This is a genomic window from Vitreimonas sp. (assembly GCF_035627415.1).
In the GTDB taxonomy this organism is placed as follows: Bacteria; Pseudomonadota; Alphaproteobacteria; order Caulobacterales; family Aquidulcibacteraceae; genus Vitreimonas.
Genome location: NZ_DASPLU010000009.1, coordinates 106211 through 159771 on the forward strand (window position 1 = coordinate 106211; position 53561 = coordinate 159771).

A 53561-nucleotide genomic window follows, 5' to 3' on the forward strand; every position below is an offset into this window, starting at 1 on the left:
GGCAGACGGCGTCAACGACTTCAATGTGATGGTGACATACACGCCGGAATGGGCGCCGAGCTTCCTTGGCGATCTCGAATTCATGGCTCGCTGGTACGAGTTCGAGGCCGAGCGCACCGGCGTCGACTTCGGCAATGAAATCGATCTCGCGGTCAGTGCGGATCTGACGGACAATGTGAGCTTCGCGATCGAGCACGGCGACTACGAAGCGGGCGATGCCCCTTCGCCGGCCTCGCGCACGCGCACCCGCGTCGTGCTGCAATACAAGATGTGATCAGGCGCGCGGGCCGTAGAGCGCCTTGTTGAGTTCGGCCTCGCGCTGTCCATCGATTATACGAGCCGCGACTTCGTCGGGCACGCCGATGCCGTTGAGCAGCGCTTCACCGAGCTGAAGCGCTGACTCGACGGTCTCGGCGGTGGCGAGCGCGGCGCCTGCCTCGTGAAGGCTGCGCGCATGGGCGGCGTCGCGGGCGCGCGCATAGACCGGGATGCCAGGCCAGCAGCGCCGGGCCTCGGCGACGATCCGATTCACCGCTTTGGGGTCGTTGATGGTGACGACGATCGCCGCCGCCCGCGCCGCGCCCAGCGAACGGAGCACCGAGCTGTTGCTGGCGTCGCCATAATAGACGCGCCGGCCCTTGTTCTGAAGTTCATGGACGAGCGCCGTGTCGGTCTCGACGCCGACGCTGCCGATGTCCTGGGCCGACAGAAGATCGGCCAGCGTTTGGCCGACGCGGCCGAAGCCGGCGATGACGACGTGGCCGCGTTCCTCGGCCGCTTCCTGGGGCGGCGCGTGCGCGACGCTGCCGAGCACGCGCTGCGAAAGGCGCCGCCCGAGTGTGGCGACCAGCGGTGTGAAGAAGATCGAAAGCGCCGTCACCAGCAGCATGAAGTCGGCGATGGCTTCGGGGATCGCGCCCGCGGTTCGCGCGACGGCGACCACCACGAACGCAAATTCGCCGGCTTGGCCGAGCAGGAACGCCAGTTCGATGGCGCGCGGCCAGGGAAGGCCGAATGCGCGGGCCAAGGGCGCGATGATCAGCCCTTTGACGATGAAAAGCCCCGCGACGACGAGCATGATGCGGATGGGTTCGCCGAGCAGAAGGCCGACGTCGATCTGCATGCCGACGGTGACGAAGAAGAGGCCGAGCAGCAGGTCCTTGAACGGCTCGAGGTCGGTTTCGATCTGGCGGCGGAATTCGGTTTCCGCGAGCAGCATGCCGGCGAGGAAAGCGCCGAGCGCTGTGGAGAGTCCGGCTGCTCGCGTCGCGGCCGCCATGGCGATGGCGGCGAAGAAGGCGGCGGCGATAAAGACTTCGCGGCTGTTGGCGCCGGCGACCCAGCGGAATAGCGGCCGCAGCAGCAGGCGCCCGGCGGTGACGATCGCGGCGATCGCGGCGACAGCGCTGAGCAAAGCGAGCCCGATTTCGTCCGGTTCGAATAATCCGCTTTGGCTGCCCAACGCTGCGACGATGAAGAGGATCGGCACGACCATCAGGTCTTGAGTCAGCAGCACCGAGAAGCTCGCGCGTCCGACGCTGGTGGTGATCTGGCTCCGTTCACGCAACAATTGGAGTACAAGCGCCGTAGAGGAGAGCGCGAACGCAAGGCCAAGGACCGCCGAGACCGTCGGCGAATTGCCGAACGCTAGCGCGACTGCCCCGATCGCCCCGGCGGTGACGACAACTTGCGAGACCCCAAGCCCGAGCACATAGCGCTTGAGCGCCCAGAGCCGTTCGAACGACACTTCGAGGCCGATGATGAAGAGCAGGAAGACGACGCCGAGTTCGGCCAGCAGCAGGGTCGGCTCGGCCTCTTCCAGATCGAAGGCGCTCAGCAAGGGGTATTCCGTCGCCAGCCGGCCGAGCATCTGCGGGCCCATGGCGACGCCGATCAGCAGAAACCCCATCACGGCGCTGATCCGCGCCTTGCGCAGCGCCGGGATGAGCAAGCAGGTCGCGCCCAGGAATAGCAGTGTCTGAGCAACGACGATTTCGCTTCCGGCGCTGGCGTGCTGCATCGACTTCGGCCCTCAGGCGCATGGCGCCGTTGCGACAGCGCTCCGCCCCTCTTTCGCAAGTGCGAAAAGCCGGTTTAAGTGGACCGACTCAGAGAGGATTGCATGAGCGTTGAGCTGCTGACGCAATTGGAAAACGCCGCTGCCGCAGCTGCGGCCTATGCGGATAGAGCCAAGGCTGCGGTGCGGCCTCTGGTTTCCGCAGGCGGCAAGATCGATCGCCTGGCGATCGACCGCGAGCAGCACCTCGTTCACGGGCTGGCCTGGGTCGCCACCTACGCCGAGACGCTGCGGGAAGTGCGGGACTGGGCCGCGGCGCTAACGCGGCGGGACGCATTCGGCGGGACCGAACAATTGCTCGCGCATCTGCTCGCCGCCGAGTATGGCGCCCAGCTCGCCGGCGGCGTGCCGATGACGCAGGTGGAGATGGTCCGGCCGGCCGATTTCGGCGTCGAGCCGCCGCCTGTGACGTTGCACATTACGCAGGCGGAGAAGACGCGCCTCGCCGCGCTGCTGCATGAAGCCCAGGGCCGGGCGACGTTCGAGGACGTAAACCTCGACGAGGATCTCGATCTCATCCGCACGCAGTTTCGCAAGTTCGCCGACGACAGGATCGTGCCCTACGCGCACGAGTGGCACTGCAAGGACGAGTTCATCCCGCTCCGTGTGGTCGAGGAGATGGGCGCGCTCGGCGTGTTCGGGCTTACGATTCCCGAAGAGTTCGGCGGCTCCGGGCTCGGCAAGACAGCGATGTGCGTCGTCTCGGAGGAGCTGTCGCGCGCCTGGATCGGCACGGGCTCACTCGGCACCCGCAGCGAGATTGCGGCCGAACTGATCCTGATCGGCGGCACGCCAGAACAGAAGGCCGAATGGCTTCCGAAGATCGCGAGCGCGGAGATTCTTCCAACCGCGGTGTTCACCGAGCCGAACACGGGCAGCGACCTTGGCTCGCTGCGCACGCGCGCGGTGCGCGAGGGCGACCACTATGTCGTCACAGGAAACAAGACCTGGATCACGCATGCGGCCCGCGCCGACATGATGACGCTGCTCGTGCGCACAGATCCGAGCACGACCGGTTTCAACGGCCTCTCCATGCTGCTGGCGCCGAAGCAGCGCGGCGACGACGCCGATCCGTTCCCGACGCCAGGCATGAGCGGCGGCGAGATCGAAGTGATCGGCTATCGCGGCATGAAGGAGTACGAGATCGGCTTCGACGGGTTCAAAGTGCCGGCGGCCAACCTGCTTGGCGGCGTCGAAGGGCAAGGCTTCAAGCAGCTGATGGCGACGTTCGAAAGCGCGCGCATCCAGACGGCTGCGCGCGCTGTCGGCGTGGCGCAGAGCGCGCTCGAGCTGGGTCTCAAGTACGCGATCGAGCGCAAGCAGTTCGGGCAGGAGATTTTCCATTTCCCGCGGGTGTCGAACAAGCTGGTGATGATCGCGGCTGAGCTGATGGCGGTGCGTCAGCTCACGTACTTCTCGGCGCGCCGCAAGGATAGCGGCAAACGCTGCGATCTCGAAGCGGGTATGGCGAAGCTGCTTGCGGCGCGCGTCGCATGGGCGGCGGCGGACAATGCGCTGCAGATCCACGGCGGCAACGGCTTTGCCGTCGAGTACCCGATCAGCCGCGTTCTCGCCGACGCGCGCATCCTTAACATCTTCGAGGGCGCGGGCGAGATTCAGGCCATGGTGATCGGCAGGCGTCTGCTGGAAGAAGGCGTGAATTGAGAATGGGCGGTCGCCCGCCCATCCTCAAACTCGCTTAAAAGCGGTGCAGCGCGACCATGCTGAGCACGCCGGAATTGGCGTCGCCGCCCGACATGAAGCTGTATTCGGCGCGAAGGTCCCAGCTGCCGCTGCGAACGCCGCCGCCAATGCCGAACGAGGCGCCGCTGACGTCGAGGTCTTCGTACTCGACCCCGTTCATCTCACGCTCGATCGTGACGGTGCTGTAGCCAGCGCGCGCCAGCAGGTAGCCGCCGCCTTCGCTGACTGGCATCGTGAGCACTGCATGCGCACCCATCGGGCCGGTCACGCCGATGTCGCCCTCGATGCCGGGGCCTTCAAATTCGGATTTGGCTCCGCCGATGCCGGCTTCGACTTCGACCGCAAAGTATTCGTTGAACGCGTAGCCGACGCGGCCAACGAAAGCGCCGGGCGAGGGCTGGTCTTCGAACACGATGCCCATGCCGTCGGCGGCGTCGTCCTTGTCGATGAAATAGAGATTGATGCCGCCGCCGGCGTAGAAGCCGGAATCGCCGTCTTGAGTTACAGGTTGCGCATTGTCCTGCGCTAGCGCCGGAGTTGCAAAAAAGCCAAGCGCGCTCGCGGCCGCAAGGGCCAGTCTTCTCTTCATGGATTTCCCCCACCGGACGGCAAGTGCGCCGCCCTCCAAACCGGACGCTAGTGGGGCGCAATTGGCGTGACAAGACTTGCCGTTGCGTCCAGTTGTGCTGGCGGAATAGATGATGGGGCGAACGGACGGAAGAGGGTGCGAACTGATGCGTGTTGTGCTCGGCCTCTGCGCGTTTCTCGCTTTCGCGGCCTGCTCGCCAGCGCAACGCGGATATCCGCCCGGTGTGGAGCAGGGCTTCATGCAAGCCTGCGAACGGCAGAGCGGCGTGCCGGGATTGTGCGCGTGCACCTGGGATCGGATCGAGGCTGAGATCGATCCGAACGACTTCGCTGCGCTCGAGCGTTTGCCTGGCCCCGAGCGCGACGCGCATCCGCTGATGCGGCGGATCGTCGACATGAGAAGCGCGTGTCACGCCTCGCTCACGCCCGCGCCGGCCGGTCAGGAACCGACGCCCGCGCCGTGACGTTCTGCGATGCGTGAAGGTCCAGTGGCCAGCCCGCATGCCGATGGCGGCGCTTTGTTGCGCCGGCGCGCTCGTGGCCGCCGCGTGCGCCTCGACAGCGCCGCGCGCGGAACTTTCCGGCACACGCTGGGCGGTGACGACGCTCGGCGGCCAGACCATCGGGGCACGGGCGCCCACCATCGAGTTCTCGCGAGACCGCATCGTCGGCAGTGGCGGCTGTAACCGCTATTTTGGAGAGTACGCCGCCGGCGACGGCGCGATCAGCGTTCATGATGTGGGCAGCACGCGGATGGCGTGCGAACCGGCCATGATGCAGCGCGAAGCGGCGTTCTTTCAGGCGCTGGCGGCGGCGCAGAGCTACAACCGGCTCGGCGACACGCTGATCATCAGTGACAGCAGCGGTCAGAGCATGACTTTGCGCGCGGGCTGATCGCTTTAATCACGTTTTTTGCATCGCACTTAACCCTGTTGCGGCATAATCCGGGGCGAGGTCGGCAAGTCTTGCCGGGCGGGAGACGGTCATGCGGTTGGTCTGGGCCGCCATAGGCGCGATAGCTGTTGCGGCGACATTGTCCGCGTGCGGCCGGTCAGCGCCGCATCCGTATCCGGAAAGTGCGCGCGCCCGCTTCGAAGCGTCGTGTCCGAGCGCAAGCGCGGTGTGCGTGTGCACGTGGGAAGAAATCACACGCACCGTGACGTACGAAGATTACGAAGTCGCGTTGCAGCGTTTCCGCGCTGAAGGTCTGATGGATCCCCGCGTGACGCGCGCACGAACGAAGTGCATCGAGCGTCACCCCGAATAGGCGATCAGGCTAGGACGGCCGCCGGCTCTGCAGTGCGGCGAACAAGGTGCCGTCATCGAGCAAGTCAAGTTCGCCGCCGACCGGCACGCCGTGCGAGAGGCGGCTCACTGTGACGCCGAGCGGTTGCAGACGTTCGGCGAGATAATGCGCCGTGGTTTGCCCGTCCACGGTGGCGGAGAGCGCAAGGATCACTTCGCGCACGCCGGGCGCGCCGGCGCGTTCGATCAGTTTGGCGATGCGGAGATCGTCGGGGCGAACGCCGTCGAGCGCGGAGAGCACGCCGCCGAGGACGTGGTAACGGCCCTTGAAGGCGCCGGCGCGCTCCAGCGCCCAGACATCGCCGACTTCCGCGACGACGCAAATGAGGCCGTCGTCGCGCTCGGGATTGCTGCACAGCATGCAGGGGTCTTGCGTATCGAGGGCGCCGCAAATGGAGCAGGCGCGCACTTTCTCCGCCGCTTCGCCGAGCGCAGCGGCGAGCGGCACCATCAGCGCGTCCTTCTTCTTCAGCAGCTGCAGCGCCGCGCGCCGCGCGGAGCGCGGCCCAAGCCCCGGTACTTTGGCGAGAAGCGAAATGAGCGCCTCGATCTCAGGCGCGGCGGTGGCGGATTTGGAGCGCATCGTGGTGAGATCTAGCGTGCGTCAGGGCCGGGCGCGAGCGGCGTCGCAGACCGCGTGCCGCAGAGCGTCGAAGTCCGGGTGCGCGAAGCGCGCCATTAAAACGGCATCTTGAAGCCCGGCAGAATACCCAGGCCGCCGCTCAAGCCCTTCATCTCTTCCTGCTGCGCATCTTCGAGCTTGCGGCGCGCGTCGTCGTGGGCGGCCTTCACCAGGTCCTCCAAGATTTCCTGCTCGCCGGCCACCATCAGCGACGGATCAAGGCTGAGGCCGAGCAGCGCGTTCTTGCCGGAGAGGCGCAAGCGCACCAGGCCGCCGCCGGCGCTGCCTTCGACTTCCATCGCCTCCAGCTTCTTCTGCGCCTCGGTGATCTTGGCCTGCATGGCCTGCGCCTGGCGCATGATCTGCGAGATGTCTTTCATCGCCAAAAGTCCTTCGTAAAATCAAACTTCCTTCTTGCGCGCCGGGGAGGGCGCGGGCTTCTGCGTCGAGGCGGGCATCGGCACGACATCGCCGCCGGCGCTCTCATCCACAGGCTGGCGCACAGCCGCGACTTCGGCGTTCGGAAAATGCTTCAGCGCCTCGGCCACGAAAGGCTGACGCTTCAGCTCTTCGAGCGCGCGCGCTTCCTCACGCTTGCGGCGTTCGGCGAGGCTTTCCACCGGCGCGGCCGGCGCATCGCTGGCGCGGATGCGCCATTCAATCTCGGTATGCTCTTCGAGAAACGCCTTGAGCTGGCGCACCAGCTCGCGCGGCTGGTCGGCGGCGGCGACGAAGACGATGTCGCCATTGGGCGAAAAGTGCGTGACCTTCATGCGCTCGAGTGCGAGTTCGAGCTCGATCATGCGCTCGGATGCGACGAGCGCGGTGACGTCTTCGAAAGAGCGCAGCTTGTGCGCAGGCGCCTCTTGGACCGCAGGCGTCCTCGCCGGCGCTTCGTTCACCGTCGCGTCTCGTGTGGCGGGACCTCCGCCGGCGGGGACGCCGGCGCTCCAGGACGGCGCTCCATCGCGCAGCAGGCGCGCGGCGTCCTCCGGCGGCGGCAGCGATTGGGCGGCGCAGAGGCGAACCATCGCCATCTCGACCGCGGCGATCGGATCGGGCGCTTTGCCAGCTTCTTCGAGCGCCTTCAGCAGCATTTGCCAGAGGCGCGAGAGTTGCGCCGGGGTGAGGCTCGAGCCGAGCCCCCGCACGCGCGCGACCCAGTCGGCGCCGCCGATGATGCGCGCGTCGTCGCCGAGCGCTTGGGCGCGGGCGGCTTCATGGCCGATGTCCAAGAGATCGCGCAGGATCAAGGTCGGATCGGCGCCGCTGTCGTACTGGGCGCGCGCTTCGCTGATCGCTGTCTTGGCGTCACCGCGCGCAATGGCTTCGAACAGGTCGAGCACGCGGCCGCGATCGGCGAGGCCGAGCATCTCGCGCACGTCCGCCGCGGTGACGACTTCACCCGGCTTCTGCACCAGCGCCTGATCGAGCAGGGAAAGCCCGTCGCGCGCCGAGCCCTCGGCGGCGCGGGCGATCAGCGCAACCCCGTCCGGCTCCACCTTCACGCCTTCTTTGGCGCAGATGTTGGCGAGGTGCGCGGCGAGCCGCTCGCTGTCGATCCGCTTCAGGTCGAAACGTTGGCAGCGCGACAGCACGGTGACCGGCACTTTGCGGATCTCGGTCGTAGCGAAGATGAACTTCACGTGCGGCGGCGGCTCTTCGAGCGTCTTCAGCAAGCCGTTGAAGGCCGCGGTCGAGAGCATGTGCACTTCGTCGATGATGTAGACCTTATGGCGCGCCATCACCGGCGCATAGCGGACGCTGTCGAGCAACTCGCGGATGTCGCCGATGCCGGTGCGGGAGGCGGCGTCCATCTCGAACACGTCGGGATGGCGGCTCTCCATGATCGCCTGGCAATGCTCTCCCAAGGGGTCGAGTTCGATCTGTGGCGCGTTCAAGTCGCCGCATTTGTAGTTCAGCGCGCGCGCCAGCAAACGGGCGGTGGTGGTTTTGCCGACGCCGCGGACCCCGGTCAGCATATAGGCGTGCGGGATGCGCCCGAGCGCGAACGAGTTGGCAATGGTGCGCACCATCGCTTCCTGGCCGATCAGGTCGGCGAAGGTGCGCGGGCGGTATTTCCGCGCCAGCACAACGTAGCCGGGACCGGTCGTATCGTCGCCGAACAGGGTGGGGGATTCGCTCACGGGAGAAACCTAAGGCCTTCACTCGGAAATACGAGCCCGGCGACGGGCCCAATCCAGCGGTATTGAACGCATTTTTACCATCCCGCGCCAGGATCGGCCGCTCAGCCGCGCAGTTCGGCGAGGGGGGATGAGATCGGTGGTAGACCAGGGCAGACCGTCCCGGCGGGCATGGGTCCTTACCCTCCGGCGTTTTCTGGAAATCGCCTGGAGCCGCCATGCCCTGACCCGCTACGCTTCGGTCACAGTCGTACCGATCGCCATCGCCGCCGTCGTGCCTGGCTGGTGGTGGTCTCTCTGTGCAGCGGGCGCCGCGCTGGGCATTGTCATCGATCAGGTGGCGCGGCGAGCCTTCTTCCGCCTCGCCGACAGCCTCGATCAGCTGGATGAGGCCAGCCTGCAGCGTATCGTCGACAAGCACATGCTCGTGCTCGCGGCGCTAACCGCCTGCTACGTGCTGCCATACGCGCTGCTCGCATTCGCGCCGGGACCGGGGCCGTTGATCGGCGTGCTCTTCTGCGCAGGCGGCGCAATCGTCTGCGCCTCGCTGCACGTCATGACCCGCACAATGATCTTCTTCACGATCCCGGCGCCGCTGCTGGGCCTCGTGTTGAACGGCTATGCCTTAGGCGAAGGCGGCGTCGGCGTGCTGCTGGCCCTGCTTGCCGGGACACTTGGCTTCAATGCGATCACAATGGCCCGCGCGGGCGCCGCGAGTTTCGGAGATCTGATCGACGCGCGGTTGAAAGCCGAAGAGGCGGCGGAGCACCTGGAGCGCCGCGTCGTGGAGCGCACTCAGCAGCTGGCCCACGCGACGCAGCGCGCCCAAGCCGCCAACAAGGCGAAGTCCGCCTTCCTCGCCAGCATGAGCCACGAGCTGCGGACGCCGCTCAACGCCGTGATCGGCTATGCGGAAATCATCGAGGAAGACCTCGCCGGCGGCGATGTTGCGCAAAGCGCCGCGGACCTCGGCCGCATTCGAAAGGCGGCTACGCATTTGTTGACCCTCATCAACGAGGTGCTCGACTTTTCACGGATCGAGGCCGGCAAGCTCGAACTCAGCATGGCCGCGGTAGAGGTCGCCCCGATCCTCCGCGAAGCGCTCGACACTGTGCTGCCGCTCGCCTCCAAGAACGGCACGACCTGCCGGCTTGTCGTCGATGAAGGCGTGGTCGCAGTGCAGGCCGACGAGACCCGCCTGCGCCAATGCGTGCTGAATCTTTTGTCGAATGCGGCGAAGTTCACGCGCGACGGCGACATATTGCTGCTTGCGCGCGGCTGCCGACTGGGCGGGGAGGACGGCGTCGCCATTTCGGTGCGCGATACCGGCCAGGGCATCGGTGCGGATGATCTAGCGAAGCTTTTCCAGCCGTTCGTCCAGGCGGACGCCGGCAAGACACGCCACGACGGGGCGGGTCTCGGCCTCGTCATCACGCGCCGGTTGGCGCGCGCCATGGGCGGCGACGTCGTCGCCCGAAGCGAACTCGGCAAGGGTTCGATGTTCACGCTCTTCCTGAGGTCAGCGCCGGCTGCGCAGCAAGCGGCAGCGGCCTAAAGGTCGGCGGATGCCGCCGACACCGGGCGCGAAGGGCTGCTTTCACCCGGCTGTTTGAAGACCGCACGCAGATAGGCGCAGTAGAGCTCGACTTGCGCCTGCAGAACGCCGGGCTCATCGCGCACGCGATCGATGACCATGCCGCCCTGTATGACGGCCACCAGCATGTCGGCGAGCGCCTCCAGGTCGACGGGCGCGGCGGGCGGATACTTCGCCACGACCCGCTCCAGGCGCTCGCGCAAAACTCTGCGCCGGAAGACGAGGCCAGCGCGCACGGCCTCGCGCACCTCTTCGTCGAACAGCGCTTCTTGATAGGAAAACGCCGCGGCGAGGCAGCCCGGCCGCTCGGTCGGCGACTCAGCGGCGGCGCGGCCGTAGCGCAGCACGCCTTCGAGCAGCGCCTCGAGCGGACAATCGTGCGTCTTATCCGCGGCCTCGAAGATTTGTGTCAGACCCGCTTCGATCATCTCGTTGTCGCGACGCAGCAGCTGTTTGCCGAGATTCAGCTTGTCCTCGAAATGATAGAAGAAGCCGCTTTTGGTGATGCCGGCCTGCGCGATCAGCTCGTCGATCGAAGTCGCAGCATAGCCTTTTTCAAGAATGGCGACTTGAGCGATGTCCATCAGCTGGACGCGGGTGCGTTCGCCGCGGCTCGGGGATTTTAGATCTGTGTCGCTCATGCGGGTTCGAACACTGTCTTGACGAGGTCACGCAGCATCAGCACTTGACGCGGCAGGCTTCCTTTTTCGCGCCAGCCCTTCTCCAGGATGATGCCGCCTTCGACGATGGTGATGTTCATGTCGGCGAGCGCATCGAGATCGATCGGCACACGCGGCGGATAGCGTTCGGCGATCGCTTCGAGACGTTGCTTGAAACGATCGCGCCACATCATGACACCGTCCATGCTCATGGCGCGAATTTCGCGATTGTAGATTTGATCCTGATAGCAATACGACGCGACCATGCAGCCGGGGTGGCGCCCGGGCAGGTCGGCCATCACTTCGGAGAACATCTTCAGGAAGGCGAGATAGGCGTGCAGCGGATCGTCAATCAGCGCGTCCGCCTTGGCGAACAGCTCGTCCATGATCCGCGTGTCGTGCTCGACGTAGCGGCGCAGCAGCGCCTTCGCGAGATCGTGCTTGTCCTTGAAGTGATAGAAGAAGCCGCTTTTGGTGACGCCCGCGGCCTCCATGATCTCGTCGAGCGGGGTCGCGGCGAAGCCCTTCTGCAGCACGATGCGCTCGGCCGCGGCGCAGATGCGCTCGCGGGTCGCTTCGCCTTTGCTCAACACCTTCACGGCCATCGCTGAAACCATACCACAGGTACTGTACCGCGAGTGCGGTTCTCACGGGTTCGTCATCTCGCAGATGCGGCGACCAATGACTGTGACGCCCGTAACATCATTGATCCAAATGCTTTTTTACAAAACGCAGGCGCCGCACCACGAGTTTTCTATCTCCGCGAGCGGCCCGAGTTTACACGTCGAACCCGTCGGACACGCCCGTCCGGCGAATGGAGATAAAGGAAAGCGTCATGTCTCGCGGCCTCGCATTCTTGGTGTCCCTCGTCGTCTTCTGGCACAGCGCGGCAGCTGCACTTTCGCTGACCGTGTACTCCGGCCCTTGGGGCTGACGACAACCACAGTTTTTCTTGGCCGCTGCGCATGGCGCGCGGCCTCAGCGGAGAATTCCCATGGCTTTGAAGGACCGTTACGGCAATCCCGCCTCGACCCAATCGCAAGCGGCGATGCAGAAGTACGACGAGGCGCTCGACCTTATCCGCCTCTATCGCGGCGATCCGGTCGCGGCGCTCGATGCGGCGCTGGCCGAAGACCCGGATTTCGGCGGCGCTTGGGCGGCGCGCGCGGGCCTCTTGGTCACCGCAACCGACAAGGCCTACGCCGAGGAAACGGAGCGTAGCCTGCGCGCCGGCGCTGCCGCCAACCTCAACGAGCGTGAACGCATGCATCTGCAGGCGGCGCAGGATTGGGCCGAAGGCCGCTACATCGACGGCACGATGCGCTACGGCCGCATCGCGCAGGATAACCCGCGTGACGTGCTCGCTTTGCAGTACGCCCATGTCGGCTGCTTCTTCGTCGGCATGCAGAGCGAATTGCGGGACTGGCCGCTGCAAGCGTTGCGCGCCTTCAAGCGCGGCGAAGAGGGCTGCAGCTACATCCAAGGCATGGCAGCGTTCGGCCTCGAAGAATGCGGCGATTTCGCCCGCGCCGACATTTACGGCCGCCAAGCGGTCGAAGCCGACCCGCGCGACGGTTGGGCGGTGCACGCGGTGGCGCACGTCAACGAGATGCGCGGCGATCTCGACACCGGCATTCCCTGGCTCGCGAACAACGCGCAGCACTGGGCCCCGGAGAGCGGCTTCGCCTATCACAATTGGTGGCACCTCGGTCTGCTCTATCTCGACAAGGGCGACACCGGCGAGGTGCTGAAGCTCTATGACGAGAAGGTGCGTCCCGATCCGACCGCGCAAGTTATGCTCGAATGGATCGATGCGTCGGCGATGTTGTGGCGCCTGCACCTGGAAGGCGTCGATGTCGGCGACCGCTTCGAGAAGCTGGCGGCGTGCTGGCAGCGTGCTGGCGAAGATGCGTTCTACGCCTTCAACGATCTGCATGCGGTCATGGCCTTCCTGGGCGCCGGCCGCGCCACGGACGCCGAGCGCACGCTGAAGGCGATGCGCAAGGCGGCGGCCGATGGCGGCGACAACGGCTACATGACGCGCAAAGTCGGTCTGCCTTTGGCGGAAGCGTTCGTGGCGTTCGAAGCCGGCCGCTACGGCGAAGCGCTCGAGAAGATCGCCGCCACCCGCGGCCTCGCCCAGCGCTTCGGCGGCAGCCATGCGCAGCGCGACATCCTCTCGCTGACGGCGATGCACGCAGCGCTGCGCGGCGGCTTCGCCGCTGCGGCGGAAGCCATCGCGGCCGAGCGCCTCGCGCACAAGCCGCAAAGTCCTTGGGCCGGGCGCCTCGCGCGCCAGGCTCGCGAGCTGAGCGCCAAACAGCGCGCAGCTTGATGAGAACCGGCGGCCGGGCCTCCCACCCCCAAGCCGCCCGGCCGCCGGTTCGTTTACACTTGGAGTTGCTCCGATGAGATCCGATTGTTCATTCGTGCGCGCCGCCAACGGTCTGCGCTTCGCCTATGTGGAGCAGGGCGAGCGCGATGGTCCGGCCGTTTTGCTGCTGCACGGCTACACCGACAGCCATCGTTCGTTCGATCTGCTGCGCCCGCATTTGCCCGAGAGCTGGCGCGTGATCGCTCTAACGCAGCGCGGCCACGGCAAGTCCGACAAGCCGAATGCCGGCTATTCTGTCGGCGACATGGCGGCGGACGTGGACGCATTTCTGGACGCGCTCGGCATCGAGCGCGCCGTGATTGTCGGCCACTCGATGGGCGCGGCGGTCGCGCTGCAGACCGCGGCGGACTTTCCAGCGCGCGTCGGCGGTCTTGCACTGATCGGCGGCTTCGCAAGCTATCAGGACAATGCGAACGTCGAGGAACTGGCGCAAGAGGTGGCGAAGTTCAACGGTAAGATCGATCCCGAGTTCGTGCTGGCGTTTCAGGAAAGCACGATCGCCGACATGATCCCGCAGAGTTTCCTCGATGTGGTGGTGGCCGAGAGCATGCGCTGCCCGACGCACGTGTGGCGCGCGGCGCTCGATGGTCAACTTGCCGCGGAGCCGGTCGCCACTGCGCGGCGCTGCCGCGCGCCCGCGGCTTTGATCCGCGGCGACTGGGACGCTTTCGTCCCCCATGGCGATCAGCTGGCGCTGCGCGATGCGATGGCGTCCGCTCGAATCTTCACAGTGCGGTCTACCGGCCACTCGCCGCAATGGGAACGGCCGGAGGAGGTCGCCGGCGTGTTGCGCGCCTTCGTCGGAGAGATCGCCGACGCGGGCGCGCTGCTGCGCTCCGCCGTGTTCAGCTGAAGCTAGCGCATCGCCTGGTCGAGCGCCGCTTCCAGCACGGGATCGCGTCCCGCGCAGAGATCCTCGCGCGTGGGCGCGATCTGCTCGTGCGGCGGCACGGCCCGGTCGCCGTAGTCTTGGCCGTCCGGTCCCCACAGACCATGTACCGGAATGGTGACGCGCCAGCCATCGCCGAGATCGAAGCTCTCTGAGCTCAGCAGCGCGCCGGCGGTCTGCGTGCCGATCAGCCGCGCGCGCGTGCGTTCTCGCATGTACCAGGCGAAGCCTTCGGCGGCGCTGCCGGTTTCTTCGCTGATCAGCACGAAAACTGGCCCAGTGAACTTATTTTCGATCGCTTCGGTCCAAAACGCCGCGCCGCCATTGTGCTCGGACATCGCCGCGAACACGGCGTTGGTGGTGTAGGCGCCGTCGATGCGCGGTGCGGCGGCGAGGTCGGCGGCCGTCACCGGCCGGCCGAGCGCCTCCAGATAGGAACGCGCGAGCAGGATCACGCCAGGTTCTGCGCGGCCGCCGTTGAAGTAGGCCGCCAAGCGTTGCGCCGAGACGTTTCCGCCCGAATTGTTGCGCACGTCGATGATGATCGCGTCGACCTGGGACAGCTCCGACATGGCCTGATCGGCGAGGCCCGCGGCGCCGTCGTCGAAGCGGTCGATGCGCATGTAGCCGACACGGGTGTCGCGGCCGGTGCGAATTTGGCGCCAGCGGAAGCCGGGGTGCTCCGGCGGCCAGAACGCACCTTCGCGGCGGATGTCGAGCGTGCGCCGGCGGCCTTCGCAGGTGCGGATTCGCAGGGACGCCCTCGTTCCAAGATCGCCGTAAAGCGCGCTCCGCTCGGAGAGGAGCCTATCGCCGGCGCGCAAGCCTTGCCGATACGCGTCGGAAAGCGGCGCCACTTCGGCGACGACGAGATCTTCGCCCATCTGCGTGAACCGTGCGCCGATGCTGGCGTCGCCCGTGGACGATTGTGCGGGCGAGGAGATGTGGAGGTGCGAGGAGGGAATCTCGCGCAGCATCGCGCTCGCGGCTTCGTAGAACTCCGCGTCCGTCTGCGCGCTGGTCGCCCGCGCGCGATAGCGTTCGCGCTGCGCCGCCCAGTCCGCACCTCGGAAGTGCGGATCGTAGTAGTTCTCGTTCACCGTCGACCAGAGCGCCTCGTACAGGCGCCCATAACGATTCTCTTGCGCCGCGGCCGATGAAGCCACGAGCGCTGCGGCCGCCGCGATGGCGGCGCTGCGCAAACCGAGCATGCGCGATCCCTCCCTGCAAGGAGCCCTCACGCTTCAGGGATGCGCTGTTCGTCCTAATCGGATGCAGATCAGTAGAAGAAGCGCTCTTCCACGATTTTGCCGTCGCGAACGCTGTAGAGGGCGACTTCCTCCATCTGCTCGCGCTGACCGGAGGCCTTCTGCGTGACGTCCATGCGGAAGATGAGCGCGAACTGGTCGCCATTCACGAACGGCCCCTGCGCCTCGAAGCTGTGCACTTCGTGATTGGCGGTCCACCAATCGCCTTTGCTGTGCACGGCTTCGCGGCCGCGCATTTCCTGCATCGGCCCGTCCCGCGCCTCGATCGAGACGACGTCGTCGGACCAGAAGCTCTCGGCTTTCGGGAAGTCGCCGGCCTTCAGCGCGGCGGTGAACTCTTTAGCGATCGACGCGGTGGTCATGTGCTTGTCCTCGGGTTCAACGGAGAACAAAAACGGAACAAAAGCCGCGAAGTCAATCGCGAAAACGACGGCCGTCCCATTTTTGAGAAAAGTGCAGACAGGACGACGACCCGAACGCAACCCGTTACGGCTGCTTCCTTCCGGACCTGACCGGGTTGGCGGGGCGGCCGTCCGCCGCCTGCCTGCGCGCCCCATATCGCAATCGCGCCCGAGCGGCGCAAGGCTGCATCGCTGACATGCGGCGGCATGACCGCAGGAACGCTCGTCCGCACGAGGCGTTCATCGCGATCACGACCTGGCTCAGGAGCCGCGCAGAAGGCGCGGAAACGCAAATGCTGCGAACCCTCGCTCTCGCCACCTTCTTCGCCGCCGCACCGGTGGTCGCCACTGCCGAACAATTTCCGCGCGCGGCCAGTGAGCAGGTCGTGCGCGGCCACGACGGCGCCGAGTTGGGGCGCATAGCGGAGGTCGAGTACGACGAAGACGGCAACGTCATCGCCGCCGCGATCCCGGGATTGGAGCCAGCCGATGCGCCCCATGCGCCATCTAATTTGATCGCCGAAGAACGCCTGCGCTCGCACTCGCGCACCGACGCTGCGACGCCGGCGTCACGCCGCCTGCAAGAAGCACGCGCCAGTGGACGTCTGATCCGCGCCCGCTGAGGCGTCACTAAGAAAGAAGGGCTCGGCGTCGGCCGAGCCCCTTCGTGAAGACGCCGCTCAGTAGAGCGGATCGGGCGTATCCGGCTCTTCGGAATCATCCGCCGAACTCACCGTGTCGGTGGCCGGGTCCATACCTGCCGTGGCGCTGTCCTCGTATGTGTTTGCGCCGGGAGCGTAGCCGGGGCTGCTCATGTCGGACGTGGTCGTGGAGCTGTAGGGCGCGGTCGTCGACGTGTAGCTCGATCCCGAGTTGGGATTGTAGCTCGTCTGCTGGTAGCCGGACTCCGGCGCAGCCGTCGGCGCATACGACGAAGGCTGCTGCATCGTCGTCGGCGTCTGGCTGGCCGACGCGAATTGCGGCGCGTTGAAGATCGCCGCGTACTCGGCGCTCGATGTGGCGACGCCGGCGAATGTCAGCTCGACGCCGAGTTCATCTGCGCGCTGCACCTCGATCATCGTGTCGTCGAAGCCGTGATCGACCAATGTCTCTCGCACGGCGCTGGCGCGGCCGTCCGGCGCGGTGATGAGCACGCGCTGTGTTTCGCACGCCGAGGCGCGGTCGGCGGCGAATTCGAGCTGGTTACGCGCTGCATGGTTCAGGCGGCTCGTTCCTTGCGCGAGAGAAATCTCGCGCGGCGCACAGACTTCCGCCGCCGTCATCGGCACGCCGTCCATGCCGGCTTCTTGCGCGTGTTCGACCATGCTGGGCGACATGGTGATGTCGGCGCCGGCCATGGCGTACTGATCCTGCGCCGGCTGCGCATACGGGTCGGTCGCCTGCGCCTGCATGGTCGCGTCTTGGGCGGCGGTGTCGGTGGTCGCCGGCACGCCGTCCGCGTAGGGCTGCGCCGGCTGCGCGTACGGATCGTTCGCTTGGGCTTGCTGCGTCGGCGCCGCGTTCATCTGCGGATCGCTTTGCGTCTGCTGCGCGTAGGGCGTTGTCGTGTCTGTGGTGAGCGGCGTGTTGTTGCTCTGCGTCGTGGTGGCGGGCGCCGCGTTGGTTTGCGAGTCCACTGGCGGCGTGGCGTTCGGAAGCGGTGTTTGTTCCTCATCCATCGCCGGGTCCGACGGGCTCGAATAGACTGGGTTCGACGGAGGCGGCTCGGTGTATTGCGCGCCAGCCATGGGCGCGGCGAGCGCAAGCGCCGCAATGGCGACAGTCGCCAGCAGGAAACGTCTCATCATTCTCTCCTCGCAAGATAGAGCGCTGCAACTCACGCTCGCGCGCGGGTGCTCGTGGCGCGCGTGGGAACGCTGCCCAACGCAGCATGCGGGCGCCTGTTCCGGCGCTAAACAATTCGCAACGGACTGCGAGGAACTTCTAGGCGCGCCGCAACAGGTTCCAGCCGGCGAATACGAAGCCGGCGCCGAACAGCACGCCTGCAGCTGCTAGGCCATAGCTCGGCCCGGGCGCCGGCAATGCGGCGAGAACGCCGATGGCGAGAACGCTGCCGAACCAGCAAAGCGGCGGCGCGTACGGACGTTCCCCTGCGCGCACCCAGGCAATGCTCAAACCGACCATGGCGATCGCGAGCGTGGCGGCGCCTTGTTCGTAAGTAGAGAAGCCGAACGGATCGGAGTCCGGTCCGCCGATGAACGAGAGCGATGCGACGGCGACGGCGAAGCCGGCGAGCCCGAGGAAGCCGAGCTTCGCTGCGCGGGCGAGATAGACGCCGATGAGTCCGAACAGCAGCAGCACGTCGATCGCCGCGTAGAGCCACTCGAGCGTGACGGCGTCGCTCACGAGCGGGAACGCCGTGAAGATGCGCAGAGCGCCGCCGCTGATCGCAGTGGCGCCGGCGAGACGGAAAAGCTGTAGCGGCGTCATCGCGCGAGCTAAGCGTGGGTGCGGAAGGAGGCAACCGAATTCGCGTTCCCGAAAAAGGGCCCGGCGCTGACGCCGAGCCCTTTCGCCCCGAGGCGAAGACGCGAGTCGCCTACGACTCCGGCGCCTGCTCCGCCTCGTCCGGTTCGGCGCCACGGGTGGTCGCCGGCGCGTCGACCGAAGGTGCCGCCGCGCTGCCGGTCGCCACGCCGGCGAAATTCATGCGCACATCGACTTGTCCTGCGGCCGCTTCGCCGGCCGCATCGGCGCTCAACGAGATCAGCGTCGCCGGCACGCCCTGCCGCAACAGCGTCGCCCGCGCGGCCTCGGCACGCCGGGCCGCCAAGCGTCCTTCCCCGCCTGCGGATATCATGACCTGCTGCAACGTGCAGACGGAGGCCGCGTCCACCGCGCGCTCGATTGCGTTGCTATTGTCGCGATCGAGCGCCGCGCCGCGTGCAGGGAAATGGACGGTGGTGACGCGCGGACGGCAGAGATCGGTGGCGCTCGCCGACATGACGGGTTGAGCCGGTGACGAGGCCATGGCTTCCGCGTTCGCGGCCGCTTGCGCTTCGGTCTGCGCAGGTTCGGCGGCGGCAGGCCCCTGGGTGGCCACGTCCGGTGGGGTCTGGGTCTGATTGCCGATATCGCCCTCGACGTTCACGTCGGACGTCTGCGCCGGCGCTTGGACCGGCGGCGGGGAGGCTGGAACCGGATCGGGCTCGGCGGCAGCGGCGCCGGCAAACAGGAGCGCCGCAGCTGCGCCGGCGAGGAAAACCGTATTCATCAAACCGCTCCGATCGGGCCAAAAATCGAAGAGCGCGGGATGCTCTCGGCCCGCGCTCCAACGATGCTGGCTCAACGCTGCCGCATACCGGCCGTTCCACTCCCGAGCTGGTTCCCGCGGTTGCGTTTGCTTGACGGCGCGCCCGGCTCTTCATACCTCCAGGGGCATGGCCATCCGCCCCATTCTCGTCGCGCCAGACCCGCGCCTGAAGCAGAAATCCAAGCCCGTTGAGGGGCCTGTGACCGATGAACATCGGGCGCTGATGGATGACATGCTCGAGACGATGTACGACGCGCCGGGCATCGGCTTGGCCGCCATCCAGATTGGCGAGCCGCTCCGGATCATCGTCATGGATCTCGCCCGCGAGGGTGAGCCGAAGCAGCCGCGGTACTTCGTGAACCCGGAAATTCTCTGGGCCTCGGAAGAAGTTGTTCCGTATGAGGAAGGCTGTCTCTCGGTGCCGGACTATTACGACGACGTCGAGCGCCCGGCGCGCGTGAAAATCCGCTATCGGAACTATCAGGGCGAGCAGATCGAAGAGGACTGCGAGGGGCTCTATGCGGTCTGCATCCAGCACGAAATGGATCACCTCGAGGGCGTTCTCTTCATCGACCACTTATCGCGGCTGAAGCGCGAGAAGGCGTTGACGAAGTTGAAGAAGGCCAAGCGCGAAGCCGCGCTCTAACCGGCCTTCATCCCTCTTTCGCAATTGCGCAAAGCGGTTAATGTGCGCGCTCGAATGGGGCGCGCGTCGGCGCGCGCATGGAGGACTTCGATGACGGATGCGTTTCGCGGATATGTGTGCACGTCGGCGGCGATCGACGCAGCGATCGAAGAGCGCGCGATGCTCACCCATCCCTTCTATCAGGCATGGGAAGAGGGCGCGCTGACGAAGGATGCGCTGCGCGACTACGCGAATCAGTATTTCCATCACGTCGAGGCGTTCCCGCGCGCGGTCAGCGCCGTGCACGCGAATTGCCCCGACGCGAAGGGCCGCCGCCTGCTGGCGGAGAACCTCGCGGAAGAAGAGGGCCTCGGCGAAGGCAAGGACGATCACGCTTCGCTTTGGCTGGGCTTTGCCGCGTCACTTGGCGCCGATGAGAGCGATGTGCGCGGCGTCGCGGTGAACGCCGAGACGCAAACGCTGATCGACACCTTCCGCAAGCTTTCGCGGCAATCCTACGCCTCCGGGATCGCGGCGCTCTACGCCTACGAAAGCCAGCTCCCGGCCATCGCCCGCACCAAGATCAAGGGGCTCGTCGAGCGCTATGACATGGACGAGCCGCGGGCGCTGAAGTTCTTCGAAGTGCACGAAGTGGCCGACGTCGAGCACTCCGACGTCTGCCGCGAGCTGCTCGATGCGTTGCCAGTTGAGCAGCGCGCTGAAGCGCACGCCGCCGCCTGCGAACTCGCCGACGCGCTGCGTCTCTTCCTGACTGGCATGCAGCGCCAGACGGGCATGACCTGCTGAAACAGCCTCTAAGCCGAAGGTTTTGCGCCGCCATCCGGAAGGGTAGGCGGCGCAATTTTTTCACCGGGTTCGACGGGGGCCGCCGGCTTGCCGCGAGCGAAGAACTCGAGCTCGGCGTTGAGCGCGCCGCCGAGGAGAAAAATCAGCGACGTGATGTAGAACCAAATCAGCAGCGCGACCGCGGTCGCGAGCGAGCCGTAGGCGGCGCCGAAACTCGGAAACAGGCGCAGCGCGAGCGTCAACAGCGACGAGGCGCCGAGCCACAACACCGGCACCAGCACCGCGCCCGGCCAGAGCCAGCGCCACGGCGGCGGCACGCGCCGCGGTCCCCAGTGATAAAGCATCAGCGCGAACGCCATCGCGGCGCCGCCGAGCACGGGCCAGCGCAGCACGAGGATCAGCGTCTCGACGCCGCGCTCGATCCGCAGGTTGGCGAGCGCGACCGGCAGAACGCCCATCAACAGCACCGCCAAAACGGCAAGGCCAATGCCGATGAGCGTGAAACGCAGGGCCGCGACGTAGCGGCGGATCGCCTTGCGCTTCTCGGAACGCCGATTGACCGCCGATAGCGCCATCAGCACCCATCGCACCCCCTGCAGCGCGCTCCAGAGCGAGACCACAAGGTTCACGATCACGCCAATGACGAGCCCGCCGCTGCGCTCGGAAATCAGCCGCATGACTTGGCGGTGAACGGCGATAACCGCTTCGTCCGGAACGACGCCATAGAGCGCGTTGATCTGATCGCCTACCCAGGCCGGGTCGCCGAAGAACCCGACCAGCGCCACCAGCGCCGCCATCGCCGGAATCGCCGCCAGCAAGCCGAAGAAGGCGACCCCGGCGGAGATCAGGGCGAGGTTCGCCCGCTCCGCCGTGGCCTGCATGCCCCTCAGCACGCACCACCACTGGGAAAGAGTGAGTTCGAGCGGGCCGCGCACATGCGCCGAAGTATCGTGGCAGGCTTCCGCGTCGTTCATGGTCGGCAAACCTGGGGCGCGGCGGCCTAGTTCCAAGCGCGGCGGTTGGCGCGCCGCGCCAAATCGTGCATGTCCGCGCCATGTCTCTGCGTCTCGCCTTCATGGGCTCGCCGGTGTTCGCGATCGCGCCGCTTCAGGCGCTGATCGAGGCGGGTCACGAGATCGCCTGCGTCTACTCACAGCCGCCGCGTCCGGCCGGGCGCGGCAGACAGGAGCGGCCGACCCCGGTGCACGTCTTCGCCGCCGAGCGCGGCATCGAGGTGCGGACGCCGAAGAGCTTGAGACGTGCGGAGGAGCAGGAGCGCTTTGCCGCGCTCGAACTCGATGCGGCGATCGTTGTGGCGTACGGCCTCATTTTGCCGAAGCCGATCCTCGACGCGCCCCGGCTCGGCGCGTTCAACCTGCATGCGTCGCTACTGCCGCGTTGGCGCGGCGCCGCGCCGATCCAGCGCGCAATCATGGCGGGCGATCGGGTGACGGGCGTGCAAGTGATGCGGATGGAAGAAGGCCTCGACACCGGCCCCGTGCTCGCGAGCGTCGAGACGGAGATCGACGCCGAAGACAATGCCTCGACCGTGCACGACCGCCTGTCCGCGCTCGGCGCCAGGCTGCTCGCGGAAACGCTGGAGAAAGTGGAGCGTGGAGAAGCAACGGAGACGCCGCAGTGCGAAGAGGGCGTCACTTACGCTCACAAGATCACGCCGGCGGAGACCCGCATCGATTGGCGCCGGCCTGCGCGTGAGGTCGACGCCATGATCCGTGGGCTCGCGCCGGCGCCGGGCGCCTGGTTCGAGTTCAACGGCGCGCGGATGAAGGCGCTGCAGGCGCGGCTGGGGCAGGGGCAGGGTTCGCCGGGCGAAGCGCTCGACGACCAGCTGCTGATCGCCTGCGGCGAGGGCGCCGTGCGCTTGCTCAGGGTGCAGCGCGAAGGCAAAGCGCCCATGGAGGCGGACGCCTTCCTGCGCGGCCAGCCCGTCCTCGTCGGCACGCGCCTCGCTTAGACCATCATTGAAGCCATTCTGCCGGGCCGCTAAGACCGGCATGGGACCTGGAGGGACTTTCATGCGCTTGGGGATCGTCGCAGCCGCGTTTGCGCTCCTACTCGCCGGCTGCAGTCCGCCATCAGCGACCAGCGACGCCGAAGGCCCCGGCGGTCCGCAACTCGACGCCCCGGCGCCGGAGACCACGCCGACGCGCGCCTTCGCCGCCGCCAATGATGCGGCCACCGCGGCGACGGGCGCCCTTAACGTCGCGATGGCGCTTCGTTTGCCCGACGCAAGCCAGGAGAACGCCGACGCCCAGGAAGTGCTGACGCTGACGGGCGACAATGGCGTCGTCATCGAAGCGCAGATCAGCGGCGCGATGTCGCCTGCGACGCAAGTCGAGGGCCAGACGCTGCGCGCCCTGCTCGAGATCCCGGTCGAAGAACCGCAAGTCCTGGTCTATCGCGTCACCAACGAGACTAAGAACGAAGGCCGCGGCGTCTGCGGCGCTGACGATGCGGCGCACGTCATCGTGTGGGAGCCGGCAGGTCCAGGCGCCGCGTCGATGAAAGTGCTGGGCGTCATTGGCGGCGCGCCAGGCGCGGCAGGCGCACGGGCGTGCCCGATGCTCGAGTACAGAAGGCAGTAGGGGAGTAGGGCAGTAAGGGAGTAGGTGAGGACGAAGTCTGCTTCACCACCTATTGCCCTACTCCCTTATTCCCGTACTCCCTTCGTCTTTATGCGTTACAAGCTCACCATCGAATACGACGGCGGCCCGTTTCAGGGCTGGCAGCGTTTGGCCGAGGGGCCGAGCGTGCAGGGCGCGCTGGAAGACGCGGTCGAGAGTCTCACAGGCGTGCGCAGCGAGGTGACGGGCTCCGGCCGCACCGACGCCGGCGTGCATGCCTATGGTCAGGTCGCCCATGTCGATATCGAAAAGCCGTTCGAACTGCAGCGCTTGTGCGATGCGCTCAACGCGCATTTGCGGCCGCACCCGATCGCGGTGCTGAAGGCGGAAGAAGCTCCGTCTGATTTCCATGCGCGCTTCGACGCCAAGCGGCGCGTCTACGTCTACAACGTGCTGTGCCGCCGCGCGCCGCTCACGGTGCAGCGCGGCTACATCTGGCGCGTGCCGCGCGCGCTCGACATCGCAGCGATGAGCGCGGCGGCGCAGCGACTGACCGGCAAGCACGACTTCACGACGTTCCGCGACAGCCAGTGCCAGGCCAAATCGCCGGTGAAGACGCTCGATGTCGCCAGCGTGCGCGGCGCGGAGACGTGGGCCTCGTTCACGTTCGAGGCGCAGAGCTTCCTGCATCGGCAGGTGCGTTCGATGGTCGGGACGCTGGTTGAAGTCGGTTTCGGAAAAATGACGCCGTATGAAGTCGCCGAGGCGCTGGCGGCGGCGGATCGCTCGCGCTGCGGGCCGGTCGCGCCGCCGGACGGGCTTTATTTGGTGCGGGTAGACTACTAACCCGCGAAATACTTCCGCAGCACGGCTTCATAGCACCGCGCCAGCGTGCGCACATCGTCGACGGCGCAATGTTCGTCCACCATGTGCGCCGTTTCATTGCGCAGGCCCAGTTCCACCACGGGGCAATAGTCCTTGATGTAGCGCGCGTCGGAGGTCCCGCCGGTAGTGGCCAGCATTGGCGTAATGCCGAAGCTCTCACGCACGGCTTGGCTGACGAGATCGGTGAACGGCCCGGGCTCGGTGTAGAACGGGACGCTCTGCGAGGCGATCTGCAGCTCCGCCTTCGCGCCGCGCGCCTTGGCGATGCGCTGGGCGGTTTCTTCGATCCAGGCAATCAGGCTCTCTCCCGAATGCGCGGTGTTGAAGCGGACGTTGAGCTTCGCCGTCGCGCGCTGCGGGATGACGTTGTGCGCCGGATTGGCGACATCGATGGTCGTGATCTCGAGGTTGGAAGGATCGAAGCCGGGCGCACCGTCGTCCAGCTTGCGCGCCTTGAGCGCCGTCGCGAGCTCCACCATAGCTGTCACCGGATTGTTCGCGCGCTGCGGATAGGCGACGTGGCCCTGCTTGCCCTCCATCGTGATCACGACGTTCAGGCTGCCGCGCCGGCCATTCTTGATCGTGTCGCCGACGCGGTCCTCGCTGGTCGGCTCGCCGACGAGACAATGATCCAGCGTCTCGCCTTTGGCCTTGAGTGCGGCGAGCGCCGCCTTGGTGCCGTCGACCGCCGGGCCTTCCTCGTCGCAGGTCAGCAGGAACGAGATCGAGCCGTCCGGCGGCCCCTTCGCCGCAAGGAAGCTTTCGGTCGCGACAATCATCGCCGCGATCGCGGTTTTCATATCGGCGGCGCCGCGGCCGTAGAGGAAACCGTTGCGCACCTCCGCCGCGAACGGGTCGCTGGTCCAGCCCGAGCCCGGCGGCACGACGTCGACATGCCCGGCGAAGCAGAAGTTCGGCCGCGCCGCGCCGAGCCGCGCATAGAGGTTGTCGACGGCGCCGAACTTCAGGCGCTGCGTCTTGAAGCCGAGCGCATCGAGCGCCGCCTGCGCTACGTCGAGCGCACCGGCCTCGGCGGGCGTGATCGACGGCCGTCGCATCAGGGCTTGGGCGAGCGGAAGGGGGTCGGCTAAAGTGCTGTCGGCCATGTGAAAGGTCTAGCCGCGCGGACGGCCCGGCAAAAGGGGAGGCGGAGCATGACGGACATAGCGCCGGTTCAGGAGCAGAGCCGCATCAAGAGCCTCGACGTGATGCGCGGCTTTGCGCTGTTGGGCATCCTCGCCGTCAACGCCGCCTATTTCGCCGGCCCGTGGCAGTCCGGCTTCAACCCGCTGACGCCGCCGCTGGCGGTGGACGAGAGCACGCTCTGGTCCTGGTTCGTCATGCACGTATTCTTCGAGTTCAAGTGCATCACGTTGTTTTCCCTGCTGTTCGGCGCGAGCATCTATCTCGTCGGCGGTGAGCGGAACGACAAGGCGCGCGGCGAAGTGCTGACCCGGCGCCTGGTGTGGCTGCTCGTCTTCGGCCTGATCCACGCGCTGCTGATCTGGTACGGCGACATCCTCGTCACCTACGCCATCACCGGCTTCATCGTGATGCTGGCGCGCTCGTGGAAGCCGCCCACGCTGATCACGGTCGGCGTTCTGCTCTACCTGCTGGCGTTCGCTTTGCAGAGCGTGATGGTCGTATTCGTGGGGCTTCTTCCGGCGAGCAAGCTTGGAGCGATCGAAGCGGATATCGCGGCGATCTTCGTGCAGTCGCCGGAGGAGCTGGCGCGGATGCAGGCGGCGTATCAGGACGGCGTGCTCTCCGGATTGCGGGAAAATCTGAACACTTGGCTGCAGTTCCTGTCGAGCGGCCTTATCGGCATGGTGATCCGCACTGCCGGCGTGATGATGATCGGCATGGCGCTGTTCAAGACCGGCTTCCTCAGCGGCAAGGCGCCGAGCTGGGTCTATGCGCTGCTGCTGGTCATCGGCGCCGCGGCGCTCGGCGTCATCGCTTACCAGGCCTGGCTCAACTGGCAGGCGCGGTTCGAGCTGATGCACATGATCTCCTATGGCACGGTCGCCAACATTGCGCTCTCGATCTTCGGCACGCTCGGCTACATCAGCCTGCTGGTGTTGCTGGTGAAGGCGGGCGCGCGCTTCGTCACCGAGCCGCTCGCCGCCGTCGGCCGCATGGCCTTCACGAACTACATCAGCCAATCGCTGATCATGACGACGATCTTCTATGGCGGCCGCGGTTTCGGGCTGTGGGGCGAGGTCGACCGCCCGACGCTCTGGGCGATCGTCGTGGCGATCTGGGTGCTGCAGCTGATCTGGTCGCCGCTTTGGCTCGCGAAGTTCCAAATGGGGCCGCTCGAATGGCTGTGGCGGCGCTTGAGTTACGGCAAGCCCGTGGCTATGGCGAAGACCGCGCCCGCGCGAGGCGCCGTGGTGGAGGAAACGAGATGAACAAGTTCGCAGCGATGTTGGCGTTCGGCGCAGTGCTTTCGGCCGCCCCAGCCTTCGCCGATCCGATCGCCAACGCCGCCGGCAACACCTTCGTCGTGACTTACGCCAACGGCGCGCAAGCCCGCTATCATTTCAACGCCGACAACACCTTCGCCGCGCACACCCCGAACGGCCATGTCGCCGGCACGTACGAGTTGAGCGGCGGCCAATTGTGCCTGACGCCAGCGGGCGGCGAACGCGCGTGCTTGGCCTATGCCGGCGACAAGAACGTTGGCGACACTTGGACGCAAACCGGGTCCGACGGGTCGCAGATCACGGTGACGCTGGAAGCGGGCCGCGCGGCGCCGCACGCGCATTGACGCGCCAAGGTAAGGATGCTCCGTCATCCCGGACGCGCGCAGCGCGATCCGGGACCCAGGGCAAGCGACATATCATTTGCCCTGGGTTCCCGCTCTACGGCGCTACGCGCCTCCGGCCGGTATGACGGACCACGCTTGCGAACTGGCGCGCTAATCCCGCAGCAGCTCGTTCACGCCCGTCTTCGCGCGCGTCTGCGCGTCAACGCGCTTGACGATCACCACGCAAGCCAAGCTCGGTCCGCCTTTGGGATCCGGCAATGATCCCGGCACGACGACGCTGTAGGCCGGCACTTCGCCGCGGGTGATCTCGCCGCTGGCGCGGTCGACGATCTTGGTCGACTGGCTGATGAACGTGCCCATCGCCAGCACCGCGCCTTCGCGCACGATCACGCCTTCGGCCACTTCCGACCGCGCCCCGATGAAGCAGCCGTCCTCGATGATTGTGGGATTGGCCTGGATTGGCTCCAGTACGCCGCCGATGCCGGCGCCGCCGCTGATGTGGACGTTCTTGCCGATCTGGGCGCAGGAGCCGACCGTGGCCCAGGTGTCGACCATCGTTCCTTCGTCGACGTAAGCGCCGATGTTCACGAAGCTCGGCATCAGCACGGCGTTTTTGCCGATGAAGCTGCCGCGGCGCGCCACCGCGCCCGGCACGGCGCGGAAACCAGCTTTCTCGAAAGAAGCCTCGCCCCAGCCGAGGAATTTGGAATGCACCTTGTCCCAATAGGGACCGGGCGAGGAATCGCCGTTGCCGCTGGCGGCGCCGATCAGCTGGTTCGCGGTGATGCGGAACGAGAGCAGCACGGCCTTCTTCAACCACTGATGCGTCGACCAGGCACCGTCGGCGCCGCGCTCGGCCACGCGCGCTTCGCCGGTGTCCAAGAGATCAAGCGCCGCTTCGATAGCCTCGACGTCGGCTCCCTTGCTTGCGGGCGAGAGCTCCGCACGGCGCTCCCAGGCGGCTTCGATTTGCTTGGCTAGATCGCTGCTCATGCGTCGAGAGCTAGCCCGTTTGGGCGGGCAAAGCCAAGCGCGGACTTGCCGCCTGCCGGCGCGCCTTTTACCGTTGCGCCAGGGGAGGTGATCATGCGGGCTGCGGATGTGGCGTCGGTGATTGCAGCGCTGGCGTTAGCCGGCGGCGCCGCCGGCGCGTTCTTCTGGTGGCAGGGTGAACAGGCGCGCGAAGAGCTGCGGCGCTATGAGGCCGGCGTCGATGAACTCATCGACAACAAGATAGAAGCGGTGGGGCTCGCCGACCTGCGCGCGCAGCTCGCAGGCGCGTCGGACCCGGCCGCGGCTCTGCAGGCGCTCTACGCGGTGCGCGAGCAAAGTGATCAGCTCAATCTCGGTTTTGGCACTCTGCAGGGTGACTGGCGTACGTCCTACGCCAACTACGCCGAGGAGGCTGGGCGCGTGGTCGAGGCCGATCGCTTCGAGCGCGAAGTGGATGAGCGCTGGGGCGCCGGCGCTTTCGCGCTGATGCGCGCTCAATACGACGCGTTCCTGGCCGACGCGCCCCGTCGGCAAGCCGAGGAGGACGCGCGGCATCAGCGCGAAACGCAGGAGATGGTGCGCGCACTTGATGAGTACTACCGCCGCAATGGACACCACCCGCCCGGCGCATTCAAAATCGAAAACGGGCGTGTAGTGGACTTGAACTAGGCCAGCAGCGCCCGCAGCAGCGCCTTTGTGTCCGGCGCCCAATGATCAACGTAAGCCGGCCGCGGTTCAGGGTGAACGAGGCCGACGAGTGCGGTGGCAAAACCCATATCGTGTGCGGGCTCCAGATTGCGCAGCGTATCTTCGATCAGGATCGAGTGGCGCGGCTCGATGCCGGTGGTCGCGATCACGCGTTCGTAACTTTCGCGCTGCGGTTTCGGAAGCAGCCCGCACGTTTCGATGTCGAGCACGGCGTCAAACAAGTCGGCGAGGTTCAATTTCTCCAGCACGCGCTCGGCGTGGCCGCCGCCGCCATTGGTGAAGATGATGCGCCGGCCCGGCAGGCGCGCGATCAGCTCGCGCAGTTCGGGATCGGCCGTGAGCACCGAGTGATCGGCGGTGTGCACGTCGAGCAGGAAATCGCGCGCATCGACGTCGTGATGGCGCACCAGGCCGACCACGGTCGCGCCGTAATCATGGAAATAGCGCTCGCGAATCTCCAGCGCTTCCCCATCGGACAGCGAAAGCGTGCGGGCGATGTAATTCGTCATTCGCACGCCGATCTCATCGTAGAGGTCGCGCGCCGGGTAGAGCGTGTTGTCGAGATCGAACACCCAGGCGCGGATGGTCCGCGCGCTGCTCATTGCGTGGCTGGGCGATCTTGCGTCGGCGCATCGCGCGGCACGAGACCGCGCCGCGGCGGTTCTCGCGCCGGCCTTTCTTCCGCTTCGACGCCCTCGCCGCCGACCGGTCTCGGCTGTACGCCAACCTCGAGGAAGTCGCGCTCCTCGAACTCGACGACGAGGCCTTGGCGGTCGCGCACGCGGATCGGCGAAAACAACGCCGTCTGATAATAACGCTGCTCGCAATCGCCGCGGCCGAGAATGGCGAAACGGGCAGGGCTGGTGCAGAACGGCTCGCCCGATTGCAGGAAGCGCGGGCCTTCGGGCGTGTCCATACTCGCATAGACGTAATAGCGCTCCTGGATCAGCACTTCGTCGATCGTGCGGACGCAGCCGCCGGCGTTGAGCGCCCACCAGCCGCGACTCTCCCAGCCTTCGCCGCGCCGGCGCGCGACCGCGGTCCAGAGCCGGCTGCGCGTGCGGTTGCAAAGTGTGAGCCCGACTTGGCCTGCACGGCGGCGCGCGGCGACCTCGAGCGCATCGATCAGCTGTTCTTCGCTTGCGTTCGGGGCAAGCCGCGCGGAGGCGCGGAACTGCGCGATAGCCTGGGCGATGCGGCGCGGATCGGCGCCGCGGCGGCCTTCGCGGAGGTCATAGCCGGCGTCGTTCAGCAGCCGCTGCAATCCGGCTTGCCGCGCGCGCGCTTGGCTGTAGGCGGTCGCTTCCGAGAACGACGTGCGCCAGCTGTCGCGCTTGTTGATCTGCACGCGGCGGAAGCGGCGCTCTTCGTAGGCGTCGGTGCAACGCGGCGGGTTTTCGATCTGGAACTGGTCGCTGGGATCGACGCAAAGCACGGCGTCGCCGCCCCACTGTCGCCGCCCGCCGCGATGGGCGGAGGAGGTGCGCGCGTAGAGATAGTGCGTGCCGCGCGCGAGCGGCGCGCCGACGGCCAAGCGGCATTCGCCGGGCCGGAGCCGCGTCCAGCCCTGCACCTGGATCGAGCGGCCGTCGGGCCGGCCGGTCGCCGCTTCGAGCACGAAACTCGTCTCGTTGCAGATCTGCCAGCCATTGGCCTGGCGCTGCTGCTGCCGCTGCTGTTGCGCGTCGGCGCGGCCGGCCAGCGCAACGAGCGCCGCGAGCGCGGCGCAGACGATGACGGCTGCAAGGCCGAGCTTATTGAATGAGCGTGCCAGCGCCATGTTCGGTGAACAGTTCCATGAGCAGGACGTGCGGCGTGCGCCCGTCCAGGATGACCGCAGCTTCGACACCGTTGTCGAGCGCCGCGATGCAGGTTTCAAGCTTCGGAATCATGCCGCCTGTAGCGACGCCGGTTTCGATCGCCTTCTTGGCGTGGGCGACGCTCATTTCGCGGATCAGGTCACCATTGCCGTCGAGGACGCCGGCCACATCCGACAAGAGCAGGAACCGCTTGGCCGAAAGCGCCTTGGCGATGGCGCCCGCGGCGGTGTCAGCGTTGATGTTGTAGGTCCTACCGTCCTCCGCGACGCCGATTGGGGCGATGACGGGAATGTAGTCTTCCGGCGCGTTGATCAGCGCCTGGATCAAAGTCGGATCGACATCGCTGGGTTCGCCGACGAAGCCGAGATCGACCACCTGTTCGATCATGCTGTCCGGGTCTTTGCGCGTGCGATGCACTTTCTCGACGGTGATAAGCCGTGCGTCCTTGCCCGAAAGGCCTACGCCGCGCACGTCGGCTTCGCGGCCCGCGGCGGTGATCAGGTGCGCCAGTTCTTTGTTGACGCTGCCCGACAGCACCATCTCCGCCACTTCCATCGTCTCGGCGTCGGTGACGCGCAGGCCGTCGACGAATTGCGATTTCACGCCCGCGCGATCGAGCATGCGGCTGATCTGAGGGCCCCCGCCGTGAACCACAACGGGATGAATGCCCACCAGCTTCAGAAGCACGATGTCTGCGGCGAATTTGCGGGCCGTTTCCGTATCGCCCATGGCGTGGCCGCCATATTTCACCACCACGACTTCGCGGTCGTAGATCTGGATGAAGGGCAGCGCCTCGGCGAGCGTCTTCGCCGCGACCAGGCCCTCTTCAAGCGCCGCCAAGCGGTCTTTCGTCGGTGGTTTGCTCACGGGCGGTTCCTAAGCGGTAACGCCGCTCACGCCAAGGCCGCGATCTCAGCGCGGAGCGCTTCGATCCCCAGTCCTGTTTCGCTGGAGGTCGCGATGATCTCGGGATGCGCGGCCGGGCGCTTGGCGATGGCGGCGGCGGTTTTGGCGTGCGTCTCGGCCAGCTCGGTTGGTTTGACCTTGTCGCCTTTGGTCAACACCAGCTGGTAGTTCACGGCCGCGGTGTCGAGCGCGTCCATGACATCCTTGTCATCCGGTTTGAGGCCATGGCGGCCATCGATCAGCAGGATGACGCGCTTAAGGCTTTGCCGGCCGCGCAGATAATCGCGCGTCAGCGCCGTCCAGCGGCCGATCTCCGCCTTGGGCGCCTTGGCGTAGCCGTAGCCCGGCAAGTCCACGAGCCGCAGCCGATCGCCCATGCGGAAGAAATTGAGTTCCCGCGTGCGCCCGGGCTCCGTCGATGCGCGCGCGAGCTTTAGGCGCCCCGTGAGCGCGTTGATAAGCGACGACTTGCCGACGTTCGAACGGCCCGCGAACGCGACTTCGGGCAGATCGCCGTCAGGTAGCGCGTCCATGCTGACGACGCCGCGCTCGAACTCGATCGGCCCGGCAAAGAGGAGCCGGCCGGCTTCGATCCACTGTTCGTGTTCTTCTTCGGGAGACACCACACACTCCGTCATCCCGGCCGGAGGCGCGCAGCGCCGTAGAGCCGGGACCCAGGGGCCAACGCACCGTCACTTGCCCCTGGGTCCCGGATCACGCTTCGCGTGTCCGGGATGACGGAGCCTTACTTCACCGTTGCCGCTTCGCGCTTGTGACCGCTGCTGCCGTCGTCATCGCCCTTGCCAAAGCGATTCTTCAGCCACTTGTCGAGCTGCGTCTCCACGCCTTGGCGGCGCATGATGACGTATTGCTGCAGGATCGACAGCGTGTTGGACCAGGTCCAGTAGATCACCAGGCCCGCCGGGAAGCCGGCGAACATGAAGGTGAACAGGATCGGCAGCAGCTTGAAGATCTGCGCTTGCACCGGATCTGTCGGCGGCGGCGAGAGCGCCTGCAGCGCCCACATCGAGACGCCGTAAAGGATCGGCCACACGCCTATGATCAGCGCGCCGGCGAAGAAGGTGGGCGAGACTTCGAACGGCAGCAGGCCGAACAGGTTGAAGATCGATGTCGGGTCGCGCGCCGAGAGATCGTCGATCCAGCCGACGAACGGCGCGTGGCGCATTTCGAGCGTCACCGTCAGCGTCTTATAGAGCGCGTAGAAGACCGGAATCTGCAGCAAGATCGGCACGCAGCCGGAGACCGGATTGATCTTCTCGGTCTGATAGAGCTTCAGCAGTTCCTGTTGCTGGCGCTGCTTGTCGGCGGCGTAGCGCTCCTGAAGCTCCTTCATCTTCGGCGCGAGCCCGCGCATCTTCGCCATCGCTTTGAACGATTGATAGACGAGCGGAAAGAGCAGCAGCTTGATCACCACCGTCGAGGCGAGGATCGCCAGGCCGAAATTGAAGATGACGCCCCAGCCCGCGAACAGCTGCCCGAACCAGTGCAGCATCGCGAAGAACGGGCGCGTCAGGATGTAGAAGATGCCCCAGTCAATTGCGTCGTCGAACTTGGGGATGTCGAGATCGCGCTGATAGTCGCGCAGCAATTGATAGCGCTTGGCGCCGGAGAAGAGGCGTTGCGTGTAGGTAATCGAGCCGCCCGCCGGCACTTGCCGCCACTCGCCGCGATAGGCGCTGCGATAATCGTTGCCGCCGTCCTGTGCACGGGCGTCGAAATACACTGACACGCTCTCGTTCGAGGGTGGAACGATGGCGGTGAGCCAATAGTGGTCGGTGATGCCGAACCAGCTGCCTTCGCCTTGCAGTTGTTCGATGCGCTCATCTTCGCCGACTCGCTCGCGCACGCGGTCGCGCGCGTGCTTATCGGCGTCGCGGTAGGTGGTCTGCCGCAAGCGGTTGCCGACGACGCCAATGAGCCCCTGGTGAACGATCTGGTTGAAACGGAAGCCTTCCGGCATGCCTTGGCGGCGCACCGTGCCGAACGGGCGCACGGAGAAGGGAGCGCCGGTTTCGTTGCGCACGACATCCGTGATCGTGAACATGAAGTTCTCGTCGATCGCGATCGTGCGCTCGATCGTGCGGCCCTCGCCCGCCTGTAGCGTCAGCGTGACCGGCGTTTGCGGCGTGAGGCGCGCCTCGGCCGGCGCCTGCCAGCGGCTGAACGCGTCGGCCATGGTGGCGACGTCCTGGCCGCGCTGGGTCTCCCAGCCGAAGAACGCGTCATGCCCGTAGTCCGCGCCCATCGGCGACAGCACCGTTACTTCCGGGCTCTGCGGATCGACGGTGCGGCGATAGTCGCGCAGGTTGAGATCGTCGATGCGTGCGCCCTCGAGCGAGATCGAGCCGTCGACAGCCCCGGTGTCGATAGCGATGCGCGCTTCGGCGCTTGCGCCGAGGATCTGCTCGCGCGGCACGGGGCCCGCCGAGGGCGTCTGTCCCGGCTCTGCGTCAGCCCCAGCTTGGCCCGGCTGCGGGCGCACTTGCTCTTCCGCGCGCGCCCGCTCCTGCGCCTGCTCGCGGCGGAGCGGGGCGTTGTAGAAGAACTCGAAGCCGAGAAGGATCAGCGCCGAAAGAACGATCGCGATGATGACGTTGCGGGTGTCGTTCGGGCCCGGGCCGCCGGGATTTTGCATCGGATGTCAGTCGCTTTCGCTAGAAGGACCGCGCGGCTTCGCGCTCGTCCGAGGGGCGCGCCCACGCCCGCTTTCCAAGTCGGCGCGGAGCCTTATCAGCGCGTTTTGGACATCGTCAAGCAAAGCATCCCATGGCGCGTCTGGGGTTTGTTGCCGCGCCACCAGGACATAGTCCGCGCCAGGAACGCCAAGTTCGGGCAGGAGCTTGCGGGCTGCTTCCCGCAGCCGGCGGCGAGCCCGGTTGCGAACCACCGCCGAGCCGACCTTGCGGCTGGCGGTGAAACCCAGGCCAATGGCCTCTCCGGCCGCTTCCCGGCGGCGGGCTTCGATCAGCACGCTTGGGCGCGCTGCGCGTGCGCCATGGCGCACGTACAGGAACTGAGAGCGCTTGGTGAGGCGCTGAATCATGGGGAGTAGGGGAGTAAGGCAGTAGGGGAGTATGGCAAGGGGACGCGTAAGCGACGCGCCCGCTCCCTGACTCGCCCAGTCCCGTATTCCCTTAGGCGCTGAGCCGCTTGCGGCCCTTGGCGCGGCGGCGCGACAGCACCTTTTGGCCGCCCTTGGTGGCCATGCGGGCGCGGAACCCATGGCGGCGCTTCCGCACGAGCCGGCTCGGCTGATAGGTCCGCTTGGTGCTCACGACGCTGCCTCGATGTTCTTATGGCCGGAAAATGAAGGCGCGGGGCTTACCCCAGGGGCCCGGAAGCGTCAAGGCGATCAGCCGACAATCGCCCCGACGGCAAGGAAGGCCAGGGCGACGACCCAAAGCGACACGAACAGGACCACCGGGCGGGTGGGTTTATATCGGTGCAACATAGACGGCTCTCCGGGAGGGGGAACGCGGGAGCGCGATGTCCACAAGCTATCACCATACTGGTTCCAGTTCCGAATGAACTTGTTGTTCGGTTGCAGCTCCGGCTTGGGCTAGGCAGGGCGGTGCATGACGGTGTCGGACGACCAAGCGCGGCGGAGCGCCCCCTGGCGACGGGCGCGCGAGTTCGTCGACAGCATCGCTGGGCGCCTACTCGGGCTCACGGCTCTGGCGGTGCTGGCGGGCGAGATTTTCGTGTTCGCCCCGGCGCTGGCGGGGTTTCACGAGGCTTGGCTGCGCGAGCGCATCAACCTGGCCCAGATTGCCTCGCTGGCGCTCGAGGTCTCTCCGGACCTCGAAGTCGCTGAATCGCTGGAGTTCGAGCTCCTCAACAACGCCGAGGTGCAGCGGGTGGCGATGCAGCGTGAGGGTGAGCGCGTGCTGCTGCTGGAGGACCCGACCGCGCCGTCCGACGAACAACTCGTCACCTACGACTATACCAACGCAAGCGGGTTCCAGCGCTTCAGCTGGGCGGTGCAGACATTCTTAGCGCCGCCCGGTCGGGTGCTGCGCGTGCTGGCGACGCCCCGCTACGAGAACGCCGAGTTCATCGAGATCGTGCTCAACGAGGCGCCCTTGAAGCGGGCGCTGCGCGAGTTCGCCGAGCGGTTCGCGCGCGTTTCCATGCTGATCTTGATCGCCGCCGGCGCACTGATCTACGTGACGCTCACGGCCGCGTTCGTGCGGCCTATGCGCGATCTCACCCAAGCCATCGAACGTTTTCGTGACAGGCCGGAGGATGTCTCGATCGCGTTCCCGCGCAGCCCGCGCACCGACGAGATCGGCCGCGCCCAGCGCGCCGCGGCGGACATGGCCGAGCAGGTGCGCAATGCGCTGCGGCAGAAGGAGCGCCTCGCCGCCTTGGGCGCCGCCGTCGCCCGCATCGGCCACGATCTGCGCAACATGCTCTCGACCGCGCAGTTGGTCGCCGATCGATTAGCCCAGTCGCAAGACCCTGCCGTGCGTCAGCTCGCGCCGCGGCTCGAGCGCACGATCGACCGCGCCGCCGGGCTCGCCGCCTCGACGCTGAAATACGGCCGCGCCGACGAAGATCCGCCGGTGTTGCAGAAGGTCGCCGTCGCCGACGCGGTCGATGAAGCGAGCGCCGACGCGCTGATTGCGTTCCCCGAGATTGTCGCCAAGCAGGACATCGAACCGAACCTCGCCTGCGTCGCCGATCCCGATCACCTACACCGCATCCTGGTCAACCTGATGCGCAACGCCGGCAAGGCGATGAGCGAACATCCGCGCAAGGATAAGACCCTGCTGATCCGCGGCGTGCGCATCGAGGGCCGCTGCGAAATCGAGCTGGTCGATCACGGCCCCGGCGTGCGCGAAACTCTCCGCGAGCGGCTGTTCGAGCCTTTCATTTCCGCTGCGCCGGAGGCGGGCGGCACCGGGCTTGGGCTCGCCATCGCCCGCGAACTGACGCGGGCAATGGGCGGCGAACTCGAACTCACCCGCACTGGCGCCGAAGGCGCGACGTTCCAGATCACGCTGCCGGCGGCGTGAACCCGCGCGCATTGAGGTGCGTTGGGCCTCGAAGGAGTTTCTGCATGCGGCTCGCCGCCCTAGCTCTCGCCGCCGCGCTCGCCGCCTGCGCCACCGCAAGCGGCGGACTGCCTGCGCCGTTTTACGCCGACGCCGCGAGCCGCGGCGCTTTGGCTTCGTTCCTGGCCGGCCGGCCGACGCAGGCGCAGGTGGATCGCGCGACGGAGAACTGGTCGCACGCGCTAGGCGACAGCGTCGCTTGCGGCGTGGCGCCGCGCGCGGTCATCGACGCCGGCCTCGTCGGCGCGCTCGAAATGGGCGCGATGAGCGCCGCGATGAGCCGAGGCGATGAAGCGGAAGTCCGCGAAGGCGTGCGCCGGTACGTGCGCGAACTCTTCGCCGTCGTCACTGATCGTCGCGCGCGTCCGAGCGAACAACGCTGCGATGCGCTGGAAAGCTGGGCCCCGCGCACGGCCGATCAGGGCCGCGAAGCCGTCGCCCGCGCGCGCCGCAACGGCTTGATGGACGACGATTACGGCCTCTTGCTCGACTTGCTGTCGCGTTAGCGCGCCGGCGCCGGCACGCGTCCGACCACGCCTTCGCGCCGCGGATCGGCGCCGCCCTCGAGCCCGTTCGGCGTCACGCGAATGGCGTGCAGCCCGCTTTCCTCCAGTCCCGCGACATCGCGCAGCTCCCAGCCGCGGCGGCGCAGTTCGGCGGCGACGCCTGCTGGCATTCGCTCTTCCTCGATGTTCGCTGGCGAGGTCCGCGCCGTCGCATTGCTCAGATTGACCGCCTCCTGCACCGGCAAATTCCAGTCCAGAATGCCGATCGTCGTGCGCGCGACGTAGCCGACGATGGCCGAACCGCCCGGCGAGCCGACCACCAGCACCAACTCGCCGTTGCGGTCGGTGACGATCGTCGGCGACATGGAGGAGCGCGGCCGTTTGCGCGGCTCGACCGCGTTCGCCACCGGCCGCCCGTTCAGCGTCGGCGCAAGCGAGAAGTCGGTCAGCTCGTTGTTGAGCAGGAAGCCATGAGTCATCCGCTGCGAGCCGAACGCCGCTTCGACGGTCGCCGTCAGCGAAACGGCGTTGCCCCAGGCGTCCACGATCGAAAGGTGCGTGGTGCCACTCTCCGGACCCACATCGCGGCCCCAGTGATTATACAGTTCCTCGCCTGCCGGCATGCCCGGATTGACGCGCTCGGGCGCGCGCGACAGATCGGCCAGCGATGCGCGCGCGGCGAGATAGCCCGGCTCGATCATCTGCTCGGTCGGCACCGGCACGAACGAATCGTCGGCGACGTAATGATCGCGGTCGGCGTAGCCCAGGCGGCTCGCCCACAGGAACGCGGCCCAATCGTCGGCGCTCTCAGCGCCGACAGGCGCGGGCCGCAGGCGCTCGTAGACGCCGAGGATCTGCAGCACCGCGCTGCCGGAAGCGGGCGGCGCCGTCGTGCAGACGCGATAGACGCGGAATGCGCCGCATACCGGTTCGAACCGGCGCGGCTGCGCGGTCTGCAGATCCTGCAGCGTCATCGCGCCGCCGCGCGGATTGCGCTGCACGGCCGCGACGATCCCCTCCGCAATCGGCCCTTGCCGCAGCGCGTCCGGGCCTTGCTCCGCGACCGCGCGCATCGTTGCGGCGTACTCCGGATTGCGCAGTGTCGCGCCTTCGCCCAGCGGGTCGCCGCGGCGGTCGAAGAAATAGGCGCGGGTCTGGAAGTCTGCGCGGAGCCGCCCGGTGCGGGCCTGCGCGGCGATGAAGCGCGCCAGGCGCGGCGAGACTTCGAAGCCTTCCTCCGCAAGCCGTTCCGCCGGCCCGAACAACTGCGCCCACGGCAAGCGCCCGTGATCCTCGTGCGCCAGCTTCAGCATCGCCACCAGCAGCGGCACGCCAACCGCGCGTCCGCTCGTGCGCGCATCGAGAAAGCGCAGCGGCTCGCCGTCGGCGCCGAGAAACATCGTCGCGGTCGCGCCTGCGGGCGCCCATTCGCGCCCGTCATAGCCGCTGATGCGCTCACTCTGCGCATCGTAGAACAAGAGAAAGCCGCCGCCGCCCACGCCGGACGATTGCGGCTCCACCAGCCCCAGCACCATCTCGGCCGCGATCGCCGCATCGACGGCGCTGCCGCCGGCGCGCAGCATTTCGAGCGCGGCCTCTACTGCGTGCGGATTGGCCGCCGCCGCCATCGCTTCACCGCGCGGCGAAGCGCTCGAGCCGACGCCGCCCTCGGTGACAGCGCAAGCGGCGAGCGCAATGGTGACGAAAAGCGCCGCGAAGGTGCGCTGCAAGAGAGCGAGCTTGTCAAACATCGGGGCGCTTTCTACGAGGGCGAGGTCGTTTGGACAAATGCGAAAGACCCGCCATGGCGCGTCCCGGCCGATACAATTCTTTGAGCGATGTCCAAGGTTTGTCTATAGGCTGCGCCGAGGACGCGAAGGCGCTGACGGGCGTGACGGTGATCGTTCCCGAAGCGCGCGCGGTGTGCGCCGTCGACGTGCGCGGCGGCGGCCCAGGCACGCGCGAGACCGATGCGCTGGCGGCTGAGAATCTGGTCGATGCGGTAGATGCGGTCGTGCTCGCCGGCGGCTCGGTGTACGGGCTCGGCGCCGCCGATGGCGTCGTCGCAGCGATGGGCGCGGAAGGCAAAGGCTTCGCGCTGCGCGATGTGCCCGGCGTCCCGCGCTCGCCGGTTGTGCCGGCCGCAATCCTCTACGATCTCGCCAATGGCGGTGACAAAGCCTGGGGCGATGCGCCGCCTTACGCCACGCTCGGCCGCAAGGCCTACGCGGCGCGCGGCCGTGACGCTCCGCTCGGCAACGCCGGCGCCGGCATGGGCGCGCTCGCCGGCGCGCTGAAGGGAGGGCAGGGCGCCGCCAGCATCGTCACCGCGGACGGCTTCACCGTCGCCGCGCTCGCTTGCGTGAACAGCTGGGGCGCGACGACGCTGCCGAACCAGCGCGCGTTCTGGGCGCATCCATTCGAGATCGACGGCGAGTTCGGCGCCGTCGCGCCCGATCCCGCGCAGCGTTTCGACGCCGAGGATTGGAGCGGGGCCAAGCTCAACCCCGCGCCGCGCGCCAACACCACGATCGCCTGCGTCGCCGTCGACGCCGATCTCACCCCCGCCGAAGCCAAGCGCCTCGCGCAAATGGCGAGCGCCGGCCTCGCCCGCGCGATTCGGCCCGTGTTCGCGCCGTTCGACGGCGATGTCGTCTTCGCGCTCGCCACCGCCGCGCGGCCCGCGCCGGAGCCACGCCAACTCGCGCTCGCGCGCTTCGGCGCACTCGCCGCCGACTGCCTTGCCCGCGCCGTCGCCCGCGGCGTCTACGCCGCCCAGAGCGTCGGCCCGCACCGGGCCTGGCGCGACTTGGCTTGAAGCCGATCTATATCGGGCGCATGGCAGACGAGCGCGCCCTGCGCCTCACCATCACCGGCCTCGTCCAGGGCGTCGGCTACCGCGCCTTCGTGCAGAGCGAAGCCGAGCGCCTCGGCCTGCGCGGCTGGGTCCGCAACCGGCGCGACCGTAGCGTCGAGGCGCTGATCGCCGGTCCGCCGGAGGCGGTCGGCGAGATGCTGATCGCCTGCCGCAAGGGCCCGCCGGGCGGCCAAGTCGAAAGCATCGACCTCGAAGAAACCGCCGCTCCGCCGGAGCTGGCCCATTTCAGCGTTCTTCCCACGCTCTAGCCCCGCCCGCCTTGCAACAGCCGCAAGGTGCGGCTATGCACGCGCCCTTCGCGCCCGTAGCTCAGCTGGATAGAGCACCAGACTACGAATCTGGGGGTCAGGAGTTCGAATCTCTTCGGGCGCGCCAGCACTTAGCTCTGATATCCACAGAGCCGTAGACACTGCGTAGACAATCGGTGGACACAGGCGCGTTCACCCGTCGTTCTGGACGCACCCGCGCCCCGCGCCTAAATCCCGCGTGCATGGGGTCGCGGAAGAGCCGCGATGATCACTTTAAAACAGGCTTACGAGCAGGGCAGCCTGCGCGTGGCGTTCTATTGCGTCCGGCCGGGCGCCTGCGCGCACGTCGGCAAGGTCGATATCCGCGAAGCGATTAGACGGTGGGGAGAGGAGCGGCGCTTAAACGAGATTCCGGCGCGCTGCGGCCGGTGCGGATCGCGCGACCATGTCAGCGTCCGCTGCGAGCCGCCTGGCCGCCTCGGCAAGCGTGGCCGGCGTTAACCCCCTCGAATCGTCAGCTGCCAGCAGCTGCAGCGCGATCGCGGGTCCGGGCGAGGAGGGGTCAGGCCCCGCCCGGACCCGCGTCCCGCCCGCCAGCGCGCGATCGAGGAGCGCGGGCCGGCGAGAGAGCTCTACTCGCCGGCCGCCCCGCAGAAGCGATCGAAGACGCGGTTGTGTGCGATCGCCTGTGCGATCGTGCCGTCAGTGTCGGCGCGTGACGGCTGAAAAAGCTCGAGCGCTTCGCAGGGCACGCTGCGCGGCGCCTCTTCCTCTTCAATCCCGAAAATGCGCGTCGGGATGCTCACGCAGCTTGTCAGGAGCAGCATCGAGCTCAGCGCGAGTGCGCTCGCGAATCGCGCGCGCGGCGGCGACGTCGGCATGGTGCTTCTCCACTTGCTTGCGGAAATTCTCGCGCTGGAGCTCGCCCCGCAGCTGCTCGCGCTCAACCCAATCGACGAGCTTGTCGACCAGGGAGAGCGCGAGCAGGGCGAACTTGGCCCAGTCGATGACGGAGCCGAGCATGGGGCTTAAGCGGCCGACGCCGGGGCCGGCGGCGCCGCCGAGACGAACGACGCCTCGGCCGGCGGCTTCGCCAGCGGCAGCGCCACGTCTTCGGCGAGTTCGAGTCGCGCCGCGATCATCTGACGGACATTCGCCGCGCCCCCGAGAATGACCTTGACGAACCACGGCGCGCGCTCCGCCGCGTAATCCGTCGCGCGCTCGAGCACCGCGCTGCCGACCTTGAAATCGAGGGTCTTCCCGCGCACGGCGCCTGCCGTGACATTGATCCCGTAGTTTACGGCGTGGCCGATCAGCTCGTTCGCGTGTTTTTGGAAGAGCATCATGCAGGCCGCGTTCAAGGTTGCGATGACCTCGGCCGGCAGCTTGCGGAAAACGAACAGCACGGCCGCGACGACGAGCGCCCCGAACATGTTGAGCAGCTCGGCGATGAGATCGCCCCACGGCAGCGAAGTGCCGCCGTCCGCCGCATCGTTCTGGTACTGCGTGAGCTCGGCCGTCTCGTACTGCGCCGACGGCTCGGCGCTCGGCTGTTGCAGCACAACGCGATCGGCGCCGGGGTGCACGACACTGGAATCGATCGCATAGTCCTGCGCCGCCGCCGGCGGCGCGATCGACATGAGGGCGGCGCACGCGATCGCGAACGCCGCGCAAAGATGCGCGAGTTTCATGTTTCCTACTCCGTTGTTGAAATCCGTTCAGCCGGCCGGGGGCGGCGGGCTGTTGAGCAGCCAATGCCGGAGCGCCAGCAGAATGGCCGCGATGCCGCCTGTCACCACGGTGCCGACCGCGGCCATCAGGCTGGCGCGTTTCACTTCGTCCGTCGCCGTCCGCATCTCGCGGGCGAAGCGGAGATCGGCGCGAAACTCTTCGATGCCCTCCGGCGTCGAGACGTCGATGCCGAGGCGTTGCAGCGTTTCCTCGACCGTGTCGACGATCAGCGCGCGCGTATCTTCTGGTGTGGTCAAGTGCTTGGCGCTCCCCCGCGCGGTGCTGAAGAAGTGGTGAAGCCCGGCGCAAGGCTGCCCCTACGCCGGGCTTCGGTCTCGGCCGGGGCTTTAGCCGGCGCCGGTTTCGGCCGAGGCCTCGCCGCTCACCTCGGCCGGCACGACGAACGTTTCGCCGATCGTCTCGGCGAAGCCTCCGCTCGTGGTCTCGGGCGTGAGCTCCGGCGACGCCACATCGGTGAACACCGGCGGCTCTGCCGCCGGCGCCGGCGCGGCGACGTCGGGCGCGATCGGCTCGGCCGGATTCGGCGTCACCGGATTGCGATAGGCGCGCAGGAAGTCGAGCGCCTTCTGGGCGCCGTCGGCGATCTTCGCTTCGACCGCATCGAGTTCGGCGTTGGAAGCGGCCAGCTCCTCGCGGGCGCGCACATTGCGGTCGACCGCCTTCTGCACTTCGCGCTCGAGCTCGGCAACGTCGGCGTCGAGCGGCTGATCGGCTGCGCCGCCGGCACCGCCCGTGTCCATGCCGTCGGTCGCGCAGGCGGTCAGCAGGAAAGCCGGCGCGAGCGCCAGTGCGAGACAAAGTCTCTTCATCGTCGTTCTCCTCGATTGTTGCATGGGGCCGCGTTCATCCTGTTCACGTCGCCGGCGGCCCCAACGGCCCGGCGCAGGATCTGGTCAGTCGAGCAGCGTGAATGTGTGCTCGACGTTCTCGGCGACCGTGTAGGAGACGGTCAGGCCGAGCTGGTCGACGGCGCGGATTTTCAGCCGCCGGGGCTGGCTCTCGCTCGCCTCGAGCTTTTCCTCCAGCGGTCCCTCGAAATTGTGCGAGCGCCAGGCGCGCAGGCGCTGCACTGCGCGTTCCGGCGGCTGCGGCCGGCCGTCGCTCACGGCGAGGCGCGCGCCGATCGGCGCGGCTGCGAAGATATCGTCGAAGGTCATCGCGTCACGCCGCCGCCGCGTAAGCGCCAGCCGTCACGAGCTTGTAGCCGTCTGCGCCGGGATAGCCGCCATTGAAGGTCTGGATGACCAGGGTCGACGTGTTCGGCGCGATTCGCGCCGAGAGAATGCTGCCCGTCGCCTGCACTTCCTTGCCGCAGAACACGGCGTCGAAGCCGGTCCCGTTCGCTGACGTCGCCGGCATCGGCACGCTGATATAGGACGCTCCCGTTCCGTTCGTCGTAATCGTTATCGCGATCTGAAACTCGACTTGCTTCCGCCGCCGCCGCCAGCGCAGCTCGCTCGTCGCCGCCGTCAGCGCGCCGACACCGGCGACCGGCGTTGGTGTCGATTGCCGCCAATGATCGCCGAAGATGATCGCGCCGGTCCCTTCGACCGGATCAGGCGTCCCGTTCGAGACGTCGTTGTAACGGATGTCGATGCCTTGCGAGGCGACCGTGTAGCTCTCCGTGCCGCGAGCGATGAGCGGCACGGTGCCTGAATACTTGTAGATGATTTCGTGGCGAACCGATTGCGGCTCGGTCGCGCCGCCGCGGCACTCCCAGCCGTACGCCGCGCTGCCGCCGCTGGCGCGGCTGCAGCGCACGTCGAGCCAGTGATTGTTGTCGGCGTTTTCCTCGATGATGCCGATTTCGTCGCGATGCAGGATGTCGATTTCGAGGAAGATGTTCTTCGACGTGTTCGCGCCGGTGTCGCCGGTGAGACGCAGCGCCGGCGCCGCATTGAGCGCCTGGCGGCCGGAGAAGCGCAGCAGACCGCGTTGCGTGTCCCGCGCTTCGCCAAGCGAAGCCACCACGCCGAGAAGCAGTCCGCTGCTCGTCGCTTCGTGCACCGAAACCTCGGCGCGCCAGTTGAAGCAGCTGAGCAGCGCAACGCCGACGGCGGCCACGCTGTTGGCGTTGACCGTGAAGCCGATGAGTTCAATTCCGTCCAAACGCTGATTGCCGGCGCCCGAGGTCGGCGCGACCGTCAGCGCCGTGTACCCCGCGGTCCCGGCGCAGAGTATGATCGAGCCCTGGGCGGAGCCGACGTCGTGGCTGGATGAACGGCCGGCGCCATAAATGCGCACGCCCGGCACGTTGATCTGTGGCAGCGCCCCGGTGATGCGATAGGATTTATAGCCGAGGAAACCGACCCGGCGCGACGACGCCATGACGGCGTTCAGCCAATTGGTCAGCGCAGTCGTGTCGTCCGCGACGCCGTTGCCGACGGCCCCGAACATCTCCGGCGTCATGCCGAAGGCGTTCTTGATCGCCGTCATCACATAGGCGGAGGTCGCGATACTGGTGTCGTTGTCGTGCTCGCCCGGCGTAGGCGCGGTCGGCGAACCCGTCAGCGCCGGCGAGGCGAGCGGCGCCTTCGCCGCCAGCGCCGCGGTCACGGTCGCGGCGAAATTAGCGTCGTCGCCGAGTGCGGCGGCGAGCTCGTCGAGCGTGTTCAGCGCGCCTGGCGCCGCCGCGATCAGCGCGTCGATCGCGGCCGTCACGAAAGCGGTGTTGGCGAGCTGCGTCGTGTTCGTCCCCGGCGCCGGCGTCGGCGCGGTCGGTGTGCCGGTCAGCGCCGGCGAAGCCAGCGGCGCCTTCCCAGCCAGCCCGCCGTCGACATACGCCTTCACCGCCGCCTGCGATGCGACGCGCTCATTGCTATTGGCGGCGAGCGTCGTGTCGCTGTCGAGCTGCAGGCCGCCCTTCAAGAGCTTGCCGGTCGCGCCGTCGAACTGGGCGATGTGCCCGTCGGTCGCGCTTGCGGGCCCGACCACGGCGCCGTCGATATTGGTCTGGATGATATTCCAGTTCGCGCCGACGGTCGCGTGATCGCCGGCGGCCGAGCCGTCGACGTGGCAGAGCGCAATGTCGCCGACTTGCACGCTGGGCCCGGCGGCGCCGCCGATCTTGCCGGCGACAGAGATGCGGTAGGTGTGGCCGGCGCTGGCGGCCGGATAGTTCGGATTGGCCGACGCGTCGATCGCGCCCTTGTAAACGGCCGCGTCATTCGCCGCGAGCAGGCCGTCGATGTAGGCCTTGACCGCCGCCTGCGAGGGGACCAGCGCGTTGCTGTTGGCGCCGAGCGCAGCATCCGTGTCGATCGCGCTCGCCGCCAGCTTTGCGTCGAGCGCCGTCTTCACCGCCTTTTGCGACGGCACCTTCGCGTCGCTGTTGGCCGCGAACGTCGCATCGGTGTCGATCGTGCTCGCGCCAAGCGGATCGCTCCAGCCCCAGGCGCTGTCCTTCCACTCGTAGCGCCGCTGCGTATCGGTGACGAACGCTGTCCAGCCGTCGTCGGGCAGCACTTCGCTCCAGCCGCGGCCGGTCTCGTAGAGGGCGAGGGCGCCGATCGCGAACGCGCCCCACTGCGCGCCGCTGCGGCCGCTTGGCAGGATGTAGATCGCGCCGTCCGCCGGCGATGACGGCTGCACCGTCGTCGTGATCGAAACGGCTTTGATCTGCGCGAACTTCTCGACCAGCGCGAACACACGGCGCACATCGGCTTTCGAGACTTTCTTCTTGCCGGAGCCCGGCACGCCGTCAGTGACGTAATCGCGGAACGCCAACGCGCCCGCGCTCTTCACGATCCCCGCCATGTCGAAAGCTTCCCTTTAGTCTTCAGCCGCGCCGATGACGCCGCCGATGATTTCGCCGGGCCCGGTCACGGGCGCTGCATTGCCGTTGGCGTTGATGCCGGCGCCGCCGGGCGCGCCGCCGGCCCCGCCGTTCCACTTGTTCTTGGCGCCGACGAGCGCGTTCTCGCCCGCTTGGCCCGCCGCGCCGTAGGCGCCGCCGTCCCCGCCCTTGCCAGCCTGCGCGAAATCCGAGTTCTTGACCCGCGCGCCGCCAGCCCCAGGCGCCAGCTGCGTGCCTGCCGCGCCGGCATTGCCGTCGGCCCCGTTGATGTCGGCGCCAGCGCCCGGCGGTCCGTTCGGCTGGCCGCCGCCGCCGCCGCTTCCGCCGGCGTTGAGATCGGAAAACGAAAACCGTCCGCGCGCGCAGCCGCCTGCGCCGCCGCCGCCGCCGCCGCCCCAGATGTCGCCTTCGTTGTCGACCGAGAGCGGCGCGCGCAGATAGATGGCGTCGCCGCCTTGCCCGCCTGGCGCGCCGTGATTGTACGGCACGCCGTCGCCGCCTTTGCCGGCGCCGCCGATGACGCGCCCGCCGGCCTCGACGACGAGCGAGAGATCGATCGCGTACTCTGCCGTCGGCCAAGGGCCCGTGTCGATCGCAACGCCGCCGTTCGGCGCGCCAGGTGCGCCCATGACGGTGACGCCGTCCGGCACGACGAAAGTCACGTGCGCATCGGAGAACCCGGTATAGCCCGCCGCGTTGGCGAGCTCGCGCAAATTGACGCCGGCCGAAGTCGACGTGAGCTCGATCGTCGCCGAAAAGCCTGACGGCGGAGTTTCCGGCTCGCTCGGCGCCGCGGCCTTGTTCTTGGCGATCTCGTAGGTGCGGTCGAACGCGACGCCATTGCGCACCGCGCGCAGCACCGCCTGGCCGCTGTCGAGCGTCAGCCCCGCGATCGCGTATACGCCTTCCGCGTCGATCGAGATCGAAAGGCCAGGCGTTGCGCTCACCACCGTAAACGACGCCGAAGCGACGCCGTCGTCATCGACGATCTCGTCGAGCACGACGTCGCCGATCTGAATCTTGAACACCCCGCCCGCGGCGCTGTAATCGCCGCCGGCGCCGTCAGAGTCGGTCGCGACCACGGCTGACGGCCTGGTCAGAAAGCCGCTGAACGGCAGCGCCGCCGCCTGGCTCACCACTTCGATGATGTCGCTTTCGGTGCGCCGGCCGCGGACGTCGATCGCAACCAGCTTCAGCAGATAGCCCAAACCCAATTGGCCGGCGCCGAATGCGGCCAGCCGCGCATCCCCCGGCAGCACCCGCACGAGTTCGAACACGCCGTCGTCGTCGTCCCGGCGTTGATAGAGTTCGAGTTTGTTGACGCGCCAGGCGTCCTTCGCCGGGAAGGTATAGTCGACGAAGATGCCGCTCGAATTGGCGAGCTTGTTGACGATCTGCGGCTTCGGCGGCGGCGGGAACGCTTCTCCGGACACGGCCGACTGGAAGCCGCCGAGATCCTGAATGTTCAGCGTGTCGTCGTCGTACGTGGTGTCGTCGTCGAACTCGGTGAGGCCTTCGAGGTCGCCGTCGAACAGACCCGGATCGTAGGGCAGGGCGCGGATCTCGGCCTCGAGCTCCGGCGCGCGCTGGATGTCCGTCACGGTCGCGTCGAGCGTCTCGATGCCCGCATCGCCGAAGACGACGAGATCGCCAACCTTCGGCGCATTGGCGACGGGCTGCGGCGTCGCCAGAGTCACCACCTTGCCGCGGCCGTTTTCCATGTTCGTCAGCGGCAACACCGTGCGTGTCATCTCGCCGCCGGCCACCTGCCGCCAAGCGAGGCCGTACGTGTCGCCCGCGCTCTGCGTCACGAATTCGTCGAGCGTCAGCGCGAGCACGTTCTCTGCGGCGCCGTCGAGCGTCAGGCTCTTCACCCGCGCCGATTGGCGCCCGACCGCGATGACGAAATGGGCGATGGCTACGCGGTCGCCCCTGCCGCAGGCGAGGTTTTCCCAATCGCAACGCCAGGAATAGTCTTCGACCCGGATCAACGCTTCGGCGATGTATCTCAGCGCCGCTTCGCGCACTTCGTTCGGATAGATTTTGCCGCCGGTCTTCAGCGCGACGATGCGCCCAGGATCGGCGGTGTTTTCGTCATAGCCCGGAAAGAACACCAGCATCTCGTCGGGCTGGTAATCTTTTTCGGCGTTGTTGAACTGGCAGCGCACCGCATGCGTCGGCAGCGCGTAACGGCGCTGGCTGCGAAAGCCCCAGGCGTTGCGCGCCGTGAACACCTGCCGCGGCGCCGGCTTCACGTCGTCGATGACGACCGAGAGCTTGCCGTTACGTGTGATCGGGCTGGCGCGGCCGCATTGCGCCACCTGGCGCATGATCTCGTCTTGTCCCGCGCCAGCGCGCAATTCCATGTCGCAGCGCCAGCCGCGTTCGTGGCAGAGCTCGGCCCAGGCGCCGAGCGCGGCGTCGTCGACCTCGGTTGCAGGATCGCGCGGGTTCGGCGCGCCAGGCCCGCACGCGATCCAGCGGAAAAGTTCGGACGGGTTCGAGGTTTCGGCTTCGGACCCGTACGCTTCCGCGACCGAATCCCAGCGCGGCGCGATCCGCTGCGCCACGCCGTTGATGAGATCGACGACGCCGTCGAGCTGATCGCTGGCTTCGATCTCGATCGCAGTGACGGCCAGATTATTGTCCGTCACCGGCGCGGCGAAGGTGAAGCTCCTCAGCATCGACCACTGGAACGCGTTCTTGCCCTTCGGCCCCGGATCGTCGGCGAGCGTGCGCTTGACCGCGACGTCGTAGCGCCCGCGCGCGACCGCTTTCTCGAAATTCATCCGGAACGGCTTTTGCTTCTTGACGCCGTCGATATCGTAGAAATGACCCTCGTCGGCGGCTTCGCCGCTGACGAAATCGAGCCATTGCGTTGTGCCGGTCTCGCGATAGCGAATTCGGAACTCGATCCCCCAGGTCTTCAGCGAGCCGTCGCTCGAATAGAAGATGAGGCCCTCGGGGAACGCGAACTCGACCTGCAGCAAGTCGCACTGATCGCTCGATGTGGTGCGCTCGACCCAGCCGTCTTCGGAAGAGATGAGGCCCGGCCCCTCGTCTTCGTCCGGCGAACTCGAGAAGATGGTCGGCCACGGGTCGGCCGGCGTCAGCTTGTGCTGCACAGTGACGCCGGCGAACTTCTCGATCGGCGTGTCGCCGATTTTGAGGTCGCTGACGCTCACGGGCGCGAGGCCCCAGCACAGCAGCATCCGCAGCACGACCTTTTCGTCCTGGCCTTGCGTGTAGTGCTTGGCTGCGTGCGGCGGAAAAACCCGGAACCGCCCCAGCACGGCCGGCACCTTGCGCCAGCGGGCGATTTCGTTGCGCGAGGCTTCGATGTCGGCGATCTGCTCGAAGCCGGGGATTTGCGGGCCGCCGCCGATGAAGGCCTGCGTCAGCATCGAAATGCCGGCGCTGATGGCGATATTGATCGCCAGATTGACGAGGAATTCGGTGACGCCTGGGATGTATCCAGGCCGCGCCCGGAGCGCGACGATGCGGCCTTCGCGCGGGCGCACCTTGCTCCAGATCGATCGATCGAAGCGGGCGTCGTCGATGAAGATTTCGAGATGCGGCAGCCAAGCGGCGTCGAGCTCACCGCGCTCGATCAGCGCGTCGACGATCTCCTGCAGCGTCGCCCCGGGCGGATGGACGAACGCGCGCGGCGCCTCGAACGGCAGCGCGAGGCTGCCCTCCGCCTGCTTTTCGGCGGACCGCGCCGCCGCGCTGACGCCCTGGCGTTTAGCGGCTTGGCGCGACACAGGCGAACACTTTGAGCCCGGCGGCGTGCGTGACGCCGCGCCGGCCTTCGATCGGGTCGATACGGAGCCCAGCTTGGGCGCTGGCATGCAGCATCCGTCCGGCGCCGCAGAGCACGCCGACATGATGCGCGCGCCCGCCGCTGCCCAGCACCAGCACGTCGCCGACGCCGCCAGCAGCGACATTGCGCCACGCGTCCGATTCTGCGCGGAAGAGGGCGTCGACCTCGCGCGTCAGCCGGATGTCGAGTTCGCGATAGAGCTCTTCGTAACCGCGCGCCCGCCGGCCGATCAGCTGCTGCACCCAATAGGCCAGGCCATAGCAATCGAAGGCGAGCGGACCGCGGCCGCCGTCCTGAAACCAGCCCCGCAGTTGCAGCGGCGGCGCCCAGGTCGCGAGCGGCGCAGCGGCGTTCGGCGTAAGGTCGACGCCGGCGCCCGGGGCGAACACAACGGACATTAGTACAGCCCCGGAGTCGAACCCGGCGTAAACGCCTGCAACGGCCAGATCTCTTCGCCGTCGTCGCGCTCGGCGATGTCGCATTCGATGCTGTCGGCCGCCGGACGCGACGCAACGATCTGCAGTCCAGGCCAGGTCTGCTCGACCGTATCGGGCGTCGCCGCCAGCACCACTTCGATCAGCACGCTCGGCCGGCCAGCGGTGATGCTGCGAAATGCGCCCACCGCGTCCGGCTCGATATTGTCGACCACGAGCTTCGCCGCGCTCGGCCGGCCGTCGGCGCTCTCGCCCGGAGGAACCGGCGTCATCGGCCGGGCCGCGAAAATGAAGCCGCGGCTGACGATGTCGGCGCCGCCCGTGCACCAGCGCAGCGGCCCGCCGAAATCTGCGTGCGTGACGGTGACGAGCGCCACCGGCTGCTCGTCGGTGTTGGCGGCTGCGACCGCATCGATGAAGCGCGCGCTCGGCATCAGGAGAAAATTTCCAGCCTGAGCTGCACGAAGCGGAAGAGGCCTTTTTCGCTGAACACCGGCGGGCTGTCGTACTCGGCTTCGACGGCGCCCCAGACCGGATGCGGGAAAGCGAATCGGAGCGCCTTGTTGCCGTCCCAGTGCGCGCGCACCAGCGCCGCTTCGGAATCGGTCAGCTTCAGCGTGAACGCTTCCACCGCGCCGATCGCGCTCGAGGCGACGCGCTTCTTCGTCGTGCCGTCGTCCATTGTCGAGCGACGCACGCCATCGGGCGCGGGACCCTGCCAGCCCTCGCGCAGCGGCTTGCGCACGTCCGGCCACGGATCGCCCATCAGCGCGGAATCCGCCGCCGCTGCGCGCCGAAACGCGCGTTCATCTCGCTGTCGAGCGCCCCGCCCGCCAGCTTCTCGCCGAACTTGCGCGTCAGCACGACGTCGAGCACGCGCTCGCCGTCGGCGCCAACGCCTTCGCGCGCTTCGACAGCGACGTCCGGCCCGTACTGGTTGATGACGTTGACCGTCATCCCGCCGGCCGCGGCGGCAATTGGCGCCGGCGCTTGCGTCAGGCGCGAGAGCCGCGCCAGCACGGCGAGCCCATCGACCGCCGCCGGCGGCGCCACCTGGCCCCAGCCGCCGACGATCGACAGTTCCGGCCGCATTTCGGCGAAGCGGTGGCTGAAGCCAGGGATCATCGAGCCGCCGCCGGCGAGGCCGCCGCCCTTAGGACCGAAACCGCCGTGCCCCACCGGCGATGGATTGCCTGCGCTGAAGATGGAAAACAGACCACTGACGAAATCGCTTCCGCCTTTGCCGCTGGCGGCCGCCGCCGCCTGTTGCAGCGCCGCCGCTGCGGCCTGCGCGCTCTTGGTCATGACGCCGAGCGATACGCTGGCGGCGCCGGTCGCCGCGGTGTGGCGCAGCGTCTCGGCCGTGCCGATCGCATTCTTCGCCGCCGCCTCGAGCGCGCCGCCGGCGAGCTCCTCGGCCAACACGCCGCCCGCTTTCGCAGCGGCGTCTTCCAGCGGATTGAAGATCTCGCGCAAGCCGTCGAACAGACCGTCGAGCGTGGCGCCATCGTCGCCGGTCAGTCCGCCGGCGACGCGGTCGCCGACGCGCGAGAAGAAGCCGCCGATCCCGCCTTCCTGGAACACGCCGCCCGCCAGGATTTCTCGGATCGCTGCGTCGGCGACGAGATCCTTCAGCAGCATGCCCAGGTCGCCGAAGTCGCGAATGTGCCCCGCCATTACGCCGGCAAGCGCCTGACCGGCGAAGCTGGCCTCGAACTGCGCCGCGGCGAGCTCTCGGTACTCGTCGCGAAGACGCGCGACGCCGCGGGCGATCGCCTCCGGCGACATGCCGCTCGACCGCAGCTCGAACTGCTCGCGGTCGAGCCGCTCGCGCTCGGTTTCGAACGTGCGCAGGAAGTCCGCTTCCTGCGCCTTCGCCGCGGCGAGCTCTTGCGCGCGCGCGTTCTCGCGCGTCGCCTGTGCGGCGTCGAAGTTCGCTTGCGTGAGCGCGCGCAGCCGCGCGAGATCGGCGTCGGAGATGTCGACGCCGGCGGTGCGGGCGGCGTTGATCGCTTCGAGCTGCTGACGCAGCGCCAGGCGCGCTTCGGCTTCTTCGCGCGAAGCCTTCGGAAACTCGGCCTGCGCCGCCGCCAGCGCCTCACGGGCGGCCAGCTCTTCGCGCAGCTGCGCGATGAATTGGGTGTGGCGGGCGAGCTCGGCGTCGGCAGCGCCCGGCGATGCTGGCGGGTTGGTCGGCGCGATCGACAGCGACGGCGCCGCGGCGGCCGGCCTGCCGTTGATCTCGCGAATGAGGTCGCCCGCCTGACGCTCGAGTTCGGCGTATCGCTGACGCGCCAGCACCAGGCCTTCGTTGCCGAGCGCCGAGCGCGGCGCAGCGCTCGACGGCAGCACGCCCTCGCCAAAGAGCGTGAAGAGTTCGGCCTGCTCGGCCGACGCGCGGGCGAGCTGGCGCCGCAGCGAACCGGCGGCGCGGTCCTCGATCCGGTCGAATTGTTCGAGGAAGTCGACCAGGTTGCGCGTCGCGCCGGCGATCGTCTCAGCGAGCGAAATGAAGTGTGGCGCAAGGTCGACCAGCGCCGACTTGAACTGCACGTCGATGACGGCCGCCGCCTGGCTCCACTGGCCGTTGAACTCGGCGGCGCGCGCGATCAGCTCACGGTCGAGCACGTAGCCCATGTCGCGCGCCGCCTGCGCGGCGCGGTCGAACGCGCCTTCGCCTTGCTGCAGCAGCGGCAGCAGCGTATCGAGCCCGAGCTCCTTGGCGATTCGTGTCTGCTGCGCTTCGTCGCGCAAACCGGCGATGCGCTCGGCGATGCGCGGCAGCGCCTCTTCGACCGACGTCATGGCGAGGATCGTCGCGTCATCGAAGCCGAGCTGCTGCAAGGCGACGAAGCCGCCGCCGCCGCGGGTCAGCGTCGCTTCGCCGAGTTTCTCCGCGAATTGGCTGTAAGCTTGGTCGGCCTGTTCGGCCGCGCCGCCGACGCCGAGCACGGCGAAGCGCAATTCCTGCAGCGCATCGGTCGAGACGCCAACACGCTGCGCTGCGACCTGAATGGCGCCGAGATCGCGCACCGCATTGCGCGTTGCGCCCTGCAGCGCGACGAAGCCGGCGGTGAGGGCGCCGACTCCGGCGGCTGCGGCGAGCCCGATCGGCCCGAGCGAACGCAGCACCGTGCCGACCGAACCGGCCTGACCGGCGAAGCCTTCCATCTTCTCGCGCGCGACGCCGGCCGTGGCGTCGATCGCGCGCAACGAGGTCGACATAGAGCCGGCGCCCTTCTTGACGCGCTCGCTCATTTTCTCGCCGGCTTCGCCCATCTTGGCGAACTCGCGCGTGACCTGGCTGCCGTCCGCCTCATAGCGGGCGATTTTGACAATCCTCGCCATCAGCGCTCGCCTTCGCCTTGTTCGCGCCGGCGCTCGGCGTCAGCCGCCAGCGCGCCGGCTTCGATCGCGCCGAGGAAGTCGACGACGCGCGTGCGCGCCTCGCCGGCGAGGCCAAGCGCGTCCATGCGCTCGCCCGCCGCCGCCCAATTGAGGCCGACCAGGACGCCCATCAGCCCGGCGAACTCCCAGCATCCGGCGCTTGCGGCGATGTCCCAGGCGAGTTCGCCTTCTCCGGTGCGGGCGGCGTGTTCGACGAAGGGGCAGCGTCCGTCTTCGCCTTTGCGCCGTCCGCCTGTGGCGCAGGGCTCTCGGGCGGCTCTGCAGCCGTCGCACCAATCGCCGCCTCCGGCCCAGACCCATTCGGTCCGGGCCCTGAGACGTTTTTTTCCGCATCCCACAATTGCTCGACGCGCCACGCGGCGAGTCGGAACGCGCTCTCGACGCCGCTGTCGTTGAACAAGAGCTCGAACGTCTCGAACGACGGATCGAGCGGGACGCCATCTTCGTCGACGACGCCGGTCAGCGCCGTCGCCGCCGCGGCCGCGAGCAGCACCGCCTGCATCCAGCCGTACGCCGCCGCCTGCGCGGCCTGCGACGTGCGGATCTCCTCGCGCCGCGGCTCGAGCGAAAGCCAATTGTGCTTGGTCTCGTCGCCGGCGATCAAAGCGTTGAGCTC

General features: G+C 67.5%; 58 protein-coding genes, 1 tRNA gene and 1 other RNA gene (2 of these 60 running past the window's edge). 23 read left to right on the top strand and 37 right to left on the bottom strand.

Going from position 1 to position 53561, the window contains the following annotated elements; all coding sequences use genetic code 11:
* Window positions 1-274: the 3' end of a hypothetical protein gene (locus VEA80_RS06230; RefSeq protein ID WP_325059837.1), read on the top strand. It extends 950 nt beyond the left edge of the window; only the last 274 of its 1224 coding nucleotides appear in the window; the start codon falls outside the window, past its left edge; it ends in the stop codon at window positions 272-274.
* On the opposite strand, the gene VEA80_RS06235 is transcribed toward VEA80_RS06230, so the two are convergent.
* A complete protein-coding gene (locus VEA80_RS06235; RefSeq protein ID WP_325059838.1) occupies window positions 275-2020 on the bottom strand; it encodes a cation:proton antiporter in 1746 nt (581 codons plus the stop codon).
* Between the two features lie 102 nt (window positions 2021-2122).
* On the opposite strand from VEA80_RS06235, the gene VEA80_RS06240 reads away from it, so the two are divergent.
* A complete protein-coding gene (locus tag VEA80_RS06240) occupies window positions 2123-3742 on the top strand; it encodes an acyl-CoA dehydrogenase family protein (RefSeq protein ID WP_325059839.1) in 1620 nt (539 codons plus the stop codon).
* Between the two features lie 34 nt (window positions 3743-3776).
* Here VEA80_RS06240 and VEA80_RS06245 read toward each other — a convergent pair whose 3' ends face one another.
* Entirely contained in the window at window positions 3777-4370 is a 594-nt protein-coding gene (locus VEA80_RS06245; protein ID WP_325059840.1) for an outer membrane beta-barrel protein, read from the bottom strand.
* A gap of 145 nt (window positions 4371-4515) precedes the next feature.
* Between VEA80_RS06245 and VEA80_RS06250 the strand changes: the two genes are divergently transcribed.
* The 3 genes from VEA80_RS06250 (at window position 4516) to VEA80_RS06260 (ending at window position 5636) form a co-directional block, all read left to right on the top strand.
* Window positions 4516-4833, top strand: a complete 318-nt coding sequence (locus tag VEA80_RS06250; RefSeq protein ID WP_325059841.1) for a hypothetical protein — start codon at window positions 4516-4518, stop codon at window positions 4831-4833.
* A 43-nt stretch (window positions 4834-4876) separates the two neighbouring features.
* Window positions 4877-5263 carry an META domain-containing protein gene (locus tag VEA80_RS06255; protein ID WP_325059842.1) on the top strand — a complete coding sequence of 129 codons (387 nt, stop codon included), beginning with the start codon at window positions 4877-4879 and terminating at the stop codon, window positions 5261-5263.
* 91 nt (window positions 5264-5354) lie between these two features.
* Window positions 5355-5636, top strand: coding sequence for a hypothetical protein (locus VEA80_RS06260; RefSeq protein ID WP_325059843.1), 282 nt, complete (start codon window positions 5355-5357; stop codon window positions 5634-5636).
* A gap of 9 nt (window positions 5637-5645) precedes the next feature.
* Here VEA80_RS06260 and recR read toward each other — a convergent pair whose 3' ends face one another.
* From recR to VEA80_RS06275, 3 genes are all read right to left on the bottom strand, one after another.
* Window positions 5646-6257, bottom strand: coding sequence for a recombination mediator RecR (recR, locus tag VEA80_RS06265; RefSeq protein ID WP_325059844.1), 612 nt, complete (start codon window positions 6255-6257; stop codon window positions 5646-5648).
* A 95-nt stretch (window positions 6258-6352) separates the two neighbouring features.
* Complete coding sequence (locus tag VEA80_RS06270; protein ID WP_325059845.1) at window positions 6353-6676, bottom strand: YbaB/EbfC family nucleoid-associated protein; 324 nt, start codon at window positions 6674-6676, stop codon at window positions 6353-6355.
* 21 nt (window positions 6677-6697) lie between these two features.
* Window positions 6698-8443 (bottom strand): DNA polymerase III subunit gamma/tau, encoded by a 1746-nt coding sequence (locus tag VEA80_RS06275; protein WP_325059846.1) that lies wholly within the window; start codon window positions 8441-8443, stop codon window positions 6698-6700.
* 127 nt (window positions 8444-8570) lie between these two features.
* On the opposite strand from VEA80_RS06275, the gene VEA80_RS06280 reads away from it, so the two are divergent.
* On the top strand, window positions 8571-9995 hold the full coding sequence (locus tag VEA80_RS06280; RefSeq protein WP_325059847.1) for a sensor histidine kinase: 1425 nt from the start codon (window positions 8571-8573) through the stop codon (window positions 9993-9995).
* Here VEA80_RS06280 and VEA80_RS06285 read toward each other — a convergent pair.
* Window positions 9992-10675 (bottom strand): TetR/AcrR family transcriptional regulator, encoded by a 684-nt coding sequence (locus tag VEA80_RS06285; protein WP_325059848.1) that lies wholly within the window; start codon window positions 10673-10675, stop codon window positions 9992-9994. The genes VEA80_RS06280 and VEA80_RS06285 overlap by 4 nt on opposite strands.
* Window positions 10672-11298: a TetR/AcrR family transcriptional regulator gene (locus tag VEA80_RS06290; protein ID WP_325059849.1), complete on the bottom strand. Its 627-nt coding sequence runs from the start codon at window positions 11296-11298 to the stop codon at window positions 10672-10674. Before VEA80_RS06290 ends, VEA80_RS06285 begins: the two co-directional genes overlap by 4 nt.
* Before the next feature lie 389 nt (window positions 11299-11687).
* On the opposite strand from VEA80_RS06290, the gene VEA80_RS06295 reads away from it, so the two are divergent.
* Both VEA80_RS06295 and VEA80_RS06300 read left to right on the top strand, forming a co-directional pair.
* Window positions 11688-13028, top strand: a complete 1341-nt coding sequence (locus VEA80_RS06295) for a tetratricopeptide repeat protein (RefSeq protein ID WP_325059850.1) — start codon at window positions 11688-11690, stop codon at window positions 13026-13028.
* A gap of 73 nt (window positions 13029-13101) precedes the next feature.
* The gene (locus VEA80_RS06300) at window positions 13102-13941 is read left to right on the top strand and encodes an alpha/beta hydrolase (RefSeq protein WP_325059851.1); all 840 of its coding nucleotides are present in this window, start codon (window positions 13102-13104) and stop codon (window positions 13939-13941) included.
* A gap of 2 nt (window positions 13942-13943) precedes the next feature.
* On the opposite strand, the gene VEA80_RS06305 is transcribed toward VEA80_RS06300, so the two are convergent.
* The 3 genes from VEA80_RS06305 to ffs all read right to left on the bottom strand — a co-directional run bounded on the left by VEA80_RS06305 (window position 13944) and on the right by ffs (window position 15794).
* Entirely contained in the window at window positions 13944-15188 is a 1245-nt protein-coding gene (locus tag VEA80_RS06305) for a S41 family peptidase (protein ID WP_325059852.1), read from the bottom strand.
* A gap of 68 nt (window positions 15189-15256) precedes the next feature.
* Window positions 15257-15607: a nuclear transport factor 2 family protein gene (locus VEA80_RS06310; protein WP_325059853.1), complete on the bottom strand. Its 351-nt coding sequence runs from the start codon at window positions 15605-15607 to the stop codon at window positions 15257-15259.
* Between the two features lie 89 nt (window positions 15608-15696).
* Window positions 15697-15794: signal recognition particle sRNA small type (ffs, locus tag VEA80_RS06315), an RNA gene on the bottom strand.
* Window positions 15795-15939: 145 nt separating this feature from the next.
* Between ffs and VEA80_RS06320 the strand changes: the two genes are divergently transcribed.
* Window positions 15940-16269: a hypothetical protein gene (locus VEA80_RS06320; protein WP_325059854.1), complete on the top strand. Its 330-nt coding sequence runs from the start codon at window positions 15940-15942 to the stop codon at window positions 16267-16269.
* A gap of 57 nt (window positions 16270-16326) precedes the next feature.
* On the opposite strand, the gene VEA80_RS06325 is transcribed toward VEA80_RS06320, so the two are convergent.
* The 3 genes from VEA80_RS06325 to VEA80_RS06335 form a co-directional block, all read right to left on the bottom strand.
* A complete protein-coding gene (locus VEA80_RS06325) occupies window positions 16327-17454 on the bottom strand; it encodes a hypothetical protein (RefSeq protein ID WP_325059855.1) in 1128 nt (375 codons plus the stop codon).
* A gap of 136 nt (window positions 17455-17590) precedes the next feature.
* On the bottom strand, window positions 17591-18097 hold the full coding sequence (locus VEA80_RS06330) for a hypothetical protein (protein ID WP_325059856.1): 507 nt from the start codon (window positions 18095-18097) through the stop codon (window positions 17591-17593).
* Between the two features lie 109 nt (window positions 18098-18206).
* Complete coding sequence (locus tag VEA80_RS06335) at window positions 18207-18881, bottom strand: hypothetical protein (protein ID WP_325059857.1); 675 nt, start codon at window positions 18879-18881, stop codon at window positions 18207-18209.
* Window positions 18882-19047: 166 nt separating this feature from the next.
* Between VEA80_RS06335 and def the strand changes: the two genes are divergently transcribed.
* Together def and VEA80_RS06345 are read left to right on the top strand one after the other, a co-directional pair.
* On the top strand, window positions 19048-19566 hold the full coding sequence (def, locus tag VEA80_RS06340; RefSeq protein ID WP_325059858.1) for a peptide deformylase: 519 nt from the start codon (window positions 19048-19050) through the stop codon (window positions 19564-19566).
* 90 nt (window positions 19567-19656) lie between these two features.
* Window positions 19657-20352: a CADD family putative folate metabolism protein gene (locus VEA80_RS06345; protein ID WP_325059859.1), complete on the top strand. Its 696-nt coding sequence runs from the start codon at window positions 19657-19659 to the stop codon at window positions 20350-20352.
* An 8-nt stretch (window positions 20353-20360) separates the two neighbouring features.
* Here the strand turns inward: VEA80_RS06345 and VEA80_RS06350 are convergent, their stop codons facing one another.
* The gene (locus tag VEA80_RS06350; RefSeq protein WP_325059860.1) at window positions 20361-21326 is read right to left on the bottom strand and encodes a YihY/virulence factor BrkB family protein; all 966 of its coding nucleotides are present in this window, start codon (window positions 21324-21326) and stop codon (window positions 20361-20363) included.
* Window positions 21327-21412: 86 nt separating this feature from the next.
* Between VEA80_RS06350 and fmt the strand changes: the two genes are divergently transcribed.
* The 3 genes from fmt (at window position 21413) to truA (ending at window position 23783) form a co-directional block, all read left to right on the top strand.
* A complete protein-coding gene (gene fmt / locus VEA80_RS06355) occupies window positions 21413-22327 on the top strand; it encodes a methionyl-tRNA formyltransferase (RefSeq protein WP_349257224.1) in 915 nt (304 codons plus the stop codon).
* 61 nt (window positions 22328-22388) lie between these two features.
* Window positions 22389-22958 (top strand): hypothetical protein, encoded by a 570-nt coding sequence (locus tag VEA80_RS06360; RefSeq protein WP_325059862.1) that lies wholly within the window; start codon window positions 22389-22391, stop codon window positions 22956-22958.
* Window positions 22959-23048: 90 nt separating this feature from the next.
* Complete coding sequence (truA, locus tag VEA80_RS06365) at window positions 23049-23783, top strand: tRNA pseudouridine(38-40) synthase TruA (protein ID WP_325059863.1); 735 nt, start codon at window positions 23049-23051, stop codon at window positions 23781-23783.
* Here truA and dapE read toward each other — a convergent pair.
* Window positions 23780-24928 carry a succinyl-diaminopimelate desuccinylase gene (gene dapE / locus VEA80_RS06370; protein WP_325059864.1) on the bottom strand — a complete coding sequence of 383 codons (1149 nt, stop codon included), beginning with the start codon at window positions 24926-24928 and terminating at the stop codon, window positions 23780-23782. The genes truA and dapE overlap by 4 nt on opposite strands.
* Window positions 24929-24976: 48 nt before the next feature.
* On the opposite strand from dapE, the gene VEA80_RS06375 reads away from it, so the two are divergent.
* Together VEA80_RS06375 and VEA80_RS06380 are read left to right on the top strand one after the other, a co-directional pair.
* On the top strand, window positions 24977-26236 hold the full coding sequence (locus VEA80_RS06375; RefSeq protein WP_325059865.1) for a DUF418 domain-containing protein: 1260 nt from the start codon (window positions 24977-24979) through the stop codon (window positions 26234-26236).
* The gene (locus VEA80_RS06380) at window positions 26233-26595 is read left to right on the top strand and encodes a hypothetical protein (RefSeq protein WP_325059866.1); all 363 of its coding nucleotides are present in this window, start codon (window positions 26233-26235) and stop codon (window positions 26593-26595) included. Before VEA80_RS06375 ends, VEA80_RS06380 begins: the two co-directional genes overlap by 4 nt.
* Window positions 26596-26745: 150 nt before the next feature.
* On the opposite strand, the gene dapD is transcribed toward VEA80_RS06380, so the two are convergent.
* Window positions 26746-27588: a 2,3,4,5-tetrahydropyridine-2,6-dicarboxylate N-succinyltransferase gene (gene dapD, locus VEA80_RS06385; RefSeq protein WP_325059867.1), complete on the bottom strand. Its 843-nt coding sequence runs from the start codon at window positions 27586-27588 to the stop codon at window positions 26746-26748.
* A gap of 93 nt (window positions 27589-27681) precedes the next feature.
* On the opposite strand from dapD, the gene VEA80_RS06390 reads away from it, so the two are divergent.
* The gene (locus VEA80_RS06390) at window positions 27682-28257 is read left to right on the top strand and encodes a hypothetical protein (protein WP_325059868.1); all 576 of its coding nucleotides are present in this window, start codon (window positions 27682-27684) and stop codon (window positions 28255-28257) included.
* On the opposite strand, the gene VEA80_RS06395 is transcribed toward VEA80_RS06390, so the two are convergent.
* The 7 genes from VEA80_RS06395 to rpmH form a co-directional block, all read right to left on the bottom strand.
* Entirely contained in the window at window positions 28254-28898 is a 645-nt protein-coding gene (locus tag VEA80_RS06395; protein ID WP_325059869.1) for a pyrimidine 5'-nucleotidase, read from the bottom strand. The two genes, VEA80_RS06390 and VEA80_RS06395, sit on opposite strands and share 4 nt — an antisense overlap.
* Window positions 28895-30076 (bottom strand): DUF1036 domain-containing protein, encoded by a 1182-nt coding sequence (locus VEA80_RS06400; protein WP_325059870.1) that lies wholly within the window; start codon window positions 30074-30076, stop codon window positions 28895-28897. The genes VEA80_RS06395 and VEA80_RS06400 overlap by 4 nt, the downstream gene beginning before the upstream one ends.
* Complete coding sequence (gene argB / locus VEA80_RS06405) at window positions 30051-30956, bottom strand: acetylglutamate kinase (protein WP_349257225.1); 906 nt, start codon at window positions 30954-30956, stop codon at window positions 30051-30053. Before argB ends, VEA80_RS06400 begins: the two co-directional genes overlap by 26 nt.
* A 53-nt stretch (window positions 30957-31009) precedes the next feature.
* Window positions 31010-31660, bottom strand: a complete 651-nt coding sequence (gene yihA / locus VEA80_RS06410; RefSeq protein ID WP_349257217.1) for a ribosome biogenesis GTP-binding protein YihA/YsxC — start codon at window positions 31658-31660, stop codon at window positions 31010-31012.
* Window positions 31661-31767: 107 nt separating this feature from the next.
* On the bottom strand, window positions 31768-33678 hold the full coding sequence (yidC, locus tag VEA80_RS06415; RefSeq protein ID WP_325059873.1) for a membrane protein insertase YidC: 1911 nt from the start codon (window positions 33676-33678) through the stop codon (window positions 31768-31770).
* A 6-nt stretch (window positions 33679-33684) separates the two neighbouring features.
* Window positions 33685-34086, bottom strand: coding sequence for a ribonuclease P protein component (rnpA, locus tag VEA80_RS06420; protein ID WP_325059874.1), 402 nt, complete (start codon window positions 34084-34086; stop codon window positions 33685-33687).
* Window positions 34087-34177: 91 nt separating this feature from the next.
* Window positions 34178-34318: a 50S ribosomal protein L34 gene (rpmH, locus tag VEA80_RS06425; RefSeq protein WP_325059875.1), complete on the bottom strand. Its 141-nt coding sequence runs from the start codon at window positions 34316-34318 to the stop codon at window positions 34178-34180.
* Between the two features lie 300 nt (window positions 34319-34618).
* Here rpmH and VEA80_RS06430 point away from each other — a divergent pair, with 300 nt between their 5' ends.
* Together VEA80_RS06430 and VEA80_RS06435 are read left to right on the top strand one after the other, a co-directional pair.
* Window positions 34619-36061, top strand: a complete 1443-nt coding sequence (locus VEA80_RS06430) for a HAMP domain-containing sensor histidine kinase (RefSeq protein ID WP_325059876.1) — start codon at window positions 34619-34621, stop codon at window positions 36059-36061.
* A gap of 44 nt (window positions 36062-36105) precedes the next feature.
* The gene (locus VEA80_RS06435; protein WP_325059877.1) at window positions 36106-36606 is read left to right on the top strand and encodes a hypothetical protein; all 501 of its coding nucleotides are present in this window, start codon (window positions 36106-36108) and stop codon (window positions 36604-36606) included.
* On the opposite strand, the gene ggt is transcribed toward VEA80_RS06435, so the two are convergent.
* A complete protein-coding gene (ggt, locus tag VEA80_RS06440) occupies window positions 36603-38357 on the bottom strand; it encodes a gamma-glutamyltransferase (protein WP_325059878.1) in 1755 nt (584 codons plus the stop codon). The two genes, VEA80_RS06435 and ggt, sit on opposite strands and share 4 nt — an antisense overlap.
* A 53-nt stretch (window positions 38358-38410) precedes the next feature.
* On the opposite strand from ggt, the gene VEA80_RS06445 reads away from it, so the two are divergent.
* The 4 genes from VEA80_RS06445 to VEA80_RS06460 all read left to right on the top strand — a co-directional run bounded on the left by VEA80_RS06445 (window position 38411) and on the right by VEA80_RS06460 (window position 40233).
* Window positions 38411-39424 (top strand): P1 family peptidase, encoded by a 1014-nt coding sequence (locus VEA80_RS06445; protein WP_325059879.1) that lies wholly within the window; start codon window positions 38411-38413, stop codon window positions 39422-39424.
* Between the two features lie 20 nt (window positions 39425-39444).
* Window positions 39445-39732, top strand: a complete 288-nt coding sequence (locus VEA80_RS06450) for an acylphosphatase (RefSeq protein ID WP_414731497.1) — start codon at window positions 39445-39447, stop codon at window positions 39730-39732.
* Window positions 39733-39782: 50 nt separating this feature from the next.
* Window positions 39783-39859 (top strand) — tRNA-Arg (locus VEA80_RS06455).
* 137 nt (window positions 39860-39996) lie between these two features.
* Window positions 39997-40233, top strand: coding sequence for a hypothetical protein (locus VEA80_RS06460; RefSeq protein ID WP_325059881.1), 237 nt, complete (start codon window positions 39997-39999; stop codon window positions 40231-40233).
* A 273-nt stretch (window positions 40234-40506) separates the two neighbouring features.
* Here VEA80_RS06460 and VEA80_RS06465 read toward each other — a convergent pair whose 3' ends face one another.
* From VEA80_RS06465 to VEA80_RS06525, 13 genes are all read right to left on the bottom strand, one after another.
* Window positions 40507-40755 carry a hypothetical protein gene (locus VEA80_RS06465; RefSeq protein WP_325059882.1) on the bottom strand — a complete coding sequence of 83 codons (249 nt, stop codon included), beginning with the start codon at window positions 40753-40755 and terminating at the stop codon, window positions 40507-40509.
* A 5-nt stretch (window positions 40756-40760) separates the two neighbouring features.
* Complete coding sequence (locus VEA80_RS06470) at window positions 40761-41423, bottom strand: hypothetical protein (protein WP_325059883.1); 663 nt, start codon at window positions 41421-41423, stop codon at window positions 40761-40763.
* Window positions 41424-41450: 27 nt separating this feature from the next.
* The gene (locus VEA80_RS06475; protein ID WP_325059884.1) at window positions 41451-41720 is read right to left on the bottom strand and encodes a hypothetical protein; all 270 of its coding nucleotides are present in this window, start codon (window positions 41718-41720) and stop codon (window positions 41451-41453) included.
* Between the two features lie 90 nt (window positions 41721-41810).
* Window positions 41811-42293 (bottom strand): hypothetical protein, encoded by a 483-nt coding sequence (locus VEA80_RS06480; RefSeq protein ID WP_325059885.1) that lies wholly within the window; start codon window positions 42291-42293, stop codon window positions 41811-41813.
* A gap of 84 nt (window positions 42294-42377) precedes the next feature.
* The gene (locus VEA80_RS06485) at window positions 42378-42641 is read right to left on the bottom strand and encodes a hypothetical protein (protein ID WP_325059886.1); all 264 of its coding nucleotides are present in this window, start codon (window positions 42639-42641) and stop codon (window positions 42378-42380) included.
* A gap of 4 nt (window positions 42642-42645) precedes the next feature.
* Complete coding sequence (locus VEA80_RS06490) at window positions 42646-45240, bottom strand: DUF2793 domain-containing protein (RefSeq protein ID WP_325059887.1); 2595 nt, start codon at window positions 45238-45240, stop codon at window positions 42646-42648.
* 15 nt (window positions 45241-45255) lie between these two features.
* Window positions 45256-49044: a TipJ family phage tail tip protein gene (gene gpJ / locus VEA80_RS06495; RefSeq protein WP_325059888.1), complete on the bottom strand. Its 3789-nt coding sequence runs from the start codon at window positions 49042-49044 to the stop codon at window positions 45256-45258.
* Window positions 49025-49501, bottom strand: coding sequence for an NlpC/P60 family protein (locus VEA80_RS06500; protein ID WP_325059889.1), 477 nt, complete (start codon window positions 49499-49501; stop codon window positions 49025-49027). Before VEA80_RS06500 ends, gpJ begins: the two co-directional genes overlap by 20 nt.
* A complete protein-coding gene (locus VEA80_RS06505; protein ID WP_325059890.1) occupies window positions 49501-49971 on the bottom strand; it encodes a DUF1833 family protein in 471 nt (156 codons plus the stop codon). Before VEA80_RS06505 ends, VEA80_RS06500 begins: the two co-directional genes overlap by 1 nt.
* The gene (locus VEA80_RS06510) at window positions 49971-50303 is read right to left on the bottom strand and encodes a hypothetical protein (RefSeq protein ID WP_325059891.1); all 333 of its coding nucleotides are present in this window, start codon (window positions 50301-50303) and stop codon (window positions 49971-49973) included. The genes VEA80_RS06505 and VEA80_RS06510 overlap by 1 nt, the downstream gene beginning before the upstream one ends.
* Window positions 50303-52885, bottom strand: a complete 2583-nt coding sequence (locus tag VEA80_RS06515) for a hypothetical protein (protein WP_325059892.1) — start codon at window positions 52883-52885, stop codon at window positions 50303-50305. The genes VEA80_RS06510 and VEA80_RS06515 overlap by 1 nt, the downstream gene beginning before the upstream one ends.
* A complete protein-coding gene (locus VEA80_RS06520; protein WP_325059893.1) occupies window positions 52885-53055 on the bottom strand; it encodes a hypothetical protein in 171 nt (56 codons plus the stop codon). Before VEA80_RS06520 ends, VEA80_RS06515 begins: the two co-directional genes overlap by 1 nt.
* A protein-coding gene (locus VEA80_RS06525; RefSeq protein ID WP_325059894.1) for a hypothetical protein crosses the window boundary here: on the bottom strand, window positions 53055-53561 show its 3' portion. Its footprint extends 135 nt past the window's final position; the window shows 507 of its 642 coding nt (coding positions 136-642); its start codon lies off the right edge, out of view; its stop codon occupies window positions 53055-53057. The genes VEA80_RS06520 and VEA80_RS06525 overlap by 1 nt, the downstream gene beginning before the upstream one ends.

Excerpts from the sequence above, each read along its gene's own strand:
- VEA80_RS06235 (WP_325059838.1), bottom strand. The coding sequence starts at position 2,020 with ATGCAGCACGCCAGCGCCGGAAGCGAAATCGTCGTTGCTCAGACACTG.
- VEA80_RS06240 (WP_325059839.1), top strand. The coding sequence starts at position 2,123 with ATGAGCGTTGAGCTGCTGACGCAATTGGAAAACGCCGCTGCCGCAGCT.
- VEA80_RS06245 (WP_325059840.1), bottom strand. The coding sequence starts at position 4,370 with ATGAAGAGAAGACTGGCCCTTGCGGCCGCGAGCGCGCTTGGCTTTTTT.
- VEA80_RS06250 (WP_325059841.1), top strand. The coding sequence starts at position 4,516 with ATGCGTGTTGTGCTCGGCCTCTGCGCGTTTCTCGCTTTCGCGGCCTGC.
- VEA80_RS06255 (WP_325059842.1), top strand. The coding sequence starts at position 4,877 with ATGGCGGCGCTTTGTTGCGCCGGCGCGCTCGTGGCCGCCGCGTGCGCC.
- VEA80_RS06260 (WP_325059843.1), top strand. The coding sequence starts at position 5,355 with ATGCGGTTGGTCTGGGCCGCCATAGGCGCGATAGCTGTTGCGGCGACA.
- recR (WP_325059844.1), bottom strand. The coding sequence starts at position 6,257 with ATGCGCTCCAAATCCGCCACCGCCGCGCCTGAGATCGAGGCGCTCATT.
- VEA80_RS06270 (WP_325059845.1), bottom strand. The coding sequence starts at position 6,676 with ATGAAAGACATCTCGCAGATCATGCGCCAGGCGCAGGCCATGCAGGCC.
- VEA80_RS06280 (WP_325059847.1), top strand. The coding sequence starts at position 8,571 with ATGAGATCGGTGGTAGACCAGGGCAGACCGTCCCGGCGGGCATGGGTC.
- VEA80_RS06285 (WP_325059848.1), bottom strand. The coding sequence starts at position 10,675 with ATGAGCGACACAGATCTAAAATCCCCGAGCCGCGGCGAACGCACCCGC.
- VEA80_RS06290 (WP_325059849.1), bottom strand. The coding sequence starts at position 11,298 with ATGGCCGTGAAGGTGTTGAGCAAAGGCGAAGCGACCCGCGAGCGCATC.
- VEA80_RS06295 (WP_325059850.1), top strand. The coding sequence starts at position 11,688 with ATGGCTTTGAAGGACCGTTACGGCAATCCCGCCTCGACCCAATCGCAA.
- VEA80_RS06300 (WP_325059851.1), top strand. The coding sequence starts at position 13,102 with ATGAGATCCGATTGTTCATTCGTGCGCGCCGCCAACGGTCTGCGCTTC.
- VEA80_RS06305 (WP_325059852.1), bottom strand. The coding sequence starts at position 15,188 with ATGCTCGGTTTGCGCAGCGCCGCCATCGCGGCGGCCGCAGCGCTCGTG.
- VEA80_RS06310 (WP_325059853.1), bottom strand. The coding sequence starts at position 15,607 with ATGACCACCGCGTCGATCGCTAAAGAGTTCACCGCCGCGCTGAAGGCC.
- VEA80_RS06320 (WP_325059854.1), top strand. The coding sequence starts at position 15,940 with ATGCTGCGAACCCTCGCTCTCGCCACCTTCTTCGCCGCCGCACCGGTG.
- VEA80_RS06325 (WP_325059855.1), bottom strand. The coding sequence starts at position 17,454 with ATGATGAGACGTTTCCTGCTGGCGACTGTCGCCATTGCGGCGCTTGCG.
- VEA80_RS06330 (WP_325059856.1), bottom strand. The coding sequence starts at position 18,097 with ATGACGCCGCTACAGCTTTTCCGTCTCGCCGGCGCCACTGCGATCAGC.
- VEA80_RS06335 (WP_325059857.1), bottom strand. The coding sequence starts at position 18,881 with ATGAATACGGTTTTCCTCGCCGGCGCAGCTGCGGCGCTCCTGTTTGCC.
- def (WP_325059858.1), top strand. The coding sequence starts at position 19,048 with ATGGCCATCCGCCCCATTCTCGTCGCGCCAGACCCGCGCCTGAAGCAG.
- VEA80_RS06345 (WP_325059859.1), top strand. The coding sequence starts at position 19,657 with ATGACGGATGCGTTTCGCGGATATGTGTGCACGTCGGCGGCGATCGAC.
- VEA80_RS06350 (WP_325059860.1), bottom strand. The coding sequence starts at position 21,326 with ATGAACGACGCGGAAGCCTGCCACGATACTTCGGCGCATGTGCGCGGC.
- VEA80_RS06360 (WP_325059862.1), top strand. The coding sequence starts at position 22,389 with ATGCGCTTGGGGATCGTCGCAGCCGCGTTTGCGCTCCTACTCGCCGGC.
- truA (WP_325059863.1), top strand. The coding sequence starts at position 23,049 with ATGCGTTACAAGCTCACCATCGAATACGACGGCGGCCCGTTTCAGGGC.
- dapE (WP_325059864.1), bottom strand. The coding sequence starts at position 24,928 with ATGGCCGACAGCACTTTAGCCGACCCCCTTCCGCTCGCCCAAGCCCTG.
- VEA80_RS06375 (WP_325059865.1), top strand. The coding sequence starts at position 24,977 with ATGACGGACATAGCGCCGGTTCAGGAGCAGAGCCGCATCAAGAGCCTC.
- VEA80_RS06380 (WP_325059866.1), top strand. The coding sequence starts at position 26,233 with ATGAACAAGTTCGCAGCGATGTTGGCGTTCGGCGCAGTGCTTTCGGCC.
- dapD (WP_325059867.1), bottom strand. The coding sequence starts at position 27,588 with ATGAGCAGCGATCTAGCCAAGCAAATCGAAGCCGCCTGGGAGCGCCGT.
- VEA80_RS06390 (WP_325059868.1), top strand. The coding sequence starts at position 27,682 with ATGCGGGCTGCGGATGTGGCGTCGGTGATTGCAGCGCTGGCGTTAGCC.
- VEA80_RS06395 (WP_325059869.1), bottom strand. The coding sequence starts at position 28,898 with ATGAGCAGCGCGCGGACCATCCGCGCCTGGGTGTTCGATCTCGACAAC.
- VEA80_RS06400 (WP_325059870.1), bottom strand. The coding sequence starts at position 30,076 with ATGGCGCTGGCACGCTCATTCAATAAGCTCGGCCTTGCAGCCGTCATC.
- yihA (WP_349257217.1), bottom strand. The coding sequence starts at position 31,660 with ATGACGGAGTGTGTGGTGTCTCCCGAAGAAGAACACGAACAGTGGATC.
- yidC (WP_325059873.1), bottom strand. The coding sequence starts at position 33,678 with ATGCAAAATCCCGGCGGCCCGGGCCCGAACGACACCCGCAACGTCATC.
- rnpA (WP_325059874.1), bottom strand. The coding sequence starts at position 34,086 with ATGATTCAGCGCCTCACCAAGCGCTCTCAGTTCCTGTACGTGCGCCAT.
- VEA80_RS06430 (WP_325059876.1), top strand. The coding sequence starts at position 34,619 with ATGACGGTGTCGGACGACCAAGCGCGGCGGAGCGCCCCCTGGCGACGG.
- VEA80_RS06435 (WP_325059877.1), top strand. The coding sequence starts at position 36,106 with ATGCGGCTCGCCGCCCTAGCTCTCGCCGCCGCGCTCGCCGCCTGCGCC.
- ggt (WP_325059878.1), bottom strand. The coding sequence starts at position 38,357 with ATGTTTGACAAGCTCGCTCTCTTGCAGCGCACCTTCGCGGCGCTTTTC.
- VEA80_RS06445 (WP_325059879.1), top strand. The coding sequence starts at position 38,411 with ATGGCGCGTCCCGGCCGATACAATTCTTTGAGCGATGTCCAAGGTTTG.
- VEA80_RS06450 (WP_414731497.1), top strand. The coding sequence starts at position 39,445 with ATGGCAGACGAGCGCGCCCTGCGCCTCACCATCACCGGCCTCGTCCAG.
- VEA80_RS06460 (WP_325059881.1), top strand. The coding sequence starts at position 39,997 with ATGATCACTTTAAAACAGGCTTACGAGCAGGGCAGCCTGCGCGTGGCG.
- VEA80_RS06465 (WP_325059882.1), bottom strand. The coding sequence starts at position 40,755 with ATGCTCGGCTCCGTCATCGACTGGGCCAAGTTCGCCCTGCTCGCGCTC.
- VEA80_RS06470 (WP_325059883.1), bottom strand. The coding sequence starts at position 41,423 with ATGAAACTCGCGCATCTTTGCGCGGCGTTCGCGATCGCGTGCGCCGCC.
- VEA80_RS06480 (WP_325059885.1), bottom strand. The coding sequence starts at position 42,293 with ATGAAGAGACTTTGTCTCGCACTGGCGCTCGCGCCGGCTTTCCTGCTG.
- VEA80_RS06485 (WP_325059886.1), bottom strand. The coding sequence starts at position 42,641 with ATGACCTTCGACGATATCTTCGCAGCCGCGCCGATCGGCGCGCGCCTC.
- VEA80_RS06490 (WP_325059887.1), bottom strand. The coding sequence starts at position 45,240 with ATGGCGGGGATCGTGAAGAGCGCGGGCGCGTTGGCGTTCCGCGATTAC.
- VEA80_RS06500 (WP_325059889.1), bottom strand. The coding sequence starts at position 49,501 with ATGTCCGTTGTGTTCGCCCCGGGCGCCGGCGTCGACCTTACGCCGAAC.
- VEA80_RS06505 (WP_325059890.1), bottom strand. The coding sequence starts at position 49,971 with ATGCCGAGCGCGCGCTTCATCGATGCGGTCGCAGCCGCCAACACCGAC.
- VEA80_RS06510 (WP_325059891.1), bottom strand. The coding sequence starts at position 50,303 with ATGGGCGATCCGTGGCCGGACGTGCGCAAGCCGCTGCGCGAGGGCTGG.
- VEA80_RS06515 (WP_325059892.1), bottom strand. The coding sequence starts at position 52,885 with ATGGCGAGGATTGTCAAAATCGCCCGCTATGAGGCGGACGGCAGCCAG.
- VEA80_RS06520 (WP_325059893.1), bottom strand. The coding sequence starts at position 53,055 with ATGGGCGTCCTGGTCGGCCTCAATTGGGCGGCGGCGGGCGAGCGCATG.